The sequence below is a fragment of the Salegentibacter salinarum genome (genome assembly GCF_900168115.1).
GTDB lineage: Bacteria > Bacteroidota > Bacteroidia > Flavobacteriales > Flavobacteriaceae > Salegentibacter > Salegentibacter salinarum.
Genome location: NZ_FUZC01000010.1, coordinates 114,726 through 168,996, shown reverse-complemented (window position 1 = coordinate 168,996; position 54,271 = coordinate 114,726). Strand labels below are relative to the sequence as shown.

General features: G+C 37.4%; 39 protein-coding genes (1 of these 39 running past the window's edge). 33 read left to right on the top strand and 6 right to left on the bottom strand.

What is annotated here, in order from left to right; translation table 11 throughout:
• Positions 1-400 precede the first annotated feature (400 nt).
• Positions 401-652 (bottom strand): type B 50S ribosomal protein L31, encoded by a 252-nt coding sequence (locus tag B5X53_RS13200; protein ID WP_072876379.1) that lies wholly within the window; start codon positions 650-652, stop codon positions 401-403.
• A gap of 147 nt (positions 653-799) precedes the next feature.
• Between B5X53_RS13200 and B5X53_RS13195 the strand changes: the two genes are divergently transcribed.
• The 4 genes from B5X53_RS13195 to B5X53_RS13180 are packed head-to-tail and all read left to right on the top strand — an operon-like array spanning position 800 to position 5,917.
• Positions 800-1,333, top strand: coding sequence for a DUF4199 domain-containing protein (locus tag B5X53_RS13195; RefSeq protein ID WP_079713689.1), 534 nt, complete (start codon positions 800-802; stop codon positions 1,331-1,333).
• Positions 1,334-1,336: 3 nt separating this feature from the next.
• Entirely contained in the window at positions 1,337-2,296 is a 960-nt protein-coding gene (locus B5X53_RS13190) for a glycosyltransferase family 2 protein (protein ID WP_079713688.1), read from the top strand.
• Between the two features lie 48 nt (positions 2,297-2,344).
• Positions 2,345-4,075 carry a phospho-sugar mutase gene (locus tag B5X53_RS13185; protein WP_079713687.1) on the top strand — a complete coding sequence of 577 codons (1,731 nt, stop codon included), beginning with the start codon at positions 2,345-2,347 and terminating at the stop codon, positions 4,073-4,075.
• 12 nt (positions 4,076-4,087) lie between these two features.
• Positions 4,088-5,917, top strand: a complete 1,830-nt coding sequence (locus B5X53_RS13180; RefSeq protein WP_079713686.1) for an ABC transporter ATP-binding protein — start codon at positions 4,088-4,090, stop codon at positions 5,915-5,917.
• Between the two features lie 65 nt (positions 5,918-5,982).
• Here the strand turns inward: B5X53_RS13180 and B5X53_RS13175 are convergent, their stop codons facing one another.
• Positions 5,983-6,336 (bottom strand): hypothetical protein, encoded by a 354-nt coding sequence (locus B5X53_RS13175; RefSeq protein WP_079713685.1) that lies wholly within the window; start codon positions 6,334-6,336, stop codon positions 5,983-5,985.
• Positions 6,337-6,762: 426 nt separating this feature from the next.
• Between B5X53_RS13175 and B5X53_RS13170 the strand changes: the two genes are divergently transcribed.
• The 3 genes from B5X53_RS13170 to B5X53_RS13160 are packed head-to-tail and all read left to right on the top strand — an operon-like array spanning position 6,763 to position 8,313.
• Positions 6,763-7,308, top strand: coding sequence for an RNA polymerase sigma factor (locus B5X53_RS13170; protein ID WP_079713697.1), 546 nt, complete (start codon positions 6,763-6,765; stop codon positions 7,306-7,308).
• Positions 7,309-7,340: 32 nt separating this feature from the next.
• Positions 7,341-7,862, top strand: a complete 522-nt coding sequence (locus B5X53_RS13165) for a hypothetical protein (RefSeq protein WP_079713684.1) — start codon at positions 7,341-7,343, stop codon at positions 7,860-7,862.
• A 1-nt stretch (position 7,863) separates the two neighbouring features.
• A complete protein-coding gene (locus B5X53_RS13160) occupies positions 7,864-8,313 on the top strand; it encodes a hypothetical protein (protein WP_079713683.1) in 450 nt (149 codons plus the stop codon).
• Positions 8,314-8,436: 123 nt separating this feature from the next.
• Here B5X53_RS13160 and B5X53_RS13155 read toward each other — a convergent pair whose 3' ends face one another.
• Positions 8,437-9,501 carry a WD40/YVTN/BNR-like repeat-containing protein gene (locus tag B5X53_RS13155; protein ID WP_079713696.1) on the bottom strand — a complete coding sequence of 355 codons (1,065 nt, stop codon included), beginning with the start codon at positions 9,499-9,501 and terminating at the stop codon, positions 8,437-8,439.
• A 266-nt stretch (positions 9,502-9,767) separates the two neighbouring features.
• Here B5X53_RS13155 and B5X53_RS13150 point away from each other — a divergent pair, with 266 nt between their 5' ends.
• The 12 genes from B5X53_RS13150 to B5X53_RS13095 all read left to right on the top strand — a co-directional run bounded on the left by B5X53_RS13150 (position 9,768) and on the right by B5X53_RS13095 (position 27,394).
• Entirely contained in the window at positions 9,768-10,985 is a 1,218-nt protein-coding gene (locus tag B5X53_RS13150) for an RsmB/NOP family class I SAM-dependent RNA methyltransferase (RefSeq protein ID WP_079713682.1), read from the top strand.
• An 18-nt stretch (positions 10,986-11,003) separates the two neighbouring features.
• Positions 11,004-11,258: a hypothetical protein gene (locus B5X53_RS13145; protein ID WP_079713681.1), complete on the top strand. Its 255-nt coding sequence runs from the start codon at positions 11,004-11,006 to the stop codon at positions 11,256-11,258.
• Between the two features lie 40 nt (positions 11,259-11,298).
• Positions 11,299-11,532: a hypothetical protein gene (locus B5X53_RS13140; protein WP_079713680.1), complete on the top strand. Its 234-nt coding sequence runs from the start codon at positions 11,299-11,301 to the stop codon at positions 11,530-11,532.
• A 380-nt stretch (positions 11,533-11,912) separates the two neighbouring features.
• On the top strand, positions 11,913-15,599 hold the full coding sequence (gene purL, locus B5X53_RS13135) for a phosphoribosylformylglycinamidine synthase (RefSeq protein ID WP_079713679.1): 3,687 nt from the start codon (positions 11,913-11,915) through the stop codon (positions 15,597-15,599).
• A gap of 242 nt (positions 15,600-15,841) precedes the next feature.
• Positions 15,842-17,623 carry an AMP-dependent synthetase/ligase gene (locus B5X53_RS13130; protein ID WP_079713678.1) on the top strand — a complete coding sequence of 594 codons (1,782 nt, stop codon included), beginning with the start codon at positions 15,842-15,844 and terminating at the stop codon, positions 17,621-17,623.
• 162 nt (positions 17,624-17,785) lie between these two features.
• Entirely contained in the window at positions 17,786-18,238 is a 453-nt protein-coding gene (locus tag B5X53_RS13125) for a MarR family winged helix-turn-helix transcriptional regulator (protein WP_079713677.1), read from the top strand.
• Between the two features lie 172 nt (positions 18,239-18,410).
• The gene (locus tag B5X53_RS13120; protein WP_079713676.1) at positions 18,411-20,816 is read left to right on the top strand and encodes a 3-hydroxyacyl-CoA dehydrogenase/enoyl-CoA hydratase family protein; all 2,406 of its coding nucleotides are present in this window, start codon (positions 18,411-18,413) and stop codon (positions 20,814-20,816) included.
• Positions 20,817-20,864: 48 nt separating this feature from the next.
• Positions 20,865-21,185: a four helix bundle protein gene (locus B5X53_RS13115; protein ID WP_079713675.1), complete on the top strand. Its 321-nt coding sequence runs from the start codon at positions 20,865-20,867 to the stop codon at positions 21,183-21,185.
• A 72-nt stretch (positions 21,186-21,257) separates the two neighbouring features.
• Positions 21,258-22,451: an acetyl-CoA C-acyltransferase gene (locus B5X53_RS13110; RefSeq protein ID WP_079713674.1), complete on the top strand. Its 1,194-nt coding sequence runs from the start codon at positions 21,258-21,260 to the stop codon at positions 22,449-22,451.
• A gap of 177 nt (positions 22,452-22,628) precedes the next feature.
• The gene (locus B5X53_RS13105; protein ID WP_079713673.1) at positions 22,629-24,443 is read left to right on the top strand and encodes an acyl-CoA dehydrogenase family protein; all 1,815 of its coding nucleotides are present in this window, start codon (positions 22,629-22,631) and stop codon (positions 24,441-24,443) included.
• Positions 24,444-24,556: 113 nt separating this feature from the next.
• The gene (locus B5X53_RS13100) at positions 24,557-26,332 is read left to right on the top strand and encodes a mechanosensitive ion channel family protein (RefSeq protein WP_079713672.1); all 1,776 of its coding nucleotides are present in this window, start codon (positions 24,557-24,559) and stop codon (positions 26,330-26,332) included.
• Positions 26,333-26,338: 6 nt separating this feature from the next.
• Positions 26,339-27,394 carry a mechanosensitive ion channel family protein gene (locus B5X53_RS13095; RefSeq protein WP_079713671.1) on the top strand — a complete coding sequence of 352 codons (1,056 nt, stop codon included), beginning with the start codon at positions 26,339-26,341 and terminating at the stop codon, positions 27,392-27,394.
• On the opposite strand, the gene B5X53_RS13090 is transcribed toward B5X53_RS13095, so the two are convergent.
• Positions 27,391-29,190, bottom strand: coding sequence for a glycoside hydrolase family 15 protein (locus B5X53_RS13090; RefSeq protein ID WP_079713670.1), 1,800 nt, complete (start codon positions 29,188-29,190; stop codon positions 27,391-27,393). The two genes, B5X53_RS13095 and B5X53_RS13090, sit on opposite strands and share 4 nt — an antisense overlap.
• A gap of 96 nt (positions 29,191-29,286) precedes the next feature.
• Between B5X53_RS13090 and B5X53_RS13085 the strand changes: the two genes are divergently transcribed.
• The 8 genes from B5X53_RS13085 to B5X53_RS13050 all read left to right on the top strand — a co-directional run bounded on the left by B5X53_RS13085 (position 29,287) and on the right by B5X53_RS13050 (position 37,073).
• Positions 29,287-31,500 carry a bifunctional alpha,alpha-trehalose-phosphate synthase (UDP-forming)/trehalose-phosphatase gene (locus B5X53_RS13085; RefSeq protein WP_079713669.1) on the top strand — a complete coding sequence of 738 codons (2,214 nt, stop codon included), beginning with the start codon at positions 29,287-29,289 and terminating at the stop codon, positions 31,498-31,500.
• Positions 31,501-31,640: 140 nt separating this feature from the next.
• A complete protein-coding gene (locus B5X53_RS13080) occupies positions 31,641-31,928 on the top strand; it encodes a YtxH domain-containing protein (RefSeq protein WP_075327262.1) in 288 nt (95 codons plus the stop codon).
• A gap of 137 nt (positions 31,929-32,065) precedes the next feature.
• Positions 32,066-33,415 carry a M28 family metallopeptidase gene (locus B5X53_RS13075; protein ID WP_079713668.1) on the top strand — a complete coding sequence of 450 codons (1,350 nt, stop codon included), beginning with the start codon at positions 32,066-32,068 and terminating at the stop codon, positions 33,413-33,415.
• Positions 33,416-33,451: 36 nt separating this feature from the next.
• The gene (locus B5X53_RS13070) at positions 33,452-34,315 is read left to right on the top strand and encodes a dienelactone hydrolase family protein (protein ID WP_079713667.1); all 864 of its coding nucleotides are present in this window, start codon (positions 33,452-33,454) and stop codon (positions 34,313-34,315) included.
• A 146-nt stretch (positions 34,316-34,461) separates the two neighbouring features.
• Positions 34,462-35,103 (top strand): hypothetical protein, encoded by a 642-nt coding sequence (locus B5X53_RS13065; protein WP_079713666.1) that lies wholly within the window; start codon positions 34,462-34,464, stop codon positions 35,101-35,103.
• 19 nt (positions 35,104-35,122) lie between these two features.
• A complete protein-coding gene (locus tag B5X53_RS18915) occupies positions 35,123-35,929 on the top strand; it encodes a PRC-barrel domain-containing protein (protein WP_101023020.1) in 807 nt (268 codons plus the stop codon).
• A gap of 248 nt (positions 35,930-36,177) precedes the next feature.
• The gene (locus tag B5X53_RS13055) at positions 36,178-36,408 is read left to right on the top strand and encodes a hypothetical protein (protein WP_079713665.1); all 231 of its coding nucleotides are present in this window, start codon (positions 36,178-36,180) and stop codon (positions 36,406-36,408) included.
• 14 nt (positions 36,409-36,422) lie between these two features.
• Complete coding sequence (locus tag B5X53_RS13050) at positions 36,423-37,073, top strand: YlmC/YmxH family sporulation protein (RefSeq protein WP_198550714.1); 651 nt, start codon at positions 36,423-36,425, stop codon at positions 37,071-37,073.
• A gap of 163 nt (positions 37,074-37,236) precedes the next feature.
• On the opposite strand, the gene B5X53_RS13045 is transcribed toward B5X53_RS13050, so the two are convergent.
• Both B5X53_RS13045 and B5X53_RS13040 read right to left on the bottom strand, forming a co-directional pair.
• Complete coding sequence (locus B5X53_RS13045; protein ID WP_079713664.1) at positions 37,237-39,363, bottom strand: Tex family protein; 2,127 nt, start codon at positions 39,361-39,363, stop codon at positions 37,237-37,239.
• A 98-nt stretch (positions 39,364-39,461) separates the two neighbouring features.
• Entirely contained in the window at positions 39,462-40,427 is a 966-nt protein-coding gene (locus tag B5X53_RS13040; RefSeq protein ID WP_079713663.1) for an App1 family protein, read from the bottom strand.
• Between the two features lie 68 nt (positions 40,428-40,495).
• Between B5X53_RS13040 and B5X53_RS13035 the strand changes: the two genes are divergently transcribed.
• From B5X53_RS13035 to B5X53_RS13010, 6 genes are all read left to right on the top strand, one after another.
• A complete protein-coding gene (locus B5X53_RS13035) occupies positions 40,496-41,371 on the top strand; it encodes a diacylglycerol/lipid kinase family protein (RefSeq protein ID WP_079713662.1) in 876 nt (291 codons plus the stop codon).
• A 288-nt stretch (positions 41,372-41,659) separates the two neighbouring features.
• The gene (locus B5X53_RS13030; RefSeq protein WP_079713661.1) at positions 41,660-44,746 is read left to right on the top strand and encodes a SusC/RagA family TonB-linked outer membrane protein; all 3,087 of its coding nucleotides are present in this window, start codon (positions 41,660-41,662) and stop codon (positions 44,744-44,746) included.
• Positions 44,747-44,755: 9 nt separating this feature from the next.
• Entirely contained in the window at positions 44,756-46,345 is a 1,590-nt protein-coding gene (locus B5X53_RS13025; RefSeq protein ID WP_079713660.1) for a RagB/SusD family nutrient uptake outer membrane protein, read from the top strand.
• 194 nt (positions 46,346-46,539) lie between these two features.
• Complete coding sequence (locus B5X53_RS13020; protein ID WP_101023022.1) at positions 46,540-49,860, top strand: VCBS repeat-containing protein; 3,321 nt, start codon at positions 46,540-46,542, stop codon at positions 49,858-49,860.
• Entirely contained in the window at positions 49,844-53,110 is a 3,267-nt protein-coding gene (locus B5X53_RS13015) for a VCBS repeat-containing protein (protein ID WP_079713658.1), read from the top strand. Before B5X53_RS13020 ends, B5X53_RS13015 begins: the two co-directional genes overlap by 17 nt.
• On the top strand, positions 53,111-54,271 hold the 5' portion of the coding sequence (locus B5X53_RS13010) for a vanadium-dependent haloperoxidase (RefSeq protein WP_079713657.1). It continues 174 nt past the right edge of the window; only the first 1,161 of its 1,335 coding nucleotides appear in the window; the start codon lies at positions 53,111-53,113; its stop codon lies beyond the right edge, outside the window.

The window sequence follows — 54,271 nt, the reverse complement described above, 5'->3', positions numbered from 1 at the left end:
TTTGCTGAATTCTCACAATAAATCTTGTTTCAACCATAGGCTCATACACTGTTTCACCTATGTCTGTGAGATCTCCCGCGGTAAGACATATCACTTTCATTCCATATATCCGCATCATCTACACCCTGATCTCCGTATAGCTTTAGGACTTCGCTTTGTATGGCAAGCTCATCCAGATCAGCTATGCCTTATATGATGTTCGTGTTCCTCGGACCGGAACTTTGCCGCAGGCTTCCTTCAGATTCCACCTCACGATGGACACCCTTGCCTTTGGCTAATGATAGGTAGCTATAAACCCCCATAACGGACTTGCACCGTCAAGTGATATGCCATGCACGGCACACCACAAAAAAAGCCGTCTAAAAAAGACGACTTTTTGAAATTATATATAACAAAAAACTTATTTCTTAAATTTCTTGTACTTATTCTTAAACTTGTCAATACGCCCGGCACTATCAACCAATTTGGTTTGCCCGGTGTAGTATGGGTGAGATGTTCTCGAGATCTCCAACTTGACAAGTGGATACTCTGTACCTTCTACTTCAATAGTTTCTTTAGTGTTCGCGGTAGATTTAGTAATGAATACATCTTCGTTAGACATATCTTTAAATGCTACTAATCTATAATTTTCCGGATGGATTCCCTGCTTCATCGCTTTAGTTCTTTTAATTTTCGAGGTGCAAATTTAAGTAATTCCATTATATAAACAAGGGATAGACAAAAATATTTTTAATTCTTATGCAATGTAACGTTTTGCTATATTTGCTTACTAACCGGTATAACTAAACAATCTTAAAATATGGAAAATTCTACTTCAAAAGTTTCACCCGGTAAATTTGGTGCAAATTATGGCCTGGTATTAGGAATTATATTAGTCTTAATTTCTATTATAATGTATGTCACGGGTATGGCCCTAGAAGGCAAGCAATGGCCTATGTATATTTTTTATTTTATATTTCTAGTCGTTATAGTTTTAGCAATTAAAGGATATAAAAAAAATAACAATAATTTTTTAAGCCTAAGTGAAGCTTTAAAAACCGGCGTCTCAGCAGCAGTAATTAGTGGCCTTATTTATTTGGTTTACAACATTTTATTTAATTATGTTATTGAACCTAATTTTGCTGAAGATATGATTGAAGTAGCCCGGGATAATATGAATGAAATGGGAAACCTAACGGATGATCAAATAGAAATGAGCTTACAATGGATAAAATGGGTTTCTAATCCATTCCTGGGAGGTGCTATTTGGCTAGGGTTTAGTGCATTTTTTGGTCTAATTTATTCTTTAATTGCCGGTCTAATTATGAAAAATAAGAACCCACAAGACGTCTAATACATGCAGATTTCCGTCGTTATTCCTCTTTTAAACGAAGAACAATCTTTAACTGAATTATATAATTGGATCGCAAAAGTAATGCGATCCAATTCCTTTTCACACGAAATCATTTTTATAGACGACGGCAGTACAGACGATTCCTGGAAAACCATTGAAGCCCTGGCAGAAAACGACCATGCGGTTAAGGGAATAAAATTTAATAGAAACTACGGAAAATCCCAAGCACTTCACGCCGGTTTCTTACGCGCCCAGGGCGATGTGATTATCACTATGGATGCCGATCTACAGGACAATCCCGAAGAAATTCCCGAACTATACAGGATGGTTACCAATCAAGGCTATGACTTGGTTTCGGGCTGGAAAAAGAAACGCTACGATTCTGTCGTTTCTAAAAATATCCCTTCAAAGATTTTCAATGCTGCGGCGAGAAAAACTTCTGGAGTCAAACTTCACGATTTTAATTGCGGACTTAAAGCTTACAGACAGGCAGTGGTGAAAAATATTGACGTGTATGGCGAAATGCACCGTTATATCCCGGTTTTAGCGAAAAATTCGGGGTTCACTAAAATTACCGAAAAAGAAGTTCAACACCAGGCCCGTAAATACGGAAAAACAAAATTTGGAGCCGAAAGATTTATTAACGGCTTCCTCGACCTTTTAAGCATTTGGTTTCTTTCTAAATTCGGCCGCAGGCCTATGCATCTTTTTGGAGCTTTAGGAGTGTTAATGTTTATTTTCGGTTTTCTTTCGGCCGGTTGGATTGGGATTTCCAAACTCTACAAACTTTATCACGGCCTGCCCAATGTTTTGGTGACTTCTAACCCCTGGTTTTATATAGCCCTTGCGGTAATGATTATTGGTTCGCAATTATTTCTTGCAGGTTTCCTGGGTGAGCTTATTTTACGCTCTAAACGTGAAAAAGAACGCTACCTTATCAATAAAACCACGCCAAATTTATAATGCCATTAAGGCATTAATCCTTATTTTTGTTTCTCAAAACTTATAATTATGGCTAGAAATAAACCAGAAATCCTGGCTAAGGCTAAAACCTGGCTGACTGATATATTTGATGTAGACACGCATAAAGAAATTAACCATCTTATTGAAAACAATCCGGTAGAACTGGAAGAATCTTTTTATAAGAATGCAGCTTTTGGAACCGGTGGTATGCGCGGAATTATGGGTGTAGGCACCAACCGAATTAATAAATATACCCTTGGAAAAAACACCCAGGGACTTTCTAATTTGCTGAAAACTGAATTTAAAGGTGAAAAATTAAAAGTTGCGATCGCATACGATTGTAGAAATAACTCCAAAGAACTGGCACAAATGGTAGCTGAAGTATTTTCGGCTAACGAGATTGAAGTTTATTTGTTTTCAGAATTAAGGCCAACCCCGGAGCTTTCTTTTGCGGTAAAATATCTTGATTGTCACGCGGGGATTGTACTTACAGCAAGCCATAATCCGCCGGAATATAATGGTTATAAAGTTTACTGGCAGGATGGTGGCCAGTTGGTTCCGCCACAAGACACCAAACTCGTTGATATCATCAATAATTTAGAATACGATGAAGTTAATTTTAAAGCAAAACCGGAATTTATTCATACAATAGATACCGAAGTTGATAAAGCATTTCAGAAAGCTTCAGTAGAAAACGGAAGTTTTAACACTGAAGCTTCGGCAAAAGATAATTTAAATATTGTTTTTACTTCCCTGCACGGAACGGCCTGTAAAACCAATCCTCAAATTTTAGAAAAAGCAGGTTATAAAAATGTATTTCTTGTTGAAGAACAAAAAGAGCCTAACGGAAATTTCCCAACGGTTAAATCACCAAATCCTGAAGAACCGGAAGCATTAAAAATGGCGCTTAAATTAGCCGAAGAGAAAAATGCCGATATTGTTATTGGTACCGATCCGGATGGGGACCGGTTGGGCGTGGCTGTTCGTGATTTAAACGGCGAAATGATTCTGCTTAATGGTAACCAAACTATGTTGGTAATGACCTGGTTTTTGCTGGAACAACACAAAAAACAGGGAAAACTATCAGCTAATTCTTTCGTAGCTTCTACCATAGTTTCTACCCCAATGCTTAAGAATATCACCGAAGATTTTAGCACCCAATACCACGAAGTTTTAACCGGATTTAAATGGATCGCTAAATTGATTAAAGACAACCCAGACCTTGATTTTGTTGGAGGAGGTGAAGAAAGTTTTGGTTTTATGGTAGGCGATTTTGTGCGTGATAAAGATGCGGCCACCGCTACCCTACTCGCCTGTGAGATCGCAGCCCAAATGAAAGCCGAAGGAAGTTCTTTCTACGAGCAACTTTTAAAACTTTACACCCAATACGGTCTTTACCGCGAAGAACTTATTTCTTTAGTAAAAAAAGGTATTGAAGGTGAGGCAGAGATCAAGCAAATGCTAATTGATCTAAGGGAAAACCCATGGCAGGAAATTGATGGGGAAAAAGTAGTGCTTATTGAAGATTATCACACCTCTATAGCAAACAACCTGCAAGATAAAATTGAAGAAGAGATTAACATCCCAAAATCTAACGTGCTGATTTATTATACAGAAAACGGGACAAAAATCGCTGCAAGGCCAAGTGGTACGGAACCAAAGATCAAGTTTTACATTAGTGTGAATTCAGACCTGGATAAAGTAGAAAATTTTGATGCCGAAAACGCCAAACTGGCCGAAAAGATAAAGCGCATTAAAAACGAATTACAACTGGGCTAAGCGCTCTAATCTATGACCTATTTAAAGAAGATTCTTCAGTTTGCAAAACCCTACAAGCGTTTTGCAATCCTCAATATTATAAGTAATATTTTTTACGCGCTTTTTAGCACCCTGGCGTTTATTTCATTTATACCAATGCTCAGGGTACTTTTTCAGGAAGAAGAACCAATTAGCACTAAACCGGTATGGGATGGTGAGTTTAGCGGCTTAAAAGATTTTGCAAACGATTATTCCAACTTTTTCCTTAATCAGCAAGTAGAACAACACGGGCAACTTGCTGCTTTGGTAAGCATTTGCATTACTGTAATTGTACTTTTCTTTTTAAAGAATCTTTTTAATTATCTGGCTTTATATTTTATTGCCAACCTTAGAAACGGGATGCTTAAGGATATTAGAAACCGCATCTATGATAAAATTGTAGAATTGCCGGTTTCCTTCTTTTCTGAAAAACGGAAAGGAGATTTTATTTCCAGGATTACCAGTGATGTTCAGGAGATTCAGACTTCGTTTTTAAGTATGCTGGAACTTTTTGTAAAAGAACCGCTTACGCTGATTTTTACGCTGGTAGCTATGATCGCGCTTAGTCCGAAACTGACGCTTTTTGTGCTGGTATTTTTACCGCTTTCGGGATTACTAATTTCTTCGATTGGGAAAAAATTAAAATCACAATCTACCCAGGCACAACAGGAAAATGCGAATTTTCTAACTATTGTTGAAGAGTCACTTTCCAGTTTAAAAATTATTAAAGGTTTCAATGCTGAAGAAAAATTCAAAAAGAAATTTTATGATAGTACCGGCCGTTTAAACCGAATTTTAAACACGCTTTTACACCGCCAGAATTTAGCTTCCCCAATGAGCGAGTTTTTAGGAGTGGTGGTAATCACGATAATTTTATGGTTCGGTGGAAGAATGGTCCTAATAGATAATACTATGGACGCTTCTACTTTTATAGGATTCCTGGTATTAACTTATAATATTCTGACTCCGGCAAAAGCGATTTCAAAAGCCACTTATTCTATTCAAAAAGGAAATGCCAGTGCCGAAAGAATCCTGGAGATCCTGGAAACCGAATCTACGATCCAGGATGCTAAAAATGCAATAAAAAAGGAGAGTTTTGAAAATAGCATTGAAGTTGAAAATATCAACTTCAGGTACGAAAAAGAAAACGTGCTCAAGAATTTTTCTATGCAGGTAGAAAAAGGAAAAATGGTTGCACTTGTTGGCCAATCCGGTAGCGGAAAATCTACCATCGCAAACCTGATTACTCGTTTTTATGATGTTAACGAGGGCGATATTAAATTAGATGGACACAATATTAAAGGTATTACCAAAAAATCTCTTAGAAATTTAATGGGTCTCGTTACCCAGGATTCTATACTTTTTAATGATACGGTTAAAAATAATATTGGATTAGGAAAAGACAATGCAACCGAAGAGGAAATTATTGAAGCACTAAAAGTAGCTAACGCCTGGGAATTTGTAAGAGAGCTCCCTAAAGGCCTGGAAACAAATATTGGAGATAGCGGTAACAAATTAAGTGGCGGACAGAAACAGCGGCTTTCTATTGCGCGTGCCGTTCTTAAGAACCCGCCTATTATGATTCTTGACGAGGCTACCTCTGCCCTGGATACCGAAAGCGAAAAACTGGTACAAAAAGCCCTGGAAAATATGATGAAAAACAGGACTTCTATAGTTATTGCGCATAGATTATCCACTATTCAGAACGCCGATAGAATTATTGTACTTCACCGAGGCGAAATTGTAGAACAAGGAAAACACCTGGAATTACTCGCTCAAAAAGGAACCTACCAAAAACTGGTAGAAATGCAGTCTTTTGATTAAGTCACAAAAAAAAGCTGTCTGAGAAAATCTCAAACAGCTTTTATGAATTTTTAAAGAATATTACTTTATAAAATTAACTCCCCGTTTTCAAGGGCTTCATCTATATTAGCGCTAATCGTAGTATGGGTTCTAAAGAATTTGCTTCCATCTTCTCTTTGTAATTTCACAGTAGTTTCACCAGCATCGTTTGTTTCAACGGCAGTTACTTCTACCCTTTTCCCATTCAAGCTTTTATAGTTAGCAATTCCACCTTTTTTAATGATGAAATTAGCCTTAGGTAAATCTAAAGATTTAAAAGCCTGATTTTTAGTTTGATTAATCACTAATACATCTCCTACCCTTACCGGTTCGGTTTGGTTCTGTGCCTCTACTTGAAAGGCTAATAATAACATAATCGGAATTATTAATAAATTTCTCATAGTAAAAATTTTTATTTAGCAAAAATATACATCTTATTTTGCTAATACACAATTTCATAGCACTTTTAGCATAATTTTCACAGGTTCACTTTTGGGTATAAAAAAAGGATGAAGTAAACTCCATCCTTTTTTAAAATTACTCTCATTGTGGGGCAATTAAGAATAATAGATTTAATTCGTTTTCATTTTGGGGCAAAAAAGATTAAATCATTTTGATAGTGTAAATATAGATCAGAGAAATCAATTAACCAAATAAAAAGTGTATTTTAACTGATTTTTATGCATTTTATCGATAAAAAAAATTTCAGCGATAATCAAGAACTGCCTCAAATTCTTTTACATACTGACTTTAAGAAGAATAAAGTTTTAACTACCTTTGGCTTCCGCTACACGGGATTCCACATGAAAATTAAGACAAGTATCCCTTTGAAAACGTCCGAAGATCTACTTATTAAACGCTTGCAAGATAAAAAGACTTCTTCTGAAGCTTTTAAGGAACTGTTATCATTATATAAGGAGCGTTTATATTGGCACATTCGTAACATGGTGAAAGACCATGAAGATGCCCATGATGTGCTTCAGAATACCTTTATCAAAATTTTTAGAAATATTCATAATTTTAAAGGAGAAAGTAAATTGTTTTCCTGGATGTATCGCATCGCTACCAACGAATCTATAAGCTTTTTGAATAAACGCGCTAAACGCAATCATATCACTTCAGAAGATTTACAGCAACAACTAATTTCAAATTTAGAAAGCGATGTTTATTTTGAAGGAGATAAAATTCAGTTAAAATTGCAAAAAGCAATTGCTAGTCTCCCGGCCAAACAACAACAGGTTTTTAATATGAAATATTTTCAGGAATTAAAATACCGGGAGATGTCAGAAATTCTTGAAACCAGTGAAGGAGCGCTAAAGGCTTCCTACCATCACGCGGCTAAAAAAATTGAGGAATACTTAAAAACCAATTAAACCTTTTGTACTTTTCATAGTCAAATAAGCAAATGAAGAAAGAAAAAATATCATATAATCAAAAGTCAGGCTTTAAAACCCCGGAAAACTATTTTGAGGGTTTAGAAGATGAATTGTTAGATATGGTGAAGTTTTCAGAAACTCTGGAAGAAAAGAAATCTGCCGGTTTCACTACACCAAATGGATATTTTAATGGCCTTGAAGATGAAATTCTTGAAAAAGCAACCAAACCCGAGCCAAAGGTTAGAAAATTATTTACCAAAGAAGCTTTTCTTTATGCAGCCAGTATCGCCGCAATTGTAATTGCTTTTGCAAGTACTTTTTATATAAACCCTGAAACTCAAACCAGCTGGGAAGACCTGGAACTTTCAGTGATGGAAAATTATATAGACGATAATAATATAGATTTTTCTACCAGTGAAATTTCAAATTATATTTTTCAGCAAGGATATATTATTGATGATGCCGATCTAAATACGGTTAATTCTGAAGCAATGCGGAGTTACCTTGACGAAAATTTAGAAGATCCACTTTATATTTTAGATAAAGATTAATATGAAAAACCTACTTATAATATTATTAATGTTTTCCGGATTGTGGCAAATGCAATCACAACACCGGGATGAATCTCATAGAGAGAAAATCAAAGAATTAAAAACCGCTTTTTTCACCCAGGAATTAAACCTGGACAAACAAAAAGCCCAAAAATTCTGGCCAATTTATAATGAATACGAGTCTGAATTACACGAATTAAGAAAACGGGAGCATAGAGACCTTCCTAATTTGGAATGTATTTCTGAAGATGAAGCCGAAGAAATGTTAGATGAATATGTTACAATAGAAAAGCAGGATTATGTTTTAAAACAAAGGCTTTTCAATGATTTGAAAGAAATAATGACCGCACAGGAAATTATTAAGCTTCATAAACTGGAAGACGAATTCCATAAAAAATTGATTAAAGAATACCGATCCAGAAAAGATCGCGAAAATCAGGAAGAAGAATAAGTTAACTTTTGAAATTCCCGATTAAGAAATAAAAATCTCACCTGGTGAGTCTTAAAATTTAGTTTTTTGGTTAGTTAGTAGTTAGTTAGCATCCCGGTAGGTTTAGATCTTCCGGGATTTTTTTTATCTAAAAGTGAGCTTAGCAATTCTTCCTTTTCCAGCAGCATAAGCCACTGAGTCATTTTTAAATCTTAATGTATAAAAACCTTCATTAGAAAGTTCTTCCCAGCTTTTCCCTGAATCTTTAGAAATCGAAATTCCGCTAAAACCGGTTGCGATTATTTTTTCACCCTCACTATTCGGAACAAAACGAACACTGCTTTTATAACCGGGCTCTTCACCATCTGCTATTAATTCCCAGGTTTTTCCGGCATCTTGTGTAATTGCTTTATTTCCGGTATTTCCTTCAGGATTGGTATAATCTCCCCCGATAATAATTCCGGAATTTTCGTCATAAAAATCTATACTATATCCGCCGGTTGTGGCTTCCCCATCTATTAAGGGAGTATTATAAACTTCCCAGGTTTCTCCTTTATCTGGAGAGAAATAAATCCGTGATTTCATTCCACCGGTTAAAATCCAGGTGCTTTCTCCTTCCATAGCAATATTAGAATTACTGGCTGCAAAAGCGGCTTCTCCTTCCATCACTCTCGGCAATATATCGCAGTTTAATTTTTCCCAGGTTCTTCCGCCGTCACGGGTGATTATTATAGAAATACAATCATCGGTTGGATCGCCCATCGCAATTCCCTCTTCATTATTCCAAAAAGCCATGACATCGTAGAAGGCTTTTTCGTGCTCTTCTTTATAGACCAATTCCATTGCCCCGGAATCTCCCGTTTTATATAGTAAAGCAGGACTTCCCACGCTCAACATAAAAAAATCGTTATCTGTTGAGGCCACTGCCCTGAATTCAGGATTTAGTGTATCGTATTTTTGAGTATTGGTTCGCCAGGTTTTGTTATCAAAATTATACATCCCAAAAGTGGCATTATTGGCAGCAAAAGCCAGGTTGTTTCCAATAATCTCAATTGCTCTAATACTCAACGAATCATTTTCAAGAATAGGTTCTATTTCTACTGAAGAATAATCTATTTCTGTAGTAGTTGAGTTTTCTTTTTCAGCTTTTTCTTCATTTTTACAGGCACTAAAAATTACAAGAAGACATAACGGTATAATTCTATTCATAAGTTGGATTTTAAACATTTTGGTAGAAAACACTTCGGTACAAACCTAAAAAAGGCTTTTCTGGAAAATATATTATGATTTCGAGACAAGACTTATAGTATTTAATCTAGGTATCGAATCAAAGATAAATTTTTCCGCAGCAAAATAGCGCATTGTAAGCCTATAAAGCATTCGAAAATCAATTATTTAAAATCAAGCAGGCCTTAAAGTAATTAAACCTCTATTGTCGACTAAAAAAATTACCTTTGCAAATTCAAAATTTAGTTATGCGGTTACACAGGAATTTGGTTTTTGCTACCATAGATGCCTTAAATGAAATTTTCAATAATAATAAATATGCCGATAAGGTTATCGAGCAAACCCTAAAGCGCGATAAACGTTGGGGTTCTCGCGATCGTAGTTTTATTGCTGAAACCGTTTACGATATTGTTAGATGGAAAAGGCTTTATGCTGAAATTGCTGAAGTTAAAGAGCCCTTTGATCGAGAAAACCTATTTAGATTATTCACCGTTTGGGCTACCTTACGTGGTATTGCCTTACCAGACTGGCCGCAGTTTGCCGGCACCCCTACGCGTAGAATTAAAGGAAAATTTGATAGCTTAAGTAAAATTAGAAAATACCGTGAATCTATTCCAGATTGGATGGATGAATTGGGTGTAAGAGAACTTGGCGAAAAAGTTTGGGATAAAGAAATCTCCGCGCTAAACCAACAGGCGCCCGTTATTCTTAGAGCCAATACATTAAAGACAACCAAAGATAATTTACGCAGCGTTCTTAAAGGGGAAGAGATTATTTCTGAACCTATAAAAGGGTATAAAGACGCTTTAAAACTGGAAGAACGCGGTAACGTTTTTAGAACCCAGGCTTTTAAAGATGGTTTTTTTGAAGTTCAGGATGCTTCTTCGCAGTTAGTGGCCGAATTTCTCGAAGTAGAACCCGGAATGCGCGTAGTAGATACTTGTGCCGGTGCCGGTGGTAAAACACTTCACCTGGCCGCTTTAATGGAAAATAAAGGCCAGATTATCGCGACCGATATCTACGGAAATAAACTTAAAGAATTGAAGCGCCGGGCAAAACGTGCCGGGGCTCATAATATAGATCCTCGTGCTATTGATACCACGAAAGTAATCAAAAAACTCTACGGAACTGCAGACCGCGTTCTTATAGATTCCCCTTGTAGCGGACTCGGAGTTTTAAGCCGAAACCCTGACGCGAAATGGAAACTTCAGCCAGAATTTATAGACAATCTTATAAAAACCCAGGCCGAAATTATTGAAACCTATTCCCGAATTGTTAAACCTGGCGGAAAAATGGTTTATGCAACCTGTTCGGTTTTACCTTCTGAAAATGAAAAGCAAGTTGAAAATTTCCTGAAGAATACTGAAGAAGGAAAAAAATTCAGAATACTTAGGGACCAGAAAATACTTTCTTCTGAAACCGGTTTTGACGGATTCTATATGGCTCTTTTAGAGAAAAAAGCTTAGGGTTTCTACCCAAATTTTTTGAATAATTCAATTTCAGGGGAATTCCTTCTATTTTCCCTGAAATTGATTCTCAATGAAAATTACTACTTTTTATTTTTCCTAATACTTTTTTATTCCTTTTCAGAAGACAATACTTCAGTTCCTGATGATTGGCCGGAAGAAAATAATTTTTCTGAAGAAATCCTCTTTTCAGAATATGTAGAAGGTACTTCTTTCAACAAAACGCTTGAAATGGTAAATCTTACCGGAAAAATATATAAACCTGGAAGCTGAGGCTTATTCAATTATAAAGCAGTCTAACTCCGGCGATTGGATGGGTGAAGTCTTACTTGAGGGTGAATTGGCACACGAAGAAACTTTTTTGATAGGAAATGAATCGGCTCCTTTTTCTGGAACTATTTCAGAATCTAATCAATTAAAAACTGGGACTCCAATATATTTTAACGGCAACGATCCTGTAGGACTCTTTAAGGATGATGAATTAATAGATGTTATTGGGCATTTCAATAACGACGAAGATTTTGCCAAAGAAGAAACCAAACTGTAACAGAGCCTCCCTTGGAATACAATCCCGATGACTGGGAATTTCTGGATATAGATACTGGGGATGGGCTTGGTGGATTAAGATGAATTTTACCCATTTACCTCTTGAGAGGTTTTTTTACACCTCAAAGGTTTAAAAACTACTCAGACCAAAAAGGTTTTGTTAATCTTCCAGGAAGTCACTCCCGCCTGCTCTTTCTATCTAAAAAGCAATAATCATTCAATTTAAAAACTTAAGCGTGTACCCAGAATATTTTCATTAGCCTTACTTATTTGTAAATTCCTGGCGAAGGAATGTTTAAATTTTTCTTCAATAACATTCTAAAATATTCCCTTTAAAAAACCTAAATTTGTCTTTTCGCGAACAACACAAAACAACATAGAATGATCCTTTTCTTTGGAGACCAAGCCACTAAGGTTTTTGCGGTAGAGACGCATACTAACCTTACGGCGCAAGACATTACTAAATTAAACTGGCTTTTTGGGAATACACAACAAATCAATAAATCTGCTCTGGCAGATTTTTTTGTTGGTCCCCGTGCCGCAATGATCACTCCCTGGAGTACCAACGCGGTAGAGATCACCCAGAATATGGGTATAAATGGTATTATAAGGATTGAAGAATTCTTAAGAATAGATAGGAATTTCCACGATTTTGATCCCATGCTATCTCAGAAATACGAAGGTTTAGATCAGGATATTTTTGATATTCATATCAATCCTGAACCTATCATTGAAATTGATGATATTGAAGCCTATAACCGCCAGGAAGGTTTAGCGCTTAACATTGAAGAGGTTTCTTATTTACAGGGCTTAGCCGATAAATTAGGTCGAAAACTTACAGATTCTGAAGTTTTTGGTTTCTCCCAGGTAAATTCTGAACATTGCCGCCACAAAATTTTCAATGGTACTTTTGTAATTGATGGAGAGGAAAAACCAAGTTCCTTGTTTAAAATGATCAGAAAAACTTCTGAAGAGAATCCTAACGAAATTGTTTCTGCCTATAAAGATAATGTTGCTTTTATAAATGGGCCGCGAGTGCAGCAATTTGCACCAAAACGTCCCGATGTTCCCGAATTTTATGAAAATAAAGATTTTGATTCGGTTATTTCCATAAAAGCCGAAACTCATAATTTTCCAACTACAGTAGAGCCTTTTAATGGCGCGGCAACCGGAAGCGGTGGCGAAATTCGTGACAGACTTGCGGGAGGAAAAGGTTCTTTACCATTAGCCGGAACTGCAGTTTATATGACTTCCTATTCCAGGCTCGAAAAAGATCGAAAATGGGAAAACGGGATGAAAGAACGGGATTGGTTATACCAAACCCCGATGGATATTTTGATAAAAGCATCTAACGGAGCTTCAGATTTTGGAAATAAATTCGGGCAACCTTTAATTTCAGGTTCGGTGCTTACGTTTGAACATTCTGAACATGAAAGAAGTTTAGGTTACGATAAAGTAATTATGCTTGCCGGCGGAATTGGATACGGAAAAGCCAGCCAGGCACAAAAAGATATTCCGAAGAAAGGTGATAAAATTGTAATTCTTGGTGGTGAAAATTACAGAATAGGAATGGGCGGTGCTGCAGTTTCATCGGCAGATACCGGGGAATTAGGAACAGGGATAGAATTAAATGCCATTCAACGGGCCAATCCCGAAATGCAAAAACGTGCCTGCAATGCGGTACGGGGAATGGTAGAAAGTGAAGAAAACCCTATAGTTTCCATTCACGATCACGGCGCCGGCGGACATTTAAATTGCTTAAGTGAACTTGTTGAAGAAACCGGTGGAAAAATAGATTTAGATAAATTACCGGTTGGCGACCCAACTCTTTCAGCTAAAGAAATTATAGGAAACGAATCCCAGGAACGAATGGGATTGGTTATTGGCGGTGAAAATTATGAAATCCTTCGCAGGGTTTCAGAACGTGAGCGCTCTCCTATTTACCAGGTTGGTGATGTAACAGGCGATCATAGATTTACTTTTGAAGGTTCAAAATCGGGTAAAAAACCTATGGACCTTGAACTTTCAGATATGTTTGGTAGTTCACCAAAAACCATAATGACCGATAAATCGGTAAAACGTATTTATGCCGATTTAGAATATTCTTCAGAAGAAATAAAAAATTATTTAACCCAGGTTCTTCAATTAGAAGCAGTGGCCTGCAAAGACTGGTTAACCAACAAAGTAGACCGCTGTGTAACCGGGCGCGTTGCAAAACAGCAAACCGCCGGGCCACTGCAGCTTCCGCTAAATAACTGCGGGGTAATGGCGTTGGATTATAATGGGAAAGAAGGTGTGGCCACTTCTATTGGTCACTCTCCTGTTTCGGCTTTGGTAGATCCGGTTGCGGGTTCTAGAAACTCTATTGGCGAAGCACTCTCAAATATTATTTGGGCTCCGTTGGAAAAAGGTTTAAAATCGGTTTCGCTTTCTGCAAACTGGATGTGGCCCTGTAATAATGAAGGGGAAGATGCCAGGCTTTATGAAGCGGTGCGTGCGGTTTCAGATTTCGCGATTTCGCTGGGAATAAATGTTCCTACCGGAAAAGATTCGCTTTCCATGAAGCAACGTTATAAAGATAGTGAGGTACTTTCTCCTGGAACGGTAATAATTTCGGCTGCCGGGCATTGTGAAGATATCACGAAAGTAGTGGAGCCGGTTCTGCAACCCAAACATCTTGGTGGCGGTGATATTTATTATATCAATTTATCACAGGATAATTTTAAACTTGGCGGATCCTCATTTGCGCAAATTTTGAATAAAGTTGGGACCGAAGTTCCAACTATTAAAGACCATATAAAATTCGCTGATGCTTTTTATAATATTCAGGGATTAATTAAGCAGAATTTAATCCTGGCTGGGCACGACGTGGCTTCAGGCGGGCTAATTACCACGCTTTTGGAAATGTGTTTTGCCGATAATAATCTTGGTGCCGATATAGACCTTACCGCGTTAAATGAAAAAGACAGCGTAAGATTGTTGTTTAATGAAAACTGCGGAATTGTTTTCCAGGCAAAAGATAAAATTGCTGAAAAAGTACTTACCGATAATAATGTTGAATTCTTTAAAATTGGAAAAGTAACTGAAGGAAACGAATTAAAAATTAAAAACGGAGCAGAAAATCTAAGTTTCAGTATTCCCGAAATGCGGGATGTTTGGTATAAAACTTCCTTCCTTTTAGACCAGAAACAAAGCGGTATAGATAAAGCTACCGAACGGTTTAACAATTATAAGAATCAGCCACTGGAATTTAAATTCCCTTATGGTTTCACCGGTCAGCTACCATTCCAATCTGATTTAATGGAAAAACCGGGGCAACCCATTAAAGCGGCGATTATCCGTGAAAAAGGTTCCAATTCTGAACGTGAAATGGCCCGCGCAATGCACTTAGCAGGATTCGAGGTAAAAGATGTGCATATGACCGATTTAATTTCGGGCAGGGAAACGCTTGAAGATATTAAGTTTATCGCAGCTGTGGGTGGATTCTCAAATTCAGATGTTTTGGGAAGTGCTAAAGGTTGGGCAGGAGCTTTCTTATATAACGAAAAAGCTAAAAACGCGCTCGATAATTTCTTTAAAAGAGAAGACACTTTATCGCTTGGTGTTTGCAACGGTTGCCAGCTTTTTATAGAGTTAGGATTAATAAATCCAGACCACGAAAAGAAACCGAAAATGCTTCATAATGCCTCGCATAAATTTGAATGTAATTTTACATCAGTAGAGATTATGGAAAACAAGTCAGTTATGCTTTCCACACTTTCCGGAAGTAACCTGGGAATTTGGGCTGCTCACGGCGAGGGGAAATTCAGCTTTCCATATAAAAAGGAGCATTATAATATTGTAGGGGAATACGGCTATGATAAATATCCGGCCAATCCTAATGGTTCTAACCACAATACCGCAATACTTACAGACAATACCGGAAGGCATTTGGTGATGATGCCACATTTAGAACGTTCTACCTTTCCCTGGAACTGGGCTTATTACCCAAAAGACAGGAAAGATGACAAAGTAAGCCCCTGGTTGGAAGCTTTTGTAAATGCCAGAAAATGGTTGGAGAAAAAATAAATTTTCTTTAAAATTATTAAAAACGCCCGATGATATTTTTATTATCGGGCGTTTTTTATTTTAATGCAATGATTATCAATTTAATAAATGGTAATTTTAAAGTAAACATCCTATAAACTTAATCCTGTATTCAATAATAATTTTATATTCTTATTAATATATCTATGTATATTTTAATATTTCAATTTGAAATAGGCTACAAATTTGCTATTTTGCAAAGTATATAATAATGCTACACCCTAATGGATAAACCAACAAGACTTTTTGACTTTCCTTATTTTCAACTGGAAAAACACGCTTTAGATAAGGCTTTAGTCACTAAATATAACGGAGAATGGAAAGCAATTTCCACCCAGGAATATATTGATCAGGCCAATGCGATAAGCCGTGGATTATTGCGACTGGGTATAAAGCCCAATGATAAAATCGCTATAATTTCTACTAGTAACCGTACTGAATGGAATGTAATGGATATTGGGGTATTGCAAACCGGTGCGCAAACCGTACCTATTTATCCCACAATTTCTGAAGATGATTATCAATATGTTTTAGATCACAGTGAAGCGGTTTTTTGCTTTGTTTCAGACAAAGAAGTGCTGGGTAAATTGAATTCCATTAAACACGATACCAAACTTAAAGAGGTTTATACTTTTGATGAAATAGAAGGTTCAAAAAACTGGACTGAAGTTTTAGAACTTGGAGATGATAAAAGCAACCAGGAGGAAGTTGAACAATTAAAGAAAGCTGTTAAGCCAGACGATCTTGCTACTTTAATATATACTTCTGGAACTACCGGAAGACCAAAAGGTGTTATGCTTTCTCACAACAATCTTGTGAGTAATGTAATTGACAGCTCTAAGCGTGTTCCCTTTCAAAGAGGAACGTATGTTGCGCTTAGCTTTTTACCAGTTTGTCACGTTTTTGAAAGAATGATTCTTTATTTATATCAATATTATTCGGTTTCCATTCATTTTGCTGAATCTATAGATAAAATTAGCGATAACCTTAAAGAAGTAAAACCACACGTAATTACTGCTGTACCAAGACTTTTAGAGAAAGTTTACGATAAAATTATTGCCAAAGGTTCTACCGTAGGTGGCGTTAAGCAGAAATTATTTTTCTGGGCCGTAGAACTCGGTTTGGAATACGAACCATATGGGGCAAATGGCTGGTGGTATGAAACCCGACTTAAACTTGCCAGAAAACTTATCTTCTCTAAATGGAAAGAAGGTTTAGGCGGAAATATTGAGTTGATTGTTTCAGGTTCGGCAGCGCTTCAACCTCGTTTGGCGCGTGTTTTTGCTGCAGCCGATATTCCTGTTATGGAAGGCTACGGATTAACTGAAACTTCCCCGGTAATTGCAGTAAACGATCAAAGAGATAAAGGTTTCAGAATTGGAACGGTAGGCAGACCTATAGATAACGTAACGGTGAAGATTGCTGAAGACGGTGAAATTCTAGCAAAAGGACCAAATGTAATGCTTGGTTATTATAAGGAACCAGAAAAGACTAAAGAAGTTTTAAACGGCGATCAATTTTTCCATACCGGTGATATTGGAGAACTGGATAAAGATGGTTTCCTTAAAATTACTGATCGTAAAAAGGAAATGTTTAAAACTTCTGGTGGGAAATATGTAGCTCCACAAATCCTTGAAAATACAATGAAACAATCTCGTTTTATCGAGCAAATCATGGTAATTGGTGACGGCGAAAAAATGCCGGCGGCACTTATTCAGCCAAATTTCGAGTTTGTAAAGGAATGGGCCAGACGTAAAAATATTGATATCGGAGATGGCTCTGAAAAGGCTATTGCTGAAAACACCCAGGTTAAAGAACGAATTCAGGAAGAAGTTGATTTTTATAATGAGAAGTTCGGGAAATGGGAACGTGTAAAAGTTGTTGAACTCACCCCAGAAGTTTGGGGAATTGAAGAAGGCCACCTCACTCCTACTATGAAATTAAAACGTAGGAATATTAAAGATCGCTATAAGAAATTATACGAAAAGATTTACAGACCTTTATAATTACATATTTTTCACAACTTAAGTTAAAACCCTTTCTTACAAAGGGTTTTTTTATGCATTTCTCATAAACTTACTCAAATGATAGAATGTCCTGATTATTTATTCGCTTTTACTATGCGTGCATAATATATTTTTCTTAACTTTGAGAATCAACATTCAAAAATGAAGGAAAAGACAATAGATTATGTTTTACGTGCCACCTGGATGGCGGTTTCTAAAATGTATAATGAAGAGGCCGGGAAAGCCGGAAGTACAATGTCTACCGGGTTTGCGCTTTTAAGCATAGATCCCGAAAACGGAACCCCTTCAACCTCGCTTGGTCCTAAAATGGGAATGGAAGCCACCAGCCTCTCCAGAATCCTGAAAACTATGGAAGATAAAGGATTAATTCTGCGGAAAAAAAATCCAAAAGATGGTCGCAGCGTCCTTATCTATTTAACCGATTTTGGACAGGAAATGAGGGAATATTCCAAAAAAGTGGTTCTGCGCTTTGATGAAGCCGTGAAAGAAAATGTTTCAGAAGTAGACCTAAAAACCTTTATAGAAGTAGCTAATACAATTTTAAGCCTTATTTCTGAAAAGAAAATTTATAAAGAAGAAATTAAAATAGAATAAAAAAATACTATCTCAAAATCGAAACGTCATTACGAACGAAGTGAAGTAATCTCTGAGTCGTTAATCCAAAATTTCCAGATTGCTTCGTCCCTCGCAATATCGAATTTTTATCAATTTATGAGATACAGTTAGTAATAATCGAAAACCTTATAGTAAAAACCAGATAAAAATTATGAAGAGAAGAATTAATAAAGTAGCGGTAATCGGCTCCGGAATTATGGGAAGCGGGATTGCCTGCCACTTCGCCAACATTGGCGTAGAAGTTCTCTTGCTGGATATCGTCCCGCGGGAACTCAACGAGAAAGAAAAGAAAAAAGGGCTTACTTTAGAAGATAAACAAGTAAGGGACCGCCTGGTAAACGAATCTTTACAGTCGGCTTTAAAATCGAAGCCCTCTCCTATTTACCATAAAGATTTTGCCAATCGTATAGAAACCGGAAATATGGAAGACGATATTTCTAAAGTTTCTGAAGTAGATTGGATTATCGAGGTAGTTGTAGAACGGCTGGATATCAAACAACAGGTTTTTGAAAACCTTGAAAAATACCGTAAAAAGGGTACGCTAATTACTTCCAACACTTCGGGGATTCCTATTCAGCAAATGAACGAAGGAAGAAGTGAAGATTTTCAGCAACATTTCTGCGGAACCCACTTTTTTAACCCACCGCGTTACCTAAAATTATTTGAAATTATCCCGGGACCTGATACTAAACCAGAAGTTCTCGAATTCCTCAACGAATACGGAGAAAAATTCCTCGGAAAGAAATCGGTAGTAGCAAAAGACACGCCAGCATTTATTGGTAACCGAATTGGGATCTTCAGTATTATGAGTCTTTTCCATATGGTAAAAGATATGGATATGACTATTGAGGAAGTTGACAAGCTTACCGGCCCTGTAATTGGTCGCCAGAAATCAGCAACATTCCGTACGGTAGATGTTGTTGGTTTAGATACGCTGGTTCACGTGGCCAACGGCCTTCATAAAGGTGTACCGGACGATGAATCACATGATCTTTTTGCGCTTCCAGATTTTATCCAAACAATGGTGGATAATGAATGGTATGGTAGCAAAAGCGGACAGGGTTTTTACAAGAAAATTAAAAATGATGACGGTTCCAGCACCATAAAATCTTTGGATCTGGAAACTTTAGAATATCGTGACCAGAAAAAGGCTTCTTTCGCAACTTTAGAAGAAACCAAGAGCATAGATAATGTAGCCGATCGTTTTGAAGTTTTAATCAACGGAAAAGACAAAGCCGGTGAATTCTATCGCAAGAACTTTTCAGCACTTTTCGCTTATGTTTCCAATAGAATTCCAGAAATCTCAGATGAACTTTATAAAATTGATGATGGTGTAAAAGCTGGATTTGGTTGGGAACACGGACCGTTTCAAATTTGGGATGCCATAGGCGTTAAGAAAGGTATTGAAATGATGAAAGCCGAAGGCAAAGAACCTGCGGCCTGGGTAAATGAAATGCTGGAAAACGGCAAAGACTCTTTTTACACCGTAAAAGAAGGTAATACCTATTATTACAATATTGAAAAGAAAGATTACAAGAAAATTCCTGGACAGGATGCATTTATCATTTTAGATAACATTCGCGAAGCAAAAGAAGTTTTCAGCAATAGCGGAGTTGTAGTTGAAGATCTTGGCGATGGAATTCTTAATGTTGAATTCCGAAGCAAAATGAACGCCATTGGCGGCGATGTGTTAGACGGAATCAACAAAGCCATAGACATGGCCGAAAAAGATTACCAGGGATTAGTGGTTGCCAACAACGGGAAGAACTTCTCTGTAGGCGCCAACATCGGGATGATCTTTATGATGGCTGTAGAACAGGAATATGAAGAGCTAAATATGGCAATTAAATATTTCCAGGATACAATGATGCGTATGCGTTACTCCTCTATTCCAACTGTTGCTGCACCACACTCGATGACGCTTGGCGGCGGATGTGAACTATCACTTCACGCTGATATGGTTGTAGCAGCAGCCGAAACATATATTGGTTTAGTTGAATTTGGCGTTGGGGTAATTCCCGGCGGTGGAGGTTCTAAAGAAATGACCGTTCGTGCCGCTGATACTTATGAAAAAAACGATGTTGAATTGAACCGTTTGAGAGAACACTTCCTGACTATTGGAATGGCAAAAGTTTCAACCTCAGCCCACGAAGCTTTCGATTTGAATATTCTTCAGAAAGGAAAAGATATCGTAGTAGTGAACCAGGAACGACAATTAACTATTGCAAAGAAACACGCGTTGTTAATGGCTGAAAATGGTTACACAAAACCAATTCACCGTACCGATATAAAAGTTCTTGGGAAACAAGCTTTAGGTGCTTTCTTAGTCGGCACAGACCAAATGAACGCTGGAAAATACATTAGCGACCACGATAAGAAAATCGCCAATAAACTGGCTTATGTTATGGCCGGAGGAGACCTTTCAGAACCACAAATGGTAAGCGAACAATACCTGTTAGATTTAGAAAGAGAAGCATTCCTTTCCCTAACCGGAGAACGCAAAACCTTAGAACGCCTTCAGCATATGTTGAAGAAAGGGAAACCTTTGAGAAACTAGTAGTGAGTATTTAGTATAGAGTAGTGAGTAACCATAAAGATCAGAGATATGCACAATTTAAATGATTTAAAAATTTGGAATAAAGCAATGGATTTCTCTGAAAAAACTTACCTACTCTCTGCTAATTTTCCTACTGAAGAAAAATTTGGTTTAACGAGTCAAATAAGAAGAAGCGCGGTTTCGGTTCCTTCAAATATTGCTGAAGGAGCGGGTAGAAATACTAAAGGAGAATTTAAAAATTTCTTAGGTATAGCCAGCGGTTCTTCTTATGAACACTATACGCAATTGATTCTTTCTTATAGACTGAATTTAATTGAAGAAGAAAAAGTTAAACCGGTTTTATCTGAAGTTATTGAGGTTCAAAAATGAATTATGCATTAATGAAATCGTTAGCGGTTTGAGTTTGCTCAATACTCAATACTAACATCTAAATACTAAAAAATGAACAAGACAGCATACATAGTAAAAGCATACAGAACAGCCGTGGGGAAAGCGCCTCGCGGAGTGTTCAGGTTTAAGCGCCCGGATGATCTGGCGGCTGAGACCATAGAATATATGATGAAGCAATTACCCGATTTTGATAAAACCAGGATCGATGATGTAATTGTAGGAAACGCAATGCCCGAAGCCGAACAAGGCTTAAACGTGGGACGTTTAATCTCTTTAATGGGCCTAAAAACCGAAAAAGTTCCCGGAATGACGGTTAACCGTTATTGTGCTTCAGGACTGGAAACCATCGCGATTGCTTCGGCTAAAATCCAAAGCGGAATGGCTGACTGTATTATCGCCGGTGGCGCCGAAAGTATGAGCTACATCCCAATGGGCGGTTACAAACCGGTTCCCAATTATAAAACTGCCAAGGAAGGTAACGAAGATTATTACTGGGGAATGGGACTTACTGCAGAAGCAGTAGCCGAAAAATACAAGGTTTCCCGGGAGGACCAGGATGAATTTGCCTTTAATTCTCATCAAAAAGCATTAAAAGCACAGGAGGAAGATCGTTTTCAAGATCAGATTGTGCCGATAGATATTGAAGAAACTTTTGTAGGAAAAGACGGTAAAAAACATACTAAAACCTATACGGTAAACAAAGATGAAGGTCCGCGTGCCGATACTTCTAAAGAAGTTTTAGGAAAACTAAGACCTGTTTTTGCCGAAGGCGGAAGTGTTACCGCAGGTAATTCGTCTCAAATGAGTGACGGGGCTGCTTTTGTAATGGTGATGAGTGAAGAAATGGTCAAAGAATTTAATCTTGAACCAATCGCCAGAATGGTTAGTTATGCACCCGTTGGTGTAGATCCAAGAATTATGGGAATCGGGCCGGTTCACGCCATTCCAAAAGCTTTAAAACAAGCCGGATTAAAACAAGACGATATGCAGCTTATTGAATTGAATGAAGCTTTTGCTTCACAATCTCTAGCGGTAATAAGGGAGCTGGGATTAAATCCTGAAACCCTTAATCCGAATGGAGGCGCAATTTCTATGGGTCACCCTCTGGGTTGTACAGGAGCAAAACTTTCGGTGCAAATCTTTGATGAAATGCGCAAACGCAACCTTAAAGACAAATATGCTATGGTAACCATGTGCGTAGGAACTGGACAGGGAGCAGCAGGAGTTTATGAGTTCCTTAGTTAGATTCAAGAATCAAGAGACAAGACTGTAGAAAAAAGAAAGAAAAGTTGCAGCGGCAGTTAAGATTCCGGAATTACGGAAAATGATATCAGGATTTATAGATGGATTAGAAAAGTCTTGAATCTTGTTTCCTGACTCTTATCTTAATAAAAAAGAAAAAATAAACCAACATTATAAATAATGGAAAATTCAATTAAAGAAGATAAACTTCTCCGCGGTGGGCAATTCCTCGTGAAGGAAACCAAGGCGGAAGATGTATTTACTCCGGAAGATTTTACGGAGGAGCAAAAAATGATGCGCGATTCGGTTAAGGAATTTGTAGATCGTGAAATCTGGCCGAAAAAAGAAGAATTTGAAAAGAAAAATTACGCCCTTACTGAAGAGGTAATGGGCAAAGCCGGGGAATTGGGATTCCTTGGAGTTGCTGTGCCGGAGGAATACGACGGACTTGGAATGGGCTTTGTTTCAACAATGCTGGTTTGTGATTATATTTCGGGAGCAACCGGATCTATCGCAACCGCTTTTGGTGCACACACCGGAATTGGAACTTTACCAATTCTACTTTATGGTAATGAAGAACAACGCAAAAAATATATTCCAAAGTTAGCTACGGGAGAGTGGTTTGGGGCCTATTGCCTTACCGAACCGGGAGCAGGAAGTGACGCGAATTCTGGTAAAACCAAAGCTGAACTTACGGATGACGGAAAAAACTACAAGATTAACGGACAAAAAATGTGGATCTCCAATGCGGGATTTGCAAGTGTTTTTATCGTTTTTGCAAGAATCCAGGACGATAAAAACATCACTGGATTTATCGTAGAATATGATAAAGAAAATCCTAATGGCATTACTTTTGGCGAAGAAGAGAAGAAACTGGGAATCCACGCCTCCTCTACTCGTCAGGTTTTCTTTAACGATACCGTAGTTTCTGCTGAAAATATGCTTTCAGAAAGAGGAAACGGATTTAAAATCGCGATGAACGCCTTAAACGTAGGCCGAATTAAACTTGCCGCAGCTTCTTTGGAAGCACAGCGAAGAGTGACCGATGTCGCAGTAAAATATGCTAATGACAGGGTTCAGTTTAAAACCCCAATTGCAAAGTTTGGTGCTATAAAATCTAAACTTGCTGAAATGGCTACTTCAGCCTGGGTTGGAGAAGCTGCAAGCTACCGCGCTGCTAAAAATATTGAAGACCGAATTAATCTTCGATTAGAAGCCGGTGCTTCGCATTCAGATGCTGAATTAAAGACTTTTGAAGAATACGCCATAGAATGTTCTATTCTAAAAGTTGCGTGTTCTGAAGATGTTCAAAATTGCAGTGATGAAGGTATCCAGGTTTTAGGCGGTATGGGCTTCTCAGCAGATACACCAATGGAATCTGCCTGGAGAGATGCCAGAATTGCCAGAATTTACGAAGGTACCAACGAGATTAACCGAATGCTGGCTGTTGGAATGCTGATTAAAAAGGCGATGAAAGGTCACGTAGATCTTTTAGGTCCTGCGCAGGCTGTAGGCGAAGAACTTACCGGAATCCCTTCAATGGACAAGCCAGATTTCAACGAATTATTCGCTGAAGAAAAGGATATGATCAAGAAACTGAAAAAAGTATTCTTAATGGTAGCCGGAAGGGCAGTTCAAAAATTTGGTCAGGATCTGGAAGAGCACCAGCAATTACTAATGGCCGCTTCAGATATTCTTATTGAAGCTTATATGGCTGAATCTGGTATTTTAAGAGCCGAAAAGAATGTAAAACGTTTTGGTGAAGATTCGCAAAAAGAGCAAATCGCTATGGCCAGGTTATATTTATACCATGCGGTAGACATCGTAAACCAAAAAGCTAAAGAAGGAATCGCTTCTTTTGCTGAAGGTGACGAGCAACGTATGATGCTTATGGGACTTAAGCGTTTTACTAAATATGACAGGATGCCCAATGTGGTAGAATTAAGAAACACTATTGCTGAAAAACTTACTTCAGAAAATAAATATTGTTTCTAATAATTTCTATTAAATCTATTGTAAAAAGGCCGTCAAATTTAGACGGTCTTTTTTTATTCCTTAATTTTAAAATTATTCCAACAAAAAACCTCAGATAATTTCAAGAATTAGGTATGATAAATCGTATTAGATTGCTATTGTTAAGTTCTTTCTGTGTCTTTTTGATCCAGTCTTCAGTCTTTGCCTACCAACAAGATTCAACAAGCACTGAAGATGAACTTCCTTCCGAAGAAAAAATAGCAGATCCTACTGATTCTAATTATTTACCTAATAGTTTAAAAGATTATAATGAAGCTTATTATTCATTAACAAGGTTAAATAATCCACTTGGTTTTCCACCCAATAAATTCAATTTACAAACTCCGCAAGCTACATTGGAGCATTTTATAATTAGCTGCAGGAACAAAAAATTTAAAGATGCAGCCTATGCTCTAAACCTTAATTTAATGCCTAATACTATAAGTGAGAAAGAGGCAATAGATCTAGCTCAGAAGCTCTATTTTGTGATGGATCAACGGGTAGCAATAGATTGGCACGGTTTACCCGACCGGCCCGATGGGCAGGTAGATATTAGAACCACCACCAATCAAGCGGTAGCAGGAGAGCCTAGAAGAAGTGTGGTTTTTGGTGAAACAAATATAGAAGACCGAGATATAATCTTTAGGCTACAAAGAGTAAAATACCAAGAGTACGGGGCTTTTTGGTTAATTTCAGCAAATACCGTAGAAAATACTGATGAGCTTTATCAGGTTTACGGCCCCACATTTTTAGATCGCCATATGCCCACCTGGTCCCAGGCACAAATTGGAACTGTTCCTTTATGGAAACCGGTTTTAACCATTTTGTTATTAATAGTTTCATACCTATTGGGAAAAGTAGTTATTCTATTAATTAGAAAAATTGCAAAATCATTTAACAAACCAATTATTCTAGCCTTATCTAAGAGATTGGGTGTACCTGCCGCTTTAGCAACCGGAGTTTTATTTTTCTATATCACTCTTAATAATTTAATTTCTTATTCTGGTGCCTTTTCCAGTACAATCTACGCCCTGTTACTCGCCGTTGTTATTGCTTCAATAACCTGGTTTTTTATGCGAATTCTGGATTTTGCAATGCGTTATGTTGCCGAAAATAAAATAGGCGATGTTACTTCAGAAAACAGTCACGAATCTAGGCAACTTTTCACTTATTTATCAGTTGCCAGGAGGATTTTAACCTTTACCGTGGTAATTGTGGGTACTGCAATTATTCTTTCTCAATTTCGATCTTTAGAGAAACTGGGTATTTCTATGCTGGCTTCCGCAGGATTAGCCACCATAATTTTAGGTATTGCGGCACAAAGTACATTAGGAAATATTATTGCAGGAATTCAAATAGCGCTCACCAAACCAGCAAGAATTGGGGACACTGTGATTATAAATGATCGTTGGGGTTATGTTGAAGATATTAGGTTTACTTATATGATTGTGAGAACCTGGGACCTTAGACGCTTAATTGTTCCTCTAAAAACAGTGATTTCTGATACCTTTGAAAATCTTTCTATTACAAGTCCGCATTCCATAAATGAAATTGAATTTTTTGTAGATTACCGTGTAGATGTAGATAAACTCAGAACGAAATTTAAAGAATTAGTTGAGAACTCTGAAGAATGGGACGAAGAACATCCACCAATGCTGCAGGTCACCGAAATGACCGAAAAATCACTGAAGCTTAGAGCTATTTGCAGTGCCAGTACTGCCACCATTGCCTGGGAACTTCACTGTAAGTTAAGAGAAGAAATGGTAGCCTATATTAAAGAACTGGAAGAAGGCATATATTTTAGTCGGTCTCGAGTAGAATTAAAGGAACCTCATTTTAATGCCGAAAATCTAAAAAAGTCAGATAAATAAAAACGTATGAGTTTAGACCCTTTAATGTTTAGATATATTCTTGCCGGTGTAATTAGTCTCCTTGTATGCTTTTTAATAGCATTTTATATTCTGAAGAAAATAGGCAGAGATCCCCGAAACATACTACCGGTAAATTTTGCACAAAGGGTTTGGGTTCCATTATTAATTTTTCTGACTGCTTTAATTCTAAAAATTGCCCTTTTAAGTAAAATTTTTAGATATGAATATACTTACGACCTTCTTCAGCCTATAAGTACTCTGGGAATAATTTTAAGCGCTACCTGGTTAATTATTCTCACGCTAAAAATCCTTAAAAACCGAATGTTGAAGCGCTATGATGTAAACACTTCTGATAATCTAAAAGCCAGGAAAATTTATACCCAATTTAATATTCTGGAAAATATTATCATTTTCATCATTGTAATTCTGGCTATAGGAATTGCCTTAATGAGCTTTGAAAGCATACGTTCAGTCGGGGTTAGTGTTTTAACTTCAGCAGGAATTGCAGGGATAATTATAGGTTTTTCGGCACAAAAGGCCATTGGAACTTTACTTGCGGGTATTCAAATTGCTTTCACGCAACCTATTAGATTGCAGGATGCTGTAATTGTTGAAGGCGAATGGGGTTGGATTGAAGAAATCACCCTTACTTATGTGGTGATAAAAATTTGGGACAAGAGAAGACTGGTCGTACCCTCTACCTATTTTATAGAAACACCCTTTCAAAACTGGACTAAAAACTCAGCCGATTTATTAGGTACGGTGTTTTTATATACAGATTACACTGTTCCTGTTGAAAAAATTAGAGAAGAACTGGATAGATTGCTTGAAACTACTCCGCTTTGGGATCAACAGGTTAAAGTAGTTCAGGTTACTGATGCTACCGACAGATCTATGGAAATTAGGATCTTGATAAGTGCCAAAGATTCTCCAACGGCTTTTGATTTACGCGTATTTATTAGGGAGAAACTCATAGATTTCTTAAAAGAAAATTATCCAGAGAGTCTCCCTAAAAGTCGCGTGCAAATCAATAAAGAAGATGATACGCAAGCGCAGAATTAAAATTCACTAAGCCAGGTTTCTTCAGAAGTTGTTCCCAAACTAAAATTAGCAGCGGTTTCTATTAGCGCTAAATGCGAATAAGCCTGGGGAAAATTACCCAGCAACCTTTTGGTTTCAAAATCTATATCTTCACTAAACAAGCCTAAGTGATTACTGTAAGAAAGTAACTGATCAAACATTTGTTTGGCTTTCTTCTTCTCCCCTATTTTGAAAAGACTATCAATTAACCAAAAAGTACATATCGTAAAAGAAGAAGTTGGTTCTCCAAAATCATCCTTATTCTTATAACGGTACATTAACCCGTCTTTACATAATTCCCTTTCAGTGGCGTGTACCGTACTTACAAAGCGAGGATCTTTAGCTTCAATAAATCCATATTGTTCCATTAATAAGGTAGAAGCATCTAAATCTTTAGAACCATAATATTGGGTATAAGCTTGCACTTCTTCATTCCAGCCGTTATTGTAAATATCGTTATAAATTTCGGCTCGTAGAGATTTCCAATGCGTATCATTAATACCCATTCTCAAAACTTCACCAATTTTTATCGCTCTGTCTATCGCCACCCAGCAAAGTAGTTTTGAAAACACAAAATGCCGGTCTTCGGTGCGTAATTCCCAAATTCCTTTATCTGGTTTTTGCCAGTTTTCTTCTACAATTTTTACAATTCCGCGCACCACGGTCCAGAGTTCTTCAGAATTTTCTAAAGAAGTTTCAAACTGGTTAAACTGCTGATAGATCACCTCCATCAAAATTCCGTAGATATCGTTCTGCTTCTGAATATAGGCGGCGTTTCCGGTTCTTACAGGATGGGAGTCTTTATAACCAGATAAATGATCTAAAATATGCTCGGTAAGCTCTTTTTCACCATTAATTCCGTACATAATCTGGATCTTTTCATCTTTATCAGGGATAATATCAATAATAAATTGAAGAAAATCTTTAGCCGATTTTATATGACCAAGGCCTGCCATTACTTTAATTACCATAGAAGCGTCACGAATCCAGCAAAAGCGATAATCCCAGTTTCGTTCTTCGCCTATAGTTTCTGGCAAAGAAGTGGTGGCCGCGGCTAAAACCGCACCAGATTTTTTGTAGCTAAGGCATTTTAAAACCAAAGCGCTACGCATTATTTCATTTTCGTAATGGGTGTAACGGGTAGTTCTCGCGCTCCAGTTCATCCAATAAGTCTTGGTGCGCTGAAATTTTAAATAAGATCTATCTAAAGACTGAGTAATAAGCTTTTCGTGATAACCGAGTAAGAAATATGCGTTTCCGGTTAGTTCAATTTCTTCACCCTCTAAAACATCATTTAGGTCCAAACTGGAGTATAGAAAAAGGGAATCGTATTTTCCTTCTTTGGTAAAACTTTTAATATAATTTCCTTTAAATTCATTGTAGGTCTTTTCACGGGCAAAATCCAAACGAGGATCATATTTCACCTTAAATTTAGGCTTTCCGCTAATTAATCTTATAAACCTTATTATATCTGGCGGGGCGTAAAAAGAACCGTCCTCACGGGGATAACGCGGCATAAAATCTATAACCTGAAAAGAATTCTCACCATCGGTAAATTCGGTATTTAAAATATTGGTTTCCCAAAGGTATTCCTGGGTAATTTTATAAGAATCGTCTACTATAATTTCAAAGCTTCCACCCTTTTTCTCATCAAGTAGTTTTGCAAAAACCGCGGCCGAAGCAAAATTTGGCAAACAACACCATTCTAACGAACCTGTTTTTGATATTAACGCAGCACTCTTACAATTCCCTATAATTCCGTAATCTAAATTCTCCATATACTCTTAAAATTCTTTAAAAAGACTTGTCGTGTAAAATGATTTTCGGAAATTTAATAAAAATCAATTTCGCAACAACAGCATTCACATATAATTATGAGTAAGACAATAATAATTTCCAACCGTTTACCATTACAAATTAACTTAGAAAATAATAACCTTGAAGTTACGCCAAGTGTAGGAGGACTCGCAACCGGCTTAAAATCATTCCATAAGGATGGTGATAGTATCTGGATAGGTTGGAGTGGACTTACCAAAGAAGAAATTCCTGAAAATCTTTTAGAAGATGTTAAAGAAAAAGCCCGAAAAGAAGATTGTGTTGCTGTAAATCTCAGCGAAGAAGAAATTGAAGGATTTTATTATGGGTTTAGTAATCGTACCATTTGGCCGCTTTTTCACTATTTTATGGAATATACCGAAGCCGATAAAGATCACTGGGAAATTTATAAAACCGTAAATAAAAAATATGCTGAAGAAGTCCTGACACATTATGAAGACGGTGACCAGATTTGGGTGCACGATTATCAGTTGCTTTTAGTGCCAAATATGATTAGGGAACAACAACCTGAAGCTATTATTGGCTTTTTTAATCATATTCCATTTCCTTCTTACGAAGTTTTTAGAACCCTGCCCTGGCGAGATGAAGTTTTAAAAGGAGTTTTGGGTGCCGATTTAATTGGTTTCCACACCTATGATTATGAAAGACATTTTTTAAGTTCTGTAAGTCGTATTTTACGTCACCAGGTAAGTTTTAATGAAATTACCCTTCCCGAGAGAATTGTAAAAGTAGATTCTTTCCCAATGGGAATAGATTATAACAAATTTGAAGACGCTGCTTTAAACCATTTTAAAAATACCGAAGAACAACGCACCGAGTTACAGCGCAGGCTGGACCATCATACCAGCGAAACACCGGAAGCTAAACTTATTTTAAGTATAGACCGCCTGGATTATACGAAAGGGATTGCCAATAGAATTCGCGCTTTTGAATATTTTCTTGATAACCATCCCGAATTTATTGAAAAAGTAAGATTGGTGATGCTTGCGGTTCCTTCAAGGTCTAACGTACCACAATATCAACGCTTAAAGAGGGAAATTGATGAATTGGTAGGAAGAATTAACGGAAAATTCTCTACGGTGAGCTGGACCCCTATCTGGTATTTTTACCGCTCCATGCCTTTTGAAAATTTAATTGACCTTTATGCCAGTTGCGATATTGCTTTGTTAACGCCAATTAGGGACGGGATGAACCTGGTTGCTAAAGAATTTGTAGCCACCAGGATAAATCAAACCGGTGTGCTTATTTTAAGTGAAATGGCCGGTGCCGCACACGAGATGAACGAGGCGTTAATTATTAATCCTAATAATTTTGAGCAGATTTCCGAAACTTTAATCCAAGCAATTGAAATGCCTGAAGAAGAACAAAAGCAGCGCAATAAAATACTTCAAAAGCGACTGAAACGCTATAGTGTTGAAAAATGGGCTAACGATTTTATGAAAGCGTTGAGCGATACGAGTCAGGATAGGGATGCGTTTAAAGCAAGAAGAATTTCTTCTAAAGTTTCAGATGAAATTATCGAGAAATTTAAAAGTGCCAAGAACAGAATCTTATTCCTGGACTACGATGGTACGCTGGTAAACTTTACCGATAAGCCCGAAAAAGCAAAACCAGACCAGGAATTAATAGAGTTGGTTCATCAATTAAACCAGTCTCAGAATACCGACGTGGTATTAATTAGCGGTAGAGATAAAGACACGCTTGGTTCGTGGTGGCAGGAAATTCCCGTAGAACTAATTTCTGAACACGGCGTTTGGATGCGCCAGAAAAACAGCGAATGGGAACTTTCCGAAAATGTGAATAACGACTGGATGAGTGCGGTGCGACCGGTTATTGAAACTTTTGTAGACAGAACTCCCGGTACATTTATAGAAGATAAAAACTACTCCCTGGCCTGGCATTACAGAAAAGCAGATCCCGAACTTGGTGAAATCAGGGCCAACGAGCTTTCGAACGTTTTAAAAGAATTAATTTCCAACCGTGGGCTTAGTGTTTTAGAAGGGAATAAAGTGCTGGAAATTAAAAGTAGTGGGGTAAATAAAGGAAAAGCTTCAAATAAAAAACTGGTGGGCAAAGATTACGACTTCATATTTGCCATTGGAGACGATTGGACAGATGAATATATGTTTGAAGAACTCCCGGAAGATTCCTTTACGGTGAAAGTTGGGATGAAAAAAACCAGCGCCCGTTATTATGTAGAAGACACTTTAAAGGTGAGGGAGATTCTCAAAAAATTTGCTGAAAATTCATAAGAATTTAAACTGTTAAATTCCTTGACATTTTCAAAGAAAGTTTATGCATAACTTAACTTCAAAAATATGGTGACTGAGTGATTATGATCTAATTTTACATTAAACAAAAAATACGAACCAAAACTTAAAAACTTAGATCGATGAAATCAGGAAAAATGTTATTAGGATTAATATCAGGAGCAGCTGCAGGAGCGGCCTTAGGATTATTATTTGCCCCTAAAAAAGGTGCAGATACAAGGAAGGCGATTTCAGATTCAAGCAACGAAGCTATACAAGGAACTAAAGGAAAATTCAACGAATTCTCTGACTCTTTAAGCCATAAAGTTGATGCCTTGAAGAACAAAACCAAAGCCAGCCTTTCTAACTCGAAAGCTGATCAAAAAGCACACGAAGCAAAAGCTGAAATTCATAATATGAAAGCAAGCTAGATTGTAGTTAATTAGAATGTGATTTAAGATCCCGGCATTATTTGTCGGGATTTTTTTGTTTTATAATATTACCACGCTGTATTTAATTGTGATTTCACCCAAACATTAGGTATTTTAGAAGCTTAAAAAATTATTATATGATTAAAAATATACCAACACTTGCCCTACTCCTGTTTGCAGGACTGATTTTTCAACAAACCAATGCGCAAACCGATGAGCGTATTTATGAAATAATTGACAGCGTTTCTGCCGATAGGATTGAAGCCGATATTAGAAAACTTGCCGGTTTTGGAACAAGGAATACTTTTAGTGATACGGTTTCTGATACCCGCGGAATTGGCGCCGCCCGTAGATGGATAAAATCTGAATTCGATAACATTTCCAACAATTGTGATAATTGTCTTGATGTGTTTTACCAAAAAGACTTTGTTACAACAGAAGATGGTGAGCGTATTCCGCACGATGCCTGGGTGGTAAATGTGGTTGCTGTTCAAAAAGGAACAAAATATCCAAATCGCTACATTATTATGAGCGGCGATATAGATTCTCGCGCCAGCAATACTATGGATTTTGAAACCGATGCTCCCGGAGCTAACGATAATGCCAGTGGAATGGCCGGGGCCATAGAAGCCGCCAGGGTTTTATCACAATATGAATTTGAAAGCAGCGTGGTGTATGTTGGTCTTTCTGGCGAAGAACAAGGCTTGTTTGGGGGAAAAGGCCTTGCTGAGTATGCCAAAGAAAATGATTGGGAGATCATTGGTGTTTTAAATAATGATATGATTGGAAATATTAAAGGTGTAGACGGTGTTATTGATAACCGAACTTTTAGAATATTTTCTGAACCCGTTCCTCCAAATGAGTCTGAAAGAGAAAGAACAATGCGTAGATTTTACGGCGGTGAAGTAGACGGAATTTCCCGTCAGCTTGCTCGCTATGTGCATAAAACTACCGAAACCTATATGCCTGAAATGAACCCGATGATGATTTATCGCTTAGATAGATTTGGTCGTGGTGGTCACCACCGCCCTTTCAACGATCTTGGCTTCGCCGGAATCAGGATTATGGAAGCGCACGAAAATTATAATCGCCAGCACCAGGATATTAGAACCGAAAACGGTATTGAATATGGTGATGTGGTGGAAGAAGTGAATTTCGATTATGCCAAAAAACTTACTGCGGTTAACGCGATAAATATGGCTAACCTTGCCTGGGCTCCACCGGCACCTGAGAATGTTGAAATTGGAGGAATTGTAGAACCTTCAGCAAAATTAAAATGGGATAAAGTTGAAGGTGATATCGCCGGCTATAAAATTTACTGGAGAGAAACTACTGAAGCCCAATGGCAATATTCCCGTTTTGTAGGTGACGTAAATGAATTCACCCTTGAGGGAATTGTTATAGATAATTTCTTCTTTGGTGTGGCAGCGGTTGGAAAAGACGGTAACGAAAGTGTGGTAGTTTTTCCTTCAGGAGTTTTCAGATAGGAAATTGAAAGAATATTCAATTAAAACTTTATACTTATGAAATATTTTAACCACGTACTGCTGCTAGTTTTCTTTGCATTTTTGTTTTCTTCCTGCGGAAATAAAAATGATAAAAAGGAGTCTAATAAAGAGGAAGCGCAAGTTGAAATTGATACTACAATTGCTCAAAAAACTGAAGCTGAAGAACTTTCTGATTCCCCACGACATCACGAATGGGTTACTTTATCTCATGGTGATAGGGAATTTCAGGCTTTTGTAGTCTACCCTGAAACAGATGAAGCCACAAAATCTGTAATTGTAATTCACGAAAACCGTGGTTTAAATGACTGGGCAAGGTTGTTTGCCGATAAACTTGCTGAAGCCGGTTATTTGGTAATAGCTCCAGACCTGATTTCAAATACGCAAGAAGGCAAACGCCGTACCACCGACTTTGAAAATCCTGATGCTGCCAGGGATGCCATTTATGCTTTAGACCCGGAACAGGTCACTGCCGATCTTGATGCAGCGTTTAAATATATTAAAGAAGATTCGGCGTCAACGGGAGAAGTTGCTGTTGCTGGTTTCTGCTGGGGTGGCTCGCAAACATTTAGGTATGCTACCAACAACCAAGATATCTCTTCCGCACACGTTTTCTACGGAACCGGTCCTGAAGATGAAGAAGCAATTGCGAATATTTCGGCTCCGGTTTATGGCTATTACGGCGGCGATGATAATAGAGTGAATTCTACCATTGAAGCCAGCGAAAAAATGATGGAAAAGTCCGGAAAAACCTATAAATATGAAATCTACGAAGACGCCGGTCACGCTTTTATGCGAAGTGGACACCAAACCGATGCCGAAAAAGCAAATAAAGAAGCACACGATAAAGCCTGGAACCGACTCAAAGATCTTTTGAAATAAAATTTATTAAATATTCTTTTTAAAAAGGCATTCCATTGGGATGCCTTTTTTGATTATGACCTAATTAACAATAGTTTGGGCTAACCTTAGTATTATTAAAGAAGGAGATTATTTAACTTTAAGAATCTAACCAAAGAACTAGAATTATGGCAGAAATTAAAATTGAAAAGAAAAAACCTATTTGGCCCTGGATTCTCCTTGGTCTAATAATCCTTGCAGTAATAGTATATTTTGTAATCGCCGATAACGGTGACGACGATGATGATTTTAATGAAGATGAAAACACCGAACAGGTTGCAACACCTATGGAAACCGAGGAAGAAGAAGATACTGAAACTGCACGGTGGGAAGATGATAACCTTTCCGGAGATGAAAGTGTCTCTAAATACCTTACCCATATTGGTGACCGCGAAAAAATGGGAATTGACCATGAATATAGTAGTGAGGCCTTAATCTATCTCATCAATGCTCTTGAAAACAGATCAGAAGAAGCTAATATAGATACTGAAATTGAAATTCAGGAGTTAAAAGATGATGTTAGAGATATTAAAGAAGATCCACAGGAGCTTACTCACGCTAATACAATTAATGATGTTGGTGGTAAGATAGTGGACCTGATGGAAAAAATGCAGGAAGAAAAATTCCCAGACATATCACGGGATGTTCAAGAAGTAAGAACCGCATTAGAAAGTATTGAGCCATCAATTCCTACCCTTGATCAAAAGGACGCAGTTAATTCTTTTTATAAAGAAGCCGGCGATGTAGTACAGAATATGAAAATGAGCTAATTAAAAAATTAAAGAGATTATGGCAAGTAATAATAATAACAACAGAAATAAAGATAAACATTTGTTCTATCTAAATGAACTTTCAGATTATAAAGTTTCAAGTGATGATCCAGATGTCCGCGGCTGGAAAGTAAAAGATGTAGACCAGAGGATTATAGGAAAAGTAGACAATCTTCTTGTAAATAAAAATACAGAACGTGTTGTTTACCTTGATGTAGAAGTAGACAAAAGTATACTTGAAGCAAATCATGATCCTTACAGATCTTCTGCAAGTGAAGGCGTACATGAATTTGTGAATAAAGATGGAGAAGAACATCTTATAATTCCTATCGGCCTTGTAAAATTAAATGAGGATGATAAATTTATCTATACAGATAAAGTGAACCATAGAACTTTTGCGGAAACCAAAAGAAAGAGGAAAGCTGCTAATATAGACAGGGAATATGAAGAAGTTGTTTTAGCATCTTATAACAGGGGCGCTATTTCTTCAGAAGATAAACCCAGGGATGATCGCAGTCAAGCAGAATTTAACGATGATACCGCTACAAAAATCCGGGAAGATCGGGAAACTGAACTTCGCGATTCAGATGTTTCACATAACGATCCCACGCATAAAAAAACTGGTGAAAGGGGTGAAATTAAAGATGATTTTAACCCCAAAAACACTCAAAAGACAAGTTTCAAGAGTAATAAAGAAAAAGGTTCCAGTCAAAGCACTTCCCAATCTCAGACGGATGCTGCCTCAGGCAGAAGAGATCATAAGGACGATGAAGACTTCTACAACAAGAAGGAATTTGATGATAAAAATTTTAGAAAGAGGAAGTAGACTATCTCGGAACAGTGAAATTTCGATTCTCGAGTAAATTAGCACAGGGGAAACTTTTCAGTTTCCCTTTTTCTTTTAGGCGCTTGAATGTTCTTCCAGCAGAAGTTATTAAAAATCTTTAGTCAGAAAAAAGTAAGCGTAGAACTTTTTTTGCTTATGACCTAATTAACAATTGTTTGGGGTAATCTTAATAAATTAAGGATGGATTATTATTTACCTTTAAATAGTATAACCAATCAAACAATATTATGGCAGAAATTAAAGTTGAAAAGAAAAAACCGGTTTGGCCGTGGATTCTTTTAATCGCTATTATCATCCTGGGAATATTATTCTATGTATTCGCTTATGATGATACTAATGACGATGTAGACGACATTGAAGATACAAATGAGATTGAAGAATTGAATGATACTTCAAGCATCTATTTTAAGGAAAATAACAAAATGAGTTTTATTCCAAATAAAGAATTGATTGCGTAACCAAAAGACTATGAATGATGAGTAAAGATATTAAGAGTAAGAATTTATATTATTTAAGTGAATTAAAAGACTATAAAATTGCAGGCGGTTATCCCGATATTCGGGGCTGGGTTGTAAGAGATGCCGATAAACGCGTAGTTGGTAAAGTTGATAATTTACTGATTAATAAAAACCTGGATCGCGTAGTTTATGTAGATGTGGAAGTAGACCAGACGATTATAGATTCGCGCCACGATCCCTACGGAAAACCTGCAGATCCTGAAATCAAGGAGTTTGTAAACAAGGACGGCCAGAACCACGTAATTGTACCCATTGGCCTGGTAGAGCTCGAAGAAGATGAAAAATATATTTATACTTCCAGGATAACCCACCAGACTTTTGCTGAAACGAAACGAATTGAACGCGGTGCTAATCCAGATCGTCATTATGAAAAAACCGTGTTAAGCTCCTATAACCGTCCGTCTTCAGCTGAAACGGAAGAAGAGCACCTACAACGTCGAAAGGAAGAGGAATATGCTGATAAACCAATTTCCGACCAACGGGAAGGAAGAATTGTAGACGAGGAAGATCATCATAAAGATCATCGTAACAAAGATCAATACTCTGATGATGAATTTTATGACCGTGAAGAATTTGACGGTGCCAATTTTAGAAGAAGAAATTAGAAAATTTAAAAAGTAAAAGAAAGGCTGTTTTAAAAGTTTCTAATCGTCATCCTAAACTTGTTTCAAGATCCCTAAGTTGATTATTTAATCATTTTTGAAGCTGGAACATTCGGAATCTTCGAGACAGCTAGACGAAATTTATTTTTTTCCACAGCCTTTTTTATTAATCCACCAAAGAAAGTTGAACCCGCTTTTTTTCTTCATCTACAGAAAGCACGGTAACTTCAAGTTCCTGGTTTAACTTTATCACAGAATTTACATCGCTAATAAATTGGTTAGCAAGTTTTGAAATATGGATGAGGCCGCTTTCTTTGATTCCTATATCAACAAAACAGCCAAAATTGGTTATATTATTTACTATTCCCGGGAGTTTCATGCCCGGCTTTAAATCTCCAATTGTTTTTACTGTAGGATCAAAACTAAATGGTTTCTTCTTTGCCCTGGGATCGGCACCCGGCTTTTTTAATTCTCCTAAAATATCTTTTAAACTCGGTAAACCAATGCTGCCTGAAACATATTCTTCAGGTTTAATTTTTTCAAGAACCTCAATATTTCCTATAAGTTCTTCGGGTTTTAAAGCGTTGTTTTTAGCCATTTTTTCTACCACAAAATAACTTTCAGGATGCACAGCCGAATTATCTAAAGGGTTTTTAGTATTTTTAATTCGTAAAAATCCGGCTGACTGTTCAAAGGCTTTTTCACCCAGGCGCGGTACTTTTAATAGTTCTTTTCTACTTGTAAAACGTTTATTTTCCTTTCTATAGTCTAAAATATTTTGCGCCAGCCCGGGCCCAATTCCCGAAACATAAGAAAGTAATTCTTTACTCGCGGTATTAAGGTTTACCCCTATTTTATTCACACAGCGCATTACCACCACATCCAGTTTCTCCTTTAATTTGGTTTGATCTACCTCGTGTTGGTACTGCCCTACCCCAATAGATTTAGGATCTATTTTTACCAGTTCTGCTAACGGATCGCTCAATCTTCTGCCAATAGAAACCGCACCGCGTACGGTTACATCATAGTTGGGGAATTCGTCCCTGGCAATTTTAGAGGCAGAATATACCGAAGCTCCAACTTCATTTACCGTGAAAACGGAAACTTCTTTCGGTAGATAAATATTTTTAATAAACTGCTCGGTTTCCCTTGCAGCGGTTCCATTTCCTATGGCAATGGCTTCAATTTTATAAGCATTTACCAGGCTTTTAATTTTTGCCGAAGCTGCATCTGTTTTCTTTTGCGGAGGATGTGGAAATATAGTCTCGTTATGTAGTAGATTTCCCTGTTCATCTAAGCACACTAATTTACAACCCGATTTAAAACCCGGGTCTAAAGCGAGAATTCGTTTGCTTCCCAAGGGAGCTTCCATTAAAAGTTGCTCCAGGTTTGAAGCAAATACAGCTATTGCATCCTCATCGGCTTTTTCTTTAGCTTCATTTAGAAATTCTGTAGCAAAAGATGTTTTCAGCAACCGGGTATAAGCATCTTCAATCGCTTCTTGCAAATATTTCCCACCGGAAAAACCCGGATTTTTAATTATTGCTTTTTCAATTAAGTTTAAAGCTTCAGATTTTTCCACTCCAATTTTTAGCTTAATTATACCCAATTTTTCGGCACGGTATATAGCTAAAAACCTGTGTGAAGGAATTCTTTTAAGTGGTTCCTCCCATTTTTCAAACTGTGTGAATTTGGAAGCTTCAGGGTGCTCTTCTGCTGTTTTCACCCATTTGGTACTTAGCTGTGCTTTTCGAGTATATAATCTTCTAAGGGAATTTCTAACATAGGTATTCTCATTGATCCATTCAGCAATTATGTGTCCGGCGCCGCTAAAGGCATCTTCTTTAGTTTTTACTTTTTCAGAAAGAAATTGTTTTACCGAGTTTTCAATATTCTGAGTATTCTGCGCCATTAAGATTTTGGCAAGCGGTTCTAATCCGGCTTCGCGAGCCATATCAGCTTTTGTCTTTCGTTTCTTTTTGAAAGGAAGGTAAAGGTCTTCAACCTCGGTTAAAGTTGTGGCTTTTTCAATTTTTTCAGCTAAAGTTTCAGTTAATTCATTTTGGGTTTTAATGGCTTTCAGCACAGCTGCCTTCCGCTTTTCGAGTTCATTAAAAGCATTAAGGAGCAGCGAAATTTTTTCTACTGCAACTTCATCTAAATTCCCTGTGGCCTCCTTACGGTAGCGCGAAATAAACGGAATTGTAGCATCGGCATCCAAAAGGGCAATGGTGTTTTGAATACTTTTGGAGGGCAATTGCGCCCTGGATTGTATATAGTCCTGTACGTTCAAAAAATGGAATTTCAAATTAAATAAAATATCGACTTAAACTTCGGCCTTCTCACTAGGGCCGGGAAAGTTAATTTTAGCAAATATAAGCTTCAAAAACTTCAAATAATCCCTTCATCACGGGAATGTTTTATGGCTTTATTGCTGTGCTTAAAGTAACAAGTACTTACTCCAAGGCTTTCTATATTCTTGAGGATTTTAGTTATTTCCGGTTTCTTTTTTCTTCCGGTTTGCCTTATATAAACTGCTTTTAAACTCATTGGGAAGATTTTACAAATACGCTCGTAAATATGTGCATCCTTTTGCGAGTCGTCTCCTAAAAGCACATAGGGAATGTTGGGATAAAAAGAGATAATATCCTTTATTTTTTCAAATTTATGGTCGTGGCTACCGCGACCGGTAGAGAGAAAATCTGAAATCCCTGTTTTAATCTTCTTCAGTTTAATTACCGCTTTGGGTAACTGGTGCATCTTGGCAAATTCATTAATAAATTCGTATAAATTCCACTCGCTGCTGGAAACATAAAAGAAAGAATTTGAAGCCTCATCTGAGTCCTGCCCCGCCCGGCTTAATTCCTTATAATGATCTACAACATCATCAAAAATCTTACGCTTATTAATGTTTTTTGAAAGCATAACATACAACTTCTTAAAGAAGCTGTTGCTGTGAGAAATAAGAAAAGTGTCATCAATATCTGAAATTATACCGTATTTAGAGGGATGGGGTTTTAAAAGTTCCCCCTTCTCTATCATTCCAAAATTCTTGATATTACAACTCACTTCGTATGCGTGCCAGCCGCTTTTTAATTCTTCAGAAAAAGGAATTGTAAACCTAAAATAACCATCGTCCAGGGTTTTGGTAGTAACCTTAGTATCGCGAAACTTCAAGGTGATTTCCCTGTTCTTTAAAGGACTAATTCGAAACATATGAATAATGGCCACCGCATGTTTAATTCCTTTTCTATCCAGCCTGTACTTATCTGGTGCCCAGGATTTAAATAAATGTCCGTATACATTAAGCTCCTGGTCATTTACATAACCACGATAGAGTTTTAGGTCTAACTTCAAAATTTTAGATTTTTATTGAATTTTTCTTATTCCAAAATAATTAAATTTAAGCATATTTTAGAAGCTATATGAAAGAAATACAGAAGGTACTACTTGTTGTGAATCCAATTTCAGGAGATCTTAATAAGGAGCAGATAATTCAAACTATTGAAAATGAGCTTCTAAAAATTAATGCCCGGCTTATAACCTATAAAACAACCGGTGAAAATGACCAGGATAAAATTAAAAAAATTGTTGCTGAAGATAAATTTGATAGGGTTTTTGTTGCCGGCGGAGACGGGACTATAAAACAAGTCGCCGAGGCCTTAATAAATTTTTTAATTCCTATAGCAATTTTTCCCGCGGGTTCGGCCAACGGGCTTGCCGTTAACTTAGGTATTCCCAACAATCTCAAAGATCAATTAAAAATTGCAATGGGCAATAAGCATAAAGAAATGGATATGTTGGAGATTAATGGAGAACTCTGCCTGCATATTAGCGACCTGGGATTAAATGCCGAATTAATTAAGAATTACGAACATTCAAGAATAAGAGGAAAAATGGGCTATTTGCTACAATCAATCCCCACACTCTGGGAAAGCAAATATCCTTTTGAATTTGAAATTGAACTGGACAATGAAAATTTAACCAGGGCAGGAATTCTTCTGGCTTTTGCCAATGCTCAGAAATATGGAACCGGTGCAAATGTAAATCCTAAAGGAAAATTAGATGATGGTATTTTTGAAATCCTCCTATTCAAAAATTTCGACATCCTGGAGATTCTAAAAACATTACGGAATGAAACTGATGTAAACTCCGAGTTTGTGGAGATAATCCCGGTTAAAAGTGCAAGGGTTTTTTGTAGAAAACCGGTTGCTTTTCAAGTTGATGGGGAATATATTGGAGAAAAAGAAGAAATTTCTGTCAAAATTTCAGCTAAAAAACTACCGATAATGACCTATTAAGGGGTTAAAATTGAAATTTTATCAACAATAATTATAAAATTTTCATATTATCACGTGTAAAACACACATTTAATTCATAAAAATATGATTTACAGTCATTTAACGCACATCACGAAGTTTTCAAAAATAAATTAACCTAATTTTTATTCTAAAATTACCCCAAAATATTCACATGATTTAAAACACGCAAACGTTTGCGTATATAGTCTACTTAATATTTAGCATAATTTTTTACTAAATTAGGTCTTCAACTTAATGGTTTAATTAATCAACTGTAAAATTAAATTTATGAAACAAAGATTACTCAAAATCGGTTTGTTTCTGTTTGCTATTTTCAGTTTTGGCTTTGTCCAGGCGCAGGAAACAGTAACAGGAACGGTAACTGATGGGGAAATGCCCTTACCGGGAGTGAATGTTGTGGTTAAAGGTACTTCTAATGGTACTGTAACCGACTTTGACGGGAATTATTCGTTAGACAATGTTCCAGGTGATGGTGTTCTGGTATTTAGCTTCGTAGGCTTTGCCCAACAAGAAATTTCGGTAGACGGAAGAACAACGGTTAATGCTACCATGCAGGAAGACACCGATGCCCTCAGTGAAGTGGTGGTTATTGGTTATGGAAATGTAGAAAGACGAGATGCTACTGGCGCCGTTTCTACAGTTTCTTCTGATGAATTTAATCAGGGTGTAATTTCTTCGCCAGAAGAACTTATACAAGGTAAAACAGCAGGTTTACAGGTAACCACATCCAGTGGTGAGCCGGGAGCCGGAGTTAACATTCGTATTCGTGGAACAACTTCGGTTAGGGGTGGTAATAATCCTCTCTTTGTTGTAGATGGTGTACCACTGGCTGGAGACGAAGTTTCAGCAGGTGGAGATGATGTAGGTTTTGGATCTTCCAGTTCTAAAAACCCATTAAACTTCCTTAACCCATCAGATATTGAAAGCATGAGTGTTCTTAAAGATGCATCAGCAACCGCAATTTACGGTTCCAGAGGAGCTAACGGGGTTGTGATTATTACTACAAAAGATGGTAGAGGAGACAAAGGAAGATTAAATTATAGCACCAACCTGGGTATTGCTACTCCAGCTAACGAATTTGATCTTTTAAATAGAGAAGAATTCCTAGACGCGGCCGAAAGTTATGGTGGCAACAGAGAAGATTTGGATTTTGGGGGAAATACTGACTGGCAGGACGAAATTACCCGCTCTGCTTTTTCTCAAATTCATAACCTTTCTTATTCTGACTCTTATACCGGTGGTAACTATAGAGTTTCGGGGAATTATACCAACCAAAACGGGATTATTGAGAATTCCTCTATGGAGCGATTAACCGGAAGATTAAATTTAACCCATAGGCTTTTTGATGATAAACTGAAGTTAAATCTTCAATCTACCATTGCCAGGGTTAACGACGAACGTGCTCCAATATCAGATAACGCAGGTGCGCAGGGTGATTTATTAGGAACAGCTTATTTTGCAAATCCTACTTACCCAGCAGACCCAGAATTTACCCCGGGTGGTGATTTTATAAATCCGTTAGCCTTATTAAAGTATAATCAGGATGAAACTGAAACCGACAGAGTTTTACTTAATCTGTCTGCAGATTATAAAATCTTGCCGGAACTAAGTGCAAAAGTTGCCTTGGGTTATGACGAATCTAATTCTTACCGTGGTGCTGCTCTTTCTGGAGACATCGCTGGTGTAGGATCTGGTGTTCCAGGGAATGGTAGAGGTTATATCAACGAGATCAATTCTACCAACCGATTAATGGAACTTACCATGAATTACGAAAAGCAATTTGAGAATTCTAAGTTCACGGCATTAGCCGGTTATTCGTTCCAGGATTTTAGTCGTTCTGGAATTACGGTTTCAGGCTATGGTTTTTCAACCGGGGATATGGATGCAATGATAGATGAACTTCAAGCTGGTAGAGATGCTATTGAAGGTACTATAGATGGTTCTTACCAACAATATGGTTACACCGGGGAAGATATTTTTGTAAACCGTCTTTTCCCGGAAATTGCTACAGATAATGTGTCCAATCCGGGTAATATAATTGCAAGTGCTATCGCCGGTGATAAATTTGATGTAACCGATGAGTTGCAGTCTTTCTTTACCAGATTAAACTATGAATTGGCAGGTAAATATTTATTCACCGCGACTTTAAGAGCTGATGGTTCTACACGTTTTGGAGGAAATAACAAATACGGATACTTCCCTTCTGGAGCTTTTGCCTGGCAAATGGGTGATGAAGATTTTATTCCCGATGCAATTTCTACTTTAAAACTTAGATTGGGTTACGGGGTAACCGGTAACCAGGAAATTCCTTATAACCAATACGAGCAACGTGAAAGATGGGCTGGTTTTGGAATTAACAATGGAGGCGGCATTGATGCTCCGGGTACTACCCTGGTATCTTTTGCTAATCCAAACTTACAATGGGAAGAAACCAGTCAATCGAATATTGGACTTGACTATGGTTTTATGAATGATAGGTTAAGCGGATCATTAGATTTCTATTACAAAAACACTACAGATCTTTTAATCCAGGTGTTTTCTGCTCAACCTTCTCCTCAACCATTCGTATTCCAGAACCTGGATGCTAATGTGATTAACAAAGGGGTTGAATTTGCAATAGATTATAATATAATTCAGCAGGAAGATTTATTCTGGAATTTCGGCTTCAACATTGCGTACAACGATAATATGGTTGAAGATTTTGATGGAGTTATTGATACCGGTGAAATAAGCGGACAGGGATTAACGGGAGCCTTTGCTCAACGTTTAGTTGGTGGTCAGCCGTTATTTTCCTATTATTTAAGAGAGTTCGCAGGCTTTGATGAAACGGGGCAGTCTATTTATCCTAATGGAGATGTACAACAGTTTGTAGGAAAAAGCGCCTTACCAACCACCAATTTAGGTATATCTACGAGTGTAGAATATTTAAACTGGGATTTATCTGCTTTTCTAACAGGACAGTTTGGACATTATATTTACAACAATACCGAGAATGCCTTCTTTACAGCAGGAGCAATTGGTAATGGGAGAAATGTTACTCAAAATGTAATTGGAAATGGAGAATCTAACCTTAATGCACCAGATGTGTCTACAAGGTTCCTTGAAAAAGGAGATTTCCTAAGAATGCAAAACCTTACTTTAGGATATAATTTTGATATCGCAGAAGAAAGTTTATTCAATTCATTGAGATTATCGTTAACGGGACAAAACCTTTTTGTAATTACAGATTACACAGGTCTTGATCCAGAGGTAGATACTAATAAAGCACTTAATAATGTTCCTTCGGCAGGTATAGATTATACCGCATACCCAAGACCTACAACAGTGACTTTTGGTTTAAATGCATCATTTTAAAAAAGTATTATGAAAAGGAGTATTTTAAAAATAACACTAGCTACTTTAGGAGTTCTAAGTATCGTGTCCTGTACCGATCTGGAACTTGAAGATACCGACTCGGTATCCCGTGAATCTTCAGATGGCGGATTTGACGGAGTAAGTAACGTAGAAGGCTCAATAAATAACGCATATAATACCATCCAGGGGCATTTACAAACCCAGGAAAATTTATATGCTTTACAGGAAGCTACATCAGATGAGTTATTAATTCCAACCAGGGGAACCGACTGGGGAGATAATGGGGTTTGGAGAACTTTGCACCAGCACACCTGGGATGCTACTCACCCTTATCTTTTAAATACCTGGAATAACTTTAATTCCAGTGTATTTTCACTAAGTGAAATTATGGAAACCCCCGAAGCAAGTGCAGCCCAGGTTGCAGAAGCCAAAGTTTTAAGGGCGTTCAGTATGTACTGGATAATAGATTTATTCGGTCAGGTTCCATTTAGAGGTGTAGATGAAGGTCCCGATGTAAGCCCAATGGTAATGTCACGGGCTGAAGCTTTTGACTTTGCCATGAACGATCTTCAAGAAGCATTGCCGGAATTACCAGCCAATGGACCGGGAGCGGATACCAATAGAGCTTCTAAAGCCCTTGCAAACTTTCTACTGGCCAAAATGCACTTAAATAAACATATTTATTTAGGTACAGGTACACCAGCTGCTGAGGATATGACTGAAGTGGTTAATCACGTTGATGCTATTGCTGAAGATGGATTTGCACTTCAAAGTGGATTCTTCGAAATTTTTGAACCTGATGTAGATGTCTCTGATACTGAAATAATTTTTAGAACTAATTACGGTGCAGATGCACGTATGTGGAGTACATTACACTATAACCAGGGAACACCCGGACAACAAGCAGGAGGATGGAATGGTTTTTCAACTTTAGCTGAATTTTATGACCTTTTTGAAGGGGATCCAGAGGTTAACGTGCCGGGTTCAGGCCAGGAAGAACGTAGAGGTTTTGTACCTACTTCAGGAAATACCGCTGGAGAAGGTGATTTAGATGATGACGACGACGGAATGGAAGATGGTTCTTATATTGGATATGGATTTCTTATAAATCAGCAATATGCTTTGGATGGATCTGAATTAACTGACAGAACCGGAAATCCTTTGGTGTATACTAAAGAATTACCCGGTCTGGTAGGTAACAACGAAAGAACCGGTATTAGATTATTAAAATACCACCCATCAGATGGAGCTTATCCAGGGAATTTAATAGTATTCCGTTATGCAGATGCTCACCTTATGAAGGCTGAAGCTATTCACCGCGGTGGAACTTCAGACGAATCAGCTATAGGCCTTGTAAACGAATTGCGTGAGCTAAGAGAGGCAACTCCGCTTGAAAGTCTTACAGATCAGGATTTACTTGAGGAAAGAGGTCGTGAACTTTACATGGAATTTACCAGGAGACAGGATCAAATTAGATTTGGTACTTATACCGATACATGGGAATTTAAAGATAACACAGAAGCCTTTAGGGTATTGTTCCCAATACCTTCAACAGCCCTAACTTCTAATCCTAATTTAGAACAAAACGAAGGTTACTAATTACTTAAATTAGGCTTATTAAAAAAGAGGCTATCAATGCATTGCATTTTTAGTCTCTTTTCTTTTAGACTCCTAAATTCTTCTTGAAATTTGTTTAAATTGCCAGTTAAAATAGCCTCCCTTCAAACATGTTTTTCTCAATGAAAATCAATTCCTATTTATCTTCTCTTTCAATTTTTAGTTTAATTTTTATTATGCTATTTTTCATTGCGTGTGCTGATGATAAGACGGAAAATGACTTACCTGCGGAAAAAGAAAATCAGGAAGCCTTATTCTCTAAGATGCCAGCCGCGGAAACAGGAATCTATTTTGAAAATAAAATTACAAATACTAAAGATTTCAACATTTTTCGCTATAGAAATTTTTACAATGGTGCGGGTGTAGGTATTGGTGATATTAATAACGATGGTTTGCCAGATATTTATTTAACCTCTAACCTCGGGAAAAATAAACTCTATTTAAATAAAGGTGATTTTAAATTTGAAGATATTACCGAAAGCTCCGGAACGGCAGGAACAAAAAACTGGAGTACAGGCGTAAGTATGGTAGACATTAATCACGACGGACTCCTTGATATTTATGTGAGTAATGCGGGAAATATTGAAGGCGCCGATCGTAAGAATGAACTTTTTATCAATAATGGAGATAATACCTTTACAGAAGATGCTGCTTCTTATAATTTAGATGAAAACGGGTTTACCACCCACGCTGCATTCTTTGACTATGATGGCGATAGTGACCTTGATGTGTATATCCTTAATAATAGCTTTATTCCCGTTTCAAGCTTAAGTTTTAATAATAAAAGAGATCTTAGAAGTAAAGACTGGGATCTGCCTGAAATTTTTAAAGGTGGAGGTGACAAATTATTACGTAACGACAACGGAAAATTCACTGATGTAAGCGAAGAAGCTGGAATCTACGGAAGTTTAATTGGTTTTGGACTGGGCGTTACCGTTGGGGATGTGAATAACGATCAACTTCCCGATCTCTACATTTCTAACGATTTTTATGAACGTGACTATCTTTATATTAACAATGGTGATGGCACATTTACGGAAGATATTAAAAACCGGGTTTCTCATTTAAGCCTCTCTTCAATGGGTGCAGATATGGCCGATATAAATAACGATGCCCGCCCTGAAATCTTTGTGACCGATATGCTTCCTGAAAGCGATAAACGCCTAAAAGAAACCTCAGATTTTGAGCGATATGATATTTATAAACTCAAAGAAAGCAGTGATTTTTATCATCAATTTATGCAGAATACCCTGCAGCTAAATACAGGGAACGACAATTTTCAGGAAATTGCATTTCATAGTGATGTTGCCCAAACCGACTGGAGTTGGGGTGCACTCATTTTTGATATGGATAACGACGGACTTAAAGATATTTATGTAAGCAACGGAATTTACCACGATCTCACCAACCAGGATTTTATGGATTTCTTTGCTAACGATATTCTTCAGGAAATGGTGATTACCGGTAAGAAAAAAGAATTTGATTCCATCCTGAATGAAATGCCCAGCAATCCCATTCCCAATTACGCATTTCAAAATAATGCCGATCTTACATTTGATAATAAAACCCAGGATTGGGGTTTAGATGAACCCAGCTTTTCCAACGGCTCTGCTTATGCCGATCTGGACAACGATGGCGACCTTGACCTGGTAGTCAATAATGTAAATCAGGAAGTATTTATTTATAAAAATAGATCTTCAGAAAAATTAGAAAATAATTACCTAAAATTAAACCTGAACGGCCAGGGAAAAAACACTTTTGCCATAGGCAGCAAGGCTTTACTCTATCTCGATAATCAGGTGCTTTCTCAGGAATTAATTCCTACCCGGGGATTTCAATCTTCCATAGATTACAGCCTTACTTTCGGACTGGGAAAAGCTGAGAAAATAGATTCACTTCGAATTATCTGGCCCGATAAAACTACGCAGCTCGTTGAAAATCCGCAAATTAATACTACTCTGGAATTAAATCAAACTGAGACAAGTTCAAATTACAATCTGAAACAACCAAAATCTCAACCTATTCTTACTGAAATAGAAACAGATTTTCAAGAACATACAGAAAACAACTATATAGATTACGATTACGAAGGTTTAATACCAAAAATGTTATCTCGTGAAGGCCCCGCATTGGCTGTAGCCGATGTAAATGGAGACGGAAATGAGGATTTCTATTTAGGCGGCTCTAAAGGCCAGTCCGGTGTGCTTTATCTGCAAAATAATTCAGGGAATTTCACAGAAAATAAGCTTGAAATTTTTATTACTGCTGCAGGTTTTGAAGACACCTACGCTGTTTTTTCCGATGTAAATGGAGATAACAAACCAGATCTTATCGTAGGTTCAGGTGGAAATGAGGCAAATGTTGACAAAGAAGTTTTTCGCAATAGAATTTACCTGAACCAGGGAAATGCCGATTTCAAACTTTCAAATTCAAACTTACCAAATACAGGGCATAATACTGCAGTAATAGCGCCTTTTGATTTTGATAATGATGGTGACATAGATCTGTTTATAGGAAGCAGAAGTGTACCGGCGATTTTTGGTATTAATCCAAATCATCAATTGTTAGAGAACGATGGAAAAGGGTATTTTAAAGATGTATCCGATGCTAAAGCTTATATTCTTAATGACCTTGGAATGATTACCGATGCCTCCTGGGAGGATACGAACGGTGACGGTAAAAAAGACCTGGTCCTAACCGGGGATTGGATGGCGCCAAAAATCCTTGAGAACAATGGAGGTTCTTTAAAATTAAAAGAAACTAAGCTCGAAGAAATTTCCGGGGCCTGGACAAGTCTTTCTGTTTTAGATATAAATGAAGATGAAAATCCTGATTTTATATTAGGAAACCGGGGCACCAATTCATTTTACCAAACTTCAACTGAACATCCGGTTAAGGTTTATATCAACGACTTTGATAATAACGGTACCATAGAACAAATTTTTACGCGAAATATTGATGGTAGAGATGTTCCAATCCATTTAAGAAGGGAACTGGCCGGCCAGATTTCAGCAATTAAAAAACAGAATCTCAAATTTTCAGAATATGCTACAAAATCCATACAGGAACTTTTCCCGGAAAAAATTGTTAAGAATTCCATCGTAAAAGAAATAACAACTTTTAAAAGTCTTCTTGCTTTAAGTGGTTCCAATGGAAATTATCATTTTAAGGAACTTCCAACGGAGGCACAGCTATCTAGCATTCACGCGATTGAACATTTAATCACGAAAGATGGTAACAAATATTTTTTACTCGCCGGAAACGATTTCAATTTAAAACCTCAATTCGGTCGCCTGGATGCCAGTAAAGGTCTTCTCTTAAAAGTGAATGGAAATGGAGAAATGGAAATAATATCTTCAGAAAAATCGGGATTTTTAGTTGATGGTGAAGTAAAGCACATCAGGAAAATATCAAATAAAAATGGAGAAATATTTATTCTGGTAGCCATAAATAATCAGGAACCTAAAATCTTTAAATTTGATGAGAAAGCCCTTTAGCCTGATATTTTTATTCATCTTTCTCACCTCGTGTGAAAAGGAAAAAACATCGGAAGATTTTCTCTTTGAAAACCTCCCGGCAGAAACTACGGGTTTAAACTTTAGTAATGACCTTACCGAAACCAATGCGCTAAATATCTTAGATTATTTGTATTTCTATAATGGCGGCGGCGTTGCTGTTGGTGATATCAACAACGATAGCTTACCCGATATTTACCTTACCGGAAACCAGGTGAAAAACATACTTTTCCTCAATAAAGGAAATATGCAGTTTGAAGATATTTCCGAAAAGGCAGGGGTTTCAGGCTCTTCCGATTGGAATACAGGGGTGGTTATGGCTGATGTTAACGGCGATGGTTTCCTGGATATTTATGTTTGCGCCGTTTCGGGAATTAACGGTTTAAACGGAAAAAATGAATTATTCATCAATAACGGCGATGGTACCTTTACTGAAAAAGCTGAAGAATTCGGACTTGATTTTCAGAATTATTCTTCCACCGCAGCTTTTTTCGATTTTGATAATGACGGCGATTTGGATATGTACCTTCTAAATCACGCCGTACACACGGTAAACACTTACGGCCCGGCAGGTATTCGAAATAAACGTATCGCGGAAAGTGGAGATAAACTTTTAAGAAATGATGACGGGAAATTTGTTGATGTAAGCGAGGAAGCGGGAATCTACGGAGGTGCTAATGGTTACGGACTAGGCCTGGCTACCGCCGATTTTAATAACGACGGATTTACCGATATTTACGTGAGTAATGATTTTCACGAAGATGATTTTTATTATTTAAATAACGGAGATGGTACTTTTACCGAAACCCTAAAGTCAAAATTCGGCCATGTAAGTCGGTTTTCTATGGGAAATGACGCCGCAGATGTTAATAATGATGGTTTTATTGATATTCTCACGCTGGATATGCTTCCACAGGATGAGAAGGTTTTAAAAGCCTCTGTTAGCGACGATCCCCGTGACCTGGATAAACTAAAGACGGAAGAATTAGGCTACCACTACCAATATGCCAGAAATATGCTACAAATAAATCAGCGGGGTGAATATTTTCAGGAAACCGGACTTTTGAACGGCGTGGCGGCCACCGATTGGAGCTGGGCTCCCCTGTTTGCAGATTTTGACCAAGATGGCTTCCAGGACCTGTTTATCGCTACAGGAATTCCGAAACGCCCCAATGATCTGGATTATATAAAATACGTTTCAAGTAACCAGATTCAGAAAAAAATAAATAATACCCGTTTGGTCGACAATGAAGCCTTAGATATGATGCCTTCCGGCAAGGTGCATAATTACGTTTTTAAAGGTTCTGCAAACCTTGATTTTAAAGATCAGTCCGGGAAATGGATGGCGCGAGATTCTGTGATTTCTACAGGCATCGCGTATGCCGACTTAGACAATGATGGGGATTTAGATGTCGTTAGCAATAATATTAATTCAAATGCAAATATTTATGAAAACCAGTCAGACTCACTTTCAGCTTATTTAAAGTTATCATTTAAGCTGGATTCTCAAAATACCTTTGGAATTGGGACGAAAGCAATAGCCTGGCAGGATGAAAAAATGCAAACCCGCCAGCTTTATAATTCAAGGGGCTTCCAGTCTTCTTCAGAGCCAATTATTCATTTTGGATTTCCGAAGAAAGAAAAATTAGATTCCCTATTGATCATTTGGCCAGATAATACCTACCAAAAACAAGAAAATTTAGATTTAGATCAGCATTTAGTAATAAGGCCAGATCAAAGCCGAGATAGTATTAATTATAAAAAGTTGTATTCTTCGCCAAAGCCCTGGTTTGAAAAGATCGATTCTCTCCCTGGAATTACTTTTAACCATAAAGAAAACAGGTATACCGATTTTGACCGGCAAAAACTGATCCCGTATCAAATTTCCGACCGTGGGCCTGCGGTCGCCGTTGGAGATCTAAACGGAAATGGATTGGACGACATTTACTTCGGCAATTCAAAGTTTGAACCTGCAGAAATCTATTTTCAGCGGGAAAATACATTTGAAAAGCAGGATTTTGAGCTGTTGAAAAATGATGAAAAAACTGAAAATACATCAGCAGTTATTGCCGATTTAAACCGGGATAATAAAAATGGGCTTTTTGTCACTTCCGGTGGCGGAGAATTTTATGGTGAGGCAGATGCCTTACTGGATAAGCTATTTAAGTTCGAAAACGGCGAATTAAAGGCGAAAGATTTACCGCAATATTTTGAAAATACTTCAGTTGCGAAATTAGGCGATCTGGACGGCGATGGCGACCTGGATATTTTCGTTGGTGGCGCTGCAGTCTCGAACGATTTCGGCAAGATTCCTTCCTCCTACTTGCTCATTAATGAGAATGGAAAATTCAGGCTTCAGAAAAATTCTGGGCTTGAAAAAGTGGGAATGACAACCGATGCGATCTGGACAGATTTTGACGAAGATGGTCAGGAAGATTTGATTGTAGTTGGAGAATGGATGTCTCCGCAATTTTTCAGGAATAATAAAGGAGATTTAGAAAATGTTTCAGAAGAAATTCTTGAGGAAAAGCTAAACGGACTTTGGCAAAGTATTATTCCGTTTGATATAAATAACGATGGGAAAATGGATTATTTGCTCGGAAACTGGGGCTTGAATACCAAATTTCCGGCTTCTGCAGAATTTCCGCTAAAAATGTATTATTCAGATTTCGATCAAAACGGAAATACAGAGACAATTATAGCCTATGCTAAAAACCAGAAATATTATCCTTCAAACGGCCTCGATGAACTGGTAAGTCAACTTTCTTATTTGCGAAAAAAGTTCCCACAGTATAAAGATTTTGCTGGAAAAACTATTGAAGAAGTTTTCGACAAAGAAGCTTTAGAAAAAGCTAAATTGCTGAAAGTGCACACAATGGCTTCGGGATATTTGTTAAATCAGGATGGAAAGTTTATTTTTAAGCACTTTGAAAATGCATTGCAAAAAGCACCTATTTTGACTTTTTTAAAAGCCGATTTTAATAAAGATAAGAAGGAAGAAGTATTGGTCGGTGGAAATTATTTTGGCGTAACACCATATCACGGGAGGTTTGATGCCTTGGCCGGAAACATGATCACGCAGAATGGAAAAATTCTGGAAGGCTTCGAACTTGGATTAAATTTTACAAAGAAAAGTGTGAGAAGTCTTGATTTAATTAATTTTAAAGGGGTTGTTTACTTAATGGTGAGCCTAAATAACAGCAAGCCAAAATTTTACAAATTGAAGAATTAGATGAAAAAATATCTTTATTTCGTTATAGCTACACTGGTTTTAACTTCTTGTTCTAAAGAAGAAAAACCCATTGTGGTTACGGCTGAAAATTATCATCAAACGGTAGATAAGATCACCGATATTATGGTGCACGATATTTTCTCACCACCGGTGGCAAGTCGCATTTACGCTTATTCCAACCTGGCCGCTTATCAAATTATGAGGCAGGAAAATAAAGATTTAATAGATTTTACTTCAAAATTTGAAGAACTTAAACCTATTCCTGAAGCCGATACTACGGCCAATATCAATTTTAAACTTGCAGCGCTGGTGGCTAAAATGGAGATTGGAAAAAAATTAATATTTTCTGAAAATGTGCTCACCACTTACCGTGATAGCCTTTACACAAAGTGGAAAAAAACGAATGAAGTGGAGTTTAATTCTTCCAAAGATTATGGCTTAGCAGTTGCCCGGCATCTTTCTGCCTGGATTGATAAGGATAATTACAAAGAAACCCGCACAATGCCGAAATATTCGGTGTATAGTGACGATCCCGCCCGCTGGCAACCAACACCACCTTCTTATATGGACGGTATCGAACCACACTGGCCAAAAATACGTCCTTTTACATTAGATTCTGCGTCCCAGTTTAAGCCTGCACCGCATCCGGAATTTTCACTTAAAAAAGGTACTGCATTCTACGACGAACTCATTGAAGTTTATGAGATAAAAAATGAAATGGAGAGAAAAGGTGATGAATCTGAGGAAATGAAAATCGCCCAATTCTGGGATTGCAATCCTTATGTTTCAACCCAACGCGGCCACCTTATGTTTGCAACTAAAAAAATTACTCCAGGGGGGCATTGGATGGGAATTTGCAAAATTGCTTCTAAAAAAGCCGGATTGGATTTCGCACAAAGTTCTTACGCCTATACCACAACTGCTATAGCCCTGGCCGATGGATTTATTAGCTGTTGGGACGAAAAATACAGAAGTAACCTTGTGCGCCCGGAAACTTTAATAAATAAATTAATAGATGACAATTGGAAGCCTGTGCTTCAAACACCACCCTTTCCCGAGTATTCCAGTGGACATTCTGTTGTTTCGGGTGCAGCTTCTATCGTACTTACAAGAATCTTTGGTGATGACTTTCATTTTGAAGATGACACCGAAGTAAAATAC

Coding starts and splice junctions, on each gene's coding strand:
- B5X53_RS13065 (WP_079713666.1), top strand. CDS start 34,462: ATGGCAGAAATTAAAATTGAAAAGAAAAAACCTATTTGGCCCTGGATT.
- B5X53_RS13055 (WP_079713665.1), top strand. CDS start 36,178: ATGGCAGAAATTAAAGTTGAAAAGAAAAAACCGGTTTGGCCGTGGATT.
- B5X53_RS13095 (WP_079713671.1), top strand. CDS start 26,339: ATGAGTTTAGACCCTTTAATGTTTAGATATATTCTTGCCGGTGTAATT.
- B5X53_RS18915 (WP_101023020.1), top strand. CDS start 35,123: ATGGCAAGTAATAATAATAACAACAGAAATAAAGATAAACATTTGTTC.
- B5X53_RS13140 (WP_079713680.1), top strand. CDS start 11,299: ATGGGTGAAGTCTTACTTGAGGGTGAATTGGCACACGAAGAAACTTTT.
- B5X53_RS13020 (WP_101023022.1), top strand. CDS start 46,540: ATGCTATTTTTCATTGCGTGTGCTGATGATAAGACGGAAAATGACTTA.
- B5X53_RS13130 (WP_079713678.1), top strand. CDS start 15,842: ATGGATAAACCAACAAGACTTTTTGACTTTCCTTATTTTCAACTGGAA.
- B5X53_RS13155 (WP_079713696.1), bottom strand. CDS start 9,501: ATGAATAGAATTATACCGTTATGTCTTCTTGTAATTTTTAGTGCCTGT.
- B5X53_RS13125 (WP_079713677.1), top strand. CDS start 17,786: ATGAAGGAAAAGACAATAGATTATGTTTTACGTGCCACCTGGATGGCG.
- B5X53_RS13160 (WP_079713683.1), top strand. CDS start 7,864: ATGAAAAACCTACTTATAATATTATTAATGTTTTCCGGATTGTGGCAA.
- purL (WP_079713679.1), top strand. CDS start 11,913: ATGATCCTTTTCTTTGGAGACCAAGCCACTAAGGTTTTTGCGGTAGAG.
- B5X53_RS13165 (WP_079713684.1), top strand. CDS start 7,341: ATGAAGAAAGAAAAAATATCATATAATCAAAAGTCAGGCTTTAAAACC.
- B5X53_RS13105 (WP_079713673.1), top strand. CDS start 22,629: ATGGAAAATTCAATTAAAGAAGATAAACTTCTCCGCGGTGGGCAATTC.
- B5X53_RS13120 (WP_079713676.1), top strand. CDS start 18,411: ATGAAGAGAAGAATTAATAAAGTAGCGGTAATCGGCTCCGGAATTATG.
- B5X53_RS13175 (WP_079713685.1), bottom strand. CDS start 6,336: ATGAGAAATTTATTAATAATTCCGATTATGTTATTATTAGCCTTTCAA.
- B5X53_RS13080 (WP_075327262.1), top strand. CDS start 31,641: ATGAAATCAGGAAAAATGTTATTAGGATTAATATCAGGAGCAGCTGCA.
- B5X53_RS13015 (WP_079713658.1), top strand. CDS start 49,844: ATGAGAAAGCCCTTTAGCCTGATATTTTTATTCATCTTTCTCACCTCG.
- B5X53_RS13090 (WP_079713670.1), bottom strand. CDS start 29,190: ATGGAGAATTTAGATTACGGAATTATAGGGAATTGTAAGAGTGCTGCG.
- B5X53_RS13100 (WP_079713672.1), top strand. CDS start 24,557: ATGATAAATCGTATTAGATTGCTATTGTTAAGTTCTTTCTGTGTCTTT.
- B5X53_RS13150 (WP_079713682.1), top strand. CDS start 9,768: ATGCGGTTACACAGGAATTTGGTTTTTGCTACCATAGATGCCTTAAAT.
- B5X53_RS13035 (WP_079713662.1), top strand. CDS start 40,496: ATGAAAGAAATACAGAAGGTACTACTTGTTGTGAATCCAATTTCAGGA.
- B5X53_RS13110 (WP_079713674.1), top strand. CDS start 21,258: ATGAACAAGACAGCATACATAGTAAAAGCATACAGAACAGCCGTGGGG.
- B5X53_RS13180 (WP_079713686.1), top strand. CDS start 4,088: ATGACCTATTTAAAGAAGATTCTTCAGTTTGCAAAACCCTACAAGCGT.
- B5X53_RS13030 (WP_079713661.1), top strand. CDS start 41,660: ATGAAACAAAGATTACTCAAAATCGGTTTGTTTCTGTTTGCTATTTTC.
- B5X53_RS13050 (WP_198550714.1), top strand. CDS start 36,423: ATGATGAGTAAAGATATTAAGAGTAAGAATTTATATTATTTAAGTGAA.
- B5X53_RS13190 (WP_079713688.1), top strand. CDS start 1,337: ATGCAGATTTCCGTCGTTATTCCTCTTTTAAACGAAGAACAATCTTTA.
- B5X53_RS13185 (WP_079713687.1), top strand. CDS start 2,345: ATGGCTAGAAATAAACCAGAAATCCTGGCTAAGGCTAAAACCTGGCTG.
- B5X53_RS13200 (WP_072876379.1), bottom strand. CDS start 652: ATGAAGCAGGGAATCCATCCGGAAAATTATAGATTAGTAGCATTTAAA.
- B5X53_RS13025 (WP_079713660.1), top strand. CDS start 44,756: ATGAAAAGGAGTATTTTAAAAATAACACTAGCTACTTTAGGAGTTCTA.
- B5X53_RS13195 (WP_079713689.1), top strand. CDS start 800: ATGGAAAATTCTACTTCAAAAGTTTCACCCGGTAAATTTGGTGCAAAT.
- B5X53_RS13070 (WP_079713667.1), top strand. CDS start 33,452: ATGAAATATTTTAACCACGTACTGCTGCTAGTTTTCTTTGCATTTTTG.
- B5X53_RS13085 (WP_079713669.1), top strand. CDS start 29,287: ATGAGTAAGACAATAATAATTTCCAACCGTTTACCATTACAAATTAAC.
- B5X53_RS13115 (WP_079713675.1), top strand. CDS start 20,865: ATGCACAATTTAAATGATTTAAAAATTTGGAATAAAGCAATGGATTTC.
- B5X53_RS13075 (WP_079713668.1), top strand. CDS start 32,066: ATGATTAAAAATATACCAACACTTGCCCTACTCCTGTTTGCAGGACTG.